General features: G+C 65.2%; 39 protein-coding genes and 1 pseudogene. 23 read left to right on the top strand and 17 right to left on the bottom strand.

Annotation, left to right across the window (positions count from 1 at the left end; genetic code table 11):
- Positions 1–58 precede the first annotated feature (58 nt).
- From GEV05_16490 to GEV05_16470, 5 genes are read right to left on the bottom strand one after another with little or no spacing between them, the layout of a single operon-like run.
- Positions 59–265: a YHS domain-containing protein gene (locus tag GEV05_16490; GenBank protein MPZ44963.1), complete on the bottom strand. Its 207-nt coding sequence runs from the start codon at positions 263–265 to the stop codon at positions 59–61.
- An 18-nt stretch (positions 266–283) separates the two neighbouring features.
- Positions 284–1,513: a hypothetical protein gene (locus GEV05_16485; GenBank protein MPZ44962.1), complete on the bottom strand. Its 1,230-nt coding sequence runs from the start codon at positions 1,511–1,513 to the stop codon at positions 284–286.
- Positions 1,514–1,516: 3 nt separating this feature from the next.
- Positions 1,517–2,818 carry a hypothetical protein gene (locus tag GEV05_16480; protein ID MPZ44961.1) on the bottom strand — a complete coding sequence of 434 codons (1,302 nt, stop codon included), beginning with the start codon at positions 2,816–2,818 and terminating at the stop codon, positions 1,517–1,519.
- A 30-nt stretch (positions 2,819–2,848) separates the two neighbouring features.
- Positions 2,849–4,213, bottom strand: coding sequence for a hypothetical protein (locus GEV05_16475; protein ID MPZ44960.1), 1,365 nt, complete (start codon positions 4,211–4,213; stop codon positions 2,849–2,851).
- 43 nt (positions 4,214–4,256) lie between these two features.
- Positions 4,257–5,450 (bottom strand): hypothetical protein, encoded by a 1,194-nt coding sequence (locus tag GEV05_16470; protein ID MPZ44959.1) that lies wholly within the window; start codon positions 5,448–5,450, stop codon positions 4,257–4,259.
- 552 nt (positions 5,451–6,002) lie between these two features.
- Between GEV05_16470 and GEV05_16465 the strand changes: the two genes are divergently transcribed.
- The 4 genes from GEV05_16465 to GEV05_16450 all read left to right on the top strand — a co-directional run bounded on the left by GEV05_16465 (position 6,003) and on the right by GEV05_16450 (position 8,816).
- Positions 6,003–7,238, top strand: a complete 1,236-nt coding sequence (locus GEV05_16465; protein MPZ44958.1) for a citramalate synthase — start codon at positions 6,003–6,005, stop codon at positions 7,236–7,238.
- Positions 7,235–7,810 carry a hypothetical protein gene (locus tag GEV05_16460; GenBank protein ID MPZ44957.1) on the top strand — a complete coding sequence of 192 codons (576 nt, stop codon included), beginning with the start codon at positions 7,235–7,237 and terminating at the stop codon, positions 7,808–7,810. Before GEV05_16465 ends, GEV05_16460 begins: the two co-directional genes overlap by 4 nt.
- Before the next feature lie 11 nt (positions 7,811–7,821).
- On the top strand, positions 7,822–8,328 hold the full coding sequence (locus GEV05_16455) for an acyl dehydratase (protein ID MPZ44956.1): 507 nt from the start codon (positions 7,822–7,824) through the stop codon (positions 8,326–8,328).
- Positions 8,329–8,546: 218 nt separating this feature from the next.
- Complete coding sequence (locus GEV05_16450) at positions 8,547–8,816, top strand: hypothetical protein (GenBank protein ID MPZ44955.1); 270 nt, start codon at positions 8,547–8,549, stop codon at positions 8,814–8,816.
- Positions 8,817–8,925: 109 nt separating this feature from the next.
- On the opposite strand, the gene GEV05_16445 is transcribed toward GEV05_16450, so the two are convergent.
- Complete coding sequence (locus GEV05_16445; GenBank protein MPZ44954.1) at positions 8,926–9,597, bottom strand: FCD domain-containing protein; 672 nt, start codon at positions 9,595–9,597, stop codon at positions 8,926–8,928.
- Between GEV05_16445 and GEV05_16440 the strand changes: the two genes are divergently transcribed.
- From GEV05_16440 to GEV05_16430, 3 genes are all read left to right on the top strand, one after another.
- Positions 9,545–10,861: an iron-containing alcohol dehydrogenase gene (locus GEV05_16440; GenBank protein ID MPZ44953.1), complete on the top strand. Its 1,317-nt coding sequence runs from the start codon at positions 9,545–9,547 to the stop codon at positions 10,859–10,861. The genes GEV05_16445 and GEV05_16440 overlap by 53 nt on opposite strands.
- A gap of 192 nt (positions 10,862–11,053) precedes the next feature.
- Positions 11,054–11,473: a hypothetical protein gene (locus GEV05_16435; GenBank protein ID MPZ44952.1), complete on the top strand. Its 420-nt coding sequence runs from the start codon at positions 11,054–11,056 to the stop codon at positions 11,471–11,473.
- The gene (locus GEV05_16430) at positions 11,464–11,913 is read left to right on the top strand and encodes a hypothetical protein (GenBank protein ID MPZ44951.1); all 450 of its coding nucleotides are present in this window, start codon (positions 11,464–11,466) and stop codon (positions 11,911–11,913) included. Before GEV05_16435 ends, GEV05_16430 begins: the two co-directional genes overlap by 10 nt.
- Before the next feature lie 352 nt (positions 11,914–12,265).
- Here GEV05_16430 and GEV05_16425 read toward each other — a convergent pair whose 3' ends face one another.
- Entirely contained in the window at positions 12,266–13,618 is a 1,353-nt protein-coding gene (locus tag GEV05_16425; GenBank protein ID MPZ44950.1) for a hypothetical protein, read from the bottom strand.
- Between the two features lie 415 nt (positions 13,619–14,033).
- Between GEV05_16425 and GEV05_16420 the strand changes: the two genes are divergently transcribed.
- Positions 14,034–15,611, top strand: coding sequence for an FAD-binding protein (locus GEV05_16420; GenBank protein ID MPZ44949.1), 1,578 nt, complete (start codon positions 14,034–14,036; stop codon positions 15,609–15,611).
- 150 nt (positions 15,612–15,761) lie between these two features.
- On the opposite strand, the gene GEV05_16415 is transcribed toward GEV05_16420, so the two are convergent.
- Positions 15,762–16,283 carry a hypothetical protein gene (locus tag GEV05_16415; protein ID MPZ44948.1) on the bottom strand — a complete coding sequence of 174 codons (522 nt, stop codon included), beginning with the start codon at positions 16,281–16,283 and terminating at the stop codon, positions 15,762–15,764.
- A gap of 337 nt (positions 16,284–16,620) precedes the next feature.
- Between GEV05_16415 and GEV05_16410 the strand changes: the two genes are divergently transcribed.
- A complete protein-coding gene (locus tag GEV05_16410; GenBank protein ID MPZ44947.1) occupies positions 16,621–17,631 on the top strand; it encodes a tripartite tricarboxylate transporter substrate binding protein in 1,011 nt (336 codons plus the stop codon).
- A 131-nt stretch (positions 17,632–17,762) separates the two neighbouring features.
- On the opposite strand, the gene GEV05_16405 is transcribed toward GEV05_16410, so the two are convergent.
- Positions 17,763–18,206 carry a CoA-binding protein gene (locus tag GEV05_16405; protein ID MPZ44946.1) on the bottom strand — a complete coding sequence of 148 codons (444 nt, stop codon included), beginning with the start codon at positions 18,204–18,206 and terminating at the stop codon, positions 17,763–17,765.
- 356 nt (positions 18,207–18,562) lie between these two features.
- On the opposite strand from GEV05_16405, the gene GEV05_16400 reads away from it, so the two are divergent.
- The 5 genes from GEV05_16400 to GEV05_16380 all read left to right on the top strand — a co-directional run bounded on the left by GEV05_16400 (position 18,563) and on the right by GEV05_16380 (position 23,791).
- Positions 18,563–19,339 carry a hypothetical protein gene (locus GEV05_16400; protein MPZ44945.1) on the top strand — a complete coding sequence of 259 codons (777 nt, stop codon included), beginning with the start codon at positions 18,563–18,565 and terminating at the stop codon, positions 19,337–19,339.
- Between the two features lie 67 nt (positions 19,340–19,406).
- A complete protein-coding gene (locus GEV05_16395) occupies positions 19,407–20,162 on the top strand; it encodes a hypothetical protein (protein MPZ44944.1) in 756 nt (251 codons plus the stop codon).
- A gap of 16 nt (positions 20,163–20,178) precedes the next feature.
- A complete protein-coding gene (locus GEV05_16390) occupies positions 20,179–21,288 on the top strand; it encodes a hypothetical protein (protein MPZ44943.1) in 1,110 nt (369 codons plus the stop codon).
- A gap of 506 nt (positions 21,289–21,794) precedes the next feature.
- Positions 21,795–22,268 carry a hypothetical protein gene (locus GEV05_16385; GenBank protein ID MPZ44942.1) on the top strand — a complete coding sequence of 158 codons (474 nt, stop codon included), beginning with the start codon at positions 21,795–21,797 and terminating at the stop codon, positions 22,266–22,268.
- Positions 22,268–23,791, top strand: coding sequence for a tripartite tricarboxylate transporter permease (locus GEV05_16380; protein MPZ44941.1), 1,524 nt, complete (start codon positions 22,268–22,270; stop codon positions 23,789–23,791). The genes GEV05_16385 and GEV05_16380 overlap by 1 nt, the downstream gene beginning before the upstream one ends.
- Before the next feature lie 45 nt (positions 23,792–23,836).
- Here GEV05_16380 and GEV05_16375 read toward each other — a convergent pair whose 3' ends face one another.
- Entirely contained in the window at positions 23,837–25,267 is a 1,431-nt protein-coding gene (locus tag GEV05_16375) for a hypothetical protein (GenBank protein ID MPZ44940.1), read from the bottom strand.
- 35 nt (positions 25,268–25,302) lie between these two features.
- Here GEV05_16375 and GEV05_16370 point away from each other — a divergent pair, with 35 nt between their 5' ends.
- The 4 genes from GEV05_16370 to GEV05_16355 all read left to right on the top strand — a co-directional run bounded on the left by GEV05_16370 (position 25,303) and on the right by GEV05_16355 (position 28,732).
- Positions 25,303–25,719 (top strand): 4,5-dioxygenase, encoded by a 417-nt coding sequence (locus GEV05_16370; GenBank protein ID MPZ44939.1) that lies wholly within the window; start codon positions 25,303–25,305, stop codon positions 25,717–25,719.
- A gap of 59 nt (positions 25,720–25,778) precedes the next feature.
- Positions 25,779–27,050, top strand: coding sequence for a homoaconitate hydratase family protein (locus tag GEV05_16365; protein ID MPZ44938.1), 1,272 nt, complete (start codon positions 25,779–25,781; stop codon positions 27,048–27,050).
- Positions 27,020–27,613 (top strand): 3-isopropylmalate dehydratase small subunit, encoded by a 594-nt coding sequence (gene leuD, locus GEV05_16360; GenBank protein ID MPZ44937.1) that lies wholly within the window; start codon positions 27,020–27,022, stop codon positions 27,611–27,613. The genes GEV05_16365 and leuD overlap by 31 nt, the downstream gene beginning before the upstream one ends.
- Positions 27,614–27,760: 147 nt before the next feature.
- Positions 27,761–28,732 carry a tripartite tricarboxylate transporter substrate binding protein gene (locus GEV05_16355; GenBank protein ID MPZ44936.1) on the top strand — a complete coding sequence of 324 codons (972 nt, stop codon included), beginning with the start codon at positions 27,761–27,763 and terminating at the stop codon, positions 28,730–28,732.
- Positions 28,733–28,753: 21 nt separating this feature from the next.
- On the opposite strand, the gene GEV05_16350 is transcribed toward GEV05_16355, so the two are convergent.
- Positions 28,754–29,806, bottom strand: a complete 1,053-nt coding sequence (locus GEV05_16350) for a VWA domain-containing protein (protein ID MPZ44935.1) — start codon at positions 29,804–29,806, stop codon at positions 28,754–28,756.
- Positions 29,807–30,088: 282 nt separating this feature from the next.
- On the opposite strand from GEV05_16350, the gene GEV05_16345 reads away from it, so the two are divergent.
- Genes GEV05_16345 through GEV05_16330 form a run of 4 tightly spaced genes read left to right on the top strand, consistent with a single transcriptional unit; the run spans position 30,089 to position 34,182 of the window.
- Positions 30,089–31,132 carry a trypsin-like serine protease gene (locus tag GEV05_16345; GenBank protein ID MPZ44934.1) on the top strand — a complete coding sequence of 348 codons (1,044 nt, stop codon included), beginning with the start codon at positions 30,089–30,091 and terminating at the stop codon, positions 31,130–31,132.
- Positions 31,133–31,185: 53 nt separating this feature from the next.
- On the top strand, positions 31,186–32,160 hold the full coding sequence (locus GEV05_16340) for an AAA domain-containing protein (GenBank protein MPZ44933.1): 975 nt from the start codon (positions 31,186–31,188) through the stop codon (positions 32,158–32,160).
- Positions 32,135–33,151, top strand: coding sequence for a DUF58 domain-containing protein (locus GEV05_16335; protein MPZ44932.1), 1,017 nt, complete (start codon positions 32,135–32,137; stop codon positions 33,149–33,151). The genes GEV05_16340 and GEV05_16335 overlap by 26 nt, the downstream gene beginning before the upstream one ends.
- 23 nt (positions 33,152–33,174) lie before the next feature.
- The gene (locus GEV05_16330) at positions 33,175–34,182 is read left to right on the top strand and encodes a VWA domain-containing protein (GenBank protein MPZ44931.1); all 1,008 of its coding nucleotides are present in this window, start codon (positions 33,175–33,177) and stop codon (positions 34,180–34,182) included.
- A 252-nt stretch (positions 34,183–34,434) separates the two neighbouring features.
- Here the strand turns inward: GEV05_16330 and GEV05_16325 are convergent, their stop codons facing one another.
- The 5 genes from GEV05_16325 to GEV05_16305 form a co-directional block, all read right to left on the bottom strand.
- Positions 34,435–35,478 carry a tripartite tricarboxylate transporter substrate binding protein gene (locus tag GEV05_16325; protein MPZ44930.1) on the bottom strand — a complete coding sequence of 348 codons (1,044 nt, stop codon included), beginning with the start codon at positions 35,476–35,478 and terminating at the stop codon, positions 34,435–34,437.
- Between the two features lie 269 nt (positions 35,479–35,747).
- Complete coding sequence (locus tag GEV05_16320; protein MPZ44929.1) at positions 35,748–37,091, bottom strand: hypothetical protein; 1,344 nt, start codon at positions 37,089–37,091, stop codon at positions 35,748–35,750.
- A gap of 18 nt (positions 37,092–37,109) precedes the next feature.
- Positions 37,110–38,105, bottom strand: coding sequence for a tripartite tricarboxylate transporter substrate binding protein (locus tag GEV05_16315; protein ID MPZ44928.1), 996 nt, complete (start codon positions 38,103–38,105; stop codon positions 37,110–37,112).
- A gap of 130 nt (positions 38,106–38,235) precedes the next feature.
- On the bottom strand, positions 38,236–39,009 hold the full coding sequence (locus GEV05_16310; protein ID MPZ44927.1) for a hypothetical protein: 774 nt from the start codon (positions 39,007–39,009) through the stop codon (positions 38,236–38,238).
- On the bottom strand, positions 39,006–40,307 hold the full coding sequence (locus GEV05_16305) for an alpha/beta fold hydrolase (protein ID MPZ44926.1): 1,302 nt from the start codon (positions 40,305–40,307) through the stop codon (positions 39,006–39,008). Before GEV05_16305 ends, GEV05_16310 begins: the two co-directional genes overlap by 4 nt.
- A 601-nt stretch (positions 40,308–40,908) precedes the next feature.
- Between GEV05_16305 and GEV05_16300 the strand changes: the two are divergent.
- Positions 40,909–41,100: pseudogene (locus tag GEV05_16300) on the top strand (antirestriction protein).
- A 7-nt stretch (positions 41,101–41,107) separates the two neighbouring features.
- Here GEV05_16300 and GEV05_16295 read toward each other — a convergent pair.
- Positions 41,108–41,404: a hypothetical protein gene (locus GEV05_16295; protein MPZ44925.1), complete on the bottom strand. Its 297-nt coding sequence runs from the start codon at positions 41,402–41,404 to the stop codon at positions 41,108–41,110.
- Positions 41,405–41,586 lie beyond the last annotated feature (182 nt).

Genomic DNA, 41,586 nt, shown 5'->3' with positions numbered 1-41,586 from the left:
CCGAGGAGGGGCTGGACGCGACAGCGTCGCGGACGAGGTGGTTGGCTGTGAATCGCGGCTACGATGACTGCTTGAGAAAGCTGTCGGGATTGCGCGTGAACTTGTTACGGCAATCCAGCGAATCGAAGTAATACCAGCTCCCGTCGTGGAACTGGCGCGTTCCCATCTTCGGATCGACTTCCTTCGCGCCGCCGGGCGTCATCCCCGTTTGCGCTTTCGCAGCCGCCTCGTCTACGGGCGCCTGACACACTGGGCACTTGGCCATGAACACTCCTCCTCTACGTTAGGCCGTGGCTGTGGCTTTGGACCGGGACTTCGGCGCCTTCGCGTCGCCTTCCTCGGCCACCACCGGCACCGGCCGGCCGAGAATGACGGTTCCGGGGAAATCGATCAGCGCATGGGCGATGCGCGCACGATGCTCGAACGCCGTGCCCAGGCGCATGGTCCAGGCCGACACCCGCCGGAACCACAGCTGCAGATCGAACTCCATCATGAAACCGATGCCGCCGTGGATGCTCTGCGACTGGCGTACGGCCGCCTCGCACTTCTCGTTGCAGAACGCCTTGGCCTGCGAAACTTCAACCGAGGCGGGCAACCCCTGATCGAGCTTCCACAGCGCTTCGAACGTGAGCAGCTCGCCCCCGTCCACCCAGATCTGCATGTCGGCGCACATGTGCTGCACCGACTGGAAGGCACCGATCGGCTGGCCGAACGCTTCGCGGAACTTCGCGTACTCGAACGCCATCTCGATGTCCTTGCGCGCCGCACCGACCATCTGCGCGCACAGCAGCACCGTGCCCCGATCGAGCATGCGCTCGACGATCGGCCAGCCCTCGCCCACCGCGCCGATGACGTTCGCTTTGGGTACCTTCACGTCCTTGAACGTCACTTCGCTCTGCCGGTCCTTGGCCAGCGTGATGAGCCCCTTGTCGCTGATGCCCTTCGATTTGGCGTCAACGATGAAGAGCGTAAGTCCTTCGGCTGCCTTCGAGCCGGACTTGGTGCGCGCAACCACCAGGACGTGATCCGCGGCCGGAAAGTTGTCGACGAAGAGCTTCACGCCGTTCAACACGAAGTCCTCGCCCTGCGCCTTGGCCTGCATCTTCACCGCCGCCGGGATCAAACGCGGATCGTCCTCGGTGAAAGCCCAGGTCATGATCGACTTGCCGGCGACCACATCGGGAAGGTATTTGTCCTGTTGGGCTTGCGTGCCGTCGCGTGCGATGGTGAGCGCCGCGACCGCGGTGCTGTGCAGCGGCAGGGGCGCCAACGCCCGGCCGGCTTCGCGCAGGATCAGGCCCAGGTACACCAGCGGCATGTTGGAGCCGCCGACCTCTTCCGGCATGCACATCCCCTGCCAGCCGAGCTCGGCCACCTTGGCCCACAGATCCTTGGGGTAGCCCAGCGGATCGGTTTCCATCGCCCGCACCAGCGAGGGCGGGCATTCCCCATCGAGGAATTCACGGGCGCTATCGGCGATCATGCGCTCGTCATCGTTCATCAATACGTCCATTGACTAGCCCTCCACTTTCCTGGATTTGCGCGACGACGGCATCCCGAGGCCTCGGCGCGCCACCTGATCACGCATGACCTGCACGCTGCCGTGATTGATGCCGGACTGGAACGACCCCATGACATTGTGCCCGAACACCCCGTCCTCGACTGCGTGGGGAGAAGTCCTCAGCAGGCTGGCGTACGGCCCCAGCATCTGGGTGATGGCCTCGGTGACGCGCACGCCGTGCTCCGGCGCCCACACCTTCTCGGCCGAGCCCTCGTAGGTGAACTTGCCGCCGCGCTCGACGATCGACATGCTGCGCATCGTCATCAGGCGGCAGACTTGCGCTTCGATCCACATCTCGGCGATCTTGTCGCGAATCGCCGCGTCTTTGCCAAGCTCGAAGCCGTCGAAGCTGTTCGACTTGACGAAGTTGACGATGTCCTCGTCGCGGCGCACCGAGATGAGGTAGCGCGACGCGCCGACGCGGTCGAGATTCAGGCCCATGGAGCCCACGCGCCAGCCCTTGTTCTCTTCGCCTAGCAAAGTGGACTTGTGCACGCGCACGTCGTCGAAGAAGGTTTCGTTGGTGCGCGACGCGCCATAGGTCGTGTCCATGGGCGCGGTCGGGTTGTTCTGGATGGTCCACAGCGGCCGCACCGTGATCCCGGGCGTATCCATCGAGATGAGGAAGATCGAGATGCCTTCGTGCTTGGGCGCGGTGCGATCGGTGCGCGCCATGAGATAGATATGGGTCGCCGAGTGCGCGGCCGTGGTGTACATCTTCTGGCCGTTGATCACGTAGTGGTCGCCGTCGCGCACCGCGCTGCACTTGAGGTTGGCGAGGTCGGCGCCCGCGTGCGGCTCGGTGAAACCGAGGCAGAACGAGATCTCGCGCTTGATGAGGCGCGGGACGTAGTACTGCTTCTGCTCCTCGGTGCCGGCCGCCATGATCGCCGGCGCGCCGCTGCCGCCCAGCGAGATGTTCACGCCCGCACGCACGAATTCCTCTTCGACGATGTACTGCGTCAGGCGGTCGCCGCCCTGCCCCCCGTACTCCTTGGGGTAGGTGATGCCGAGCCAGCCCCGCTCGTAGATCTTCTGGTAGAACTCGTGCGCCTTCGGCGACGTACCGCGCGGGCGCTCAGCGTTGGCATGGATGTCCATCTCCTCGGCGAGATCGGACGTCACGTTCTCCTTGATGAACTGGCGCACTTCGCGCCTGAGCGCTTCCTGCTCCGGTGTATATGCAAAGTCCATGGTCTTCCTTCCGTTGATCAAAGGAACGTCTGACGAGCGCAACGTCTGACGAGCGCAGAGCATCCGCACCTGCTGGAATGCGTCCGTACGAAGTCAAGCAATCCCCAGCTTTCGCTTGTAGTCGGGCTCCCAGTACGCGAGCCGCCCGAGCTCCACGCGCTTGTCCATGCTCAAGTCCGGTATCGGCCGGACCTTCGTCGGCTTGTCCACCAGAACGCCGGCGCTCTCCAGTGCAACGCAGCGCGATTCATCGTACCCCAGAATACCCTGGAGAACTTCGCGGTTGTGCTGGCCGAACGTCGGTGCCGAAGCCTGCACCGCGGGCGACATGGCGCTGAATTTCCACGGCCGGCCGACGATCGGGCGGCGCGAACCCATGTTCCGCGCCTGCGGGTAATGCGCCATCTCGAGCAGACCGCGCGCCTTCAACTGCGGATCGAAGTGCAAGTCCTTGCCGTCGAGCACTGCGCCGGCCGGCACGCCGGCCGATTGCAGCCGCTGCATCGCCTCCGTCTTGCTCACCGTAGCCGTCCAGCGCGAGATGATCTCGTCGATCGCGTCGTGGTTCGCGCGCCGCACCGCCTCGGTTGCAAAACGCGCATCGACGGCAAGCTCCGGGCGCCCGATGACCGCGCACAGTGCGCGCCATTCCTCGTCGTCGCGAACGCTCAGCACGCACCAGGCGTCCTTGCCGGCACAGCGATAGCAGCCTTGCGGCGCGTACTGGCGATGCCGGTTGCCGATGCGTTCGCCGGGTGCGCCGTTGGCAATCTGGTCGAGCACATACTCGCTCACGTTATAGCAGCCGAGCTGGTACATGCCGATATCGGCCCACAGGCCGCGCCCGAAGCGGCGGCGGTAGCGCAATCCCAGCATCGCGGCATTCGCGATCGCCCAGGCCGCAAGGAAGTCCACGAACGACTGTCCCGCCTTCGACGGCTCGCCGCCCCTGTACCCGGTCACCGCCGCCAGCCCGTGGGTCGCTTCCTGGGTGGTGGCCTGCGCGGGATACGACGAGTAGGGACCGCCGCGACCGTAGCCGGTGTTCGACACCATGATGATGCCCGGATTGATCTTCTGCAGGTTCGGATAGTCGAGGCCCCAGCCGCGCATGACGCGCGGGGTGAAATTCTCGACGATGATGTCGCTCACCTTCAGCAGATCGACCAGTACCTCGCGCCCTTCCTTGCGCGACAGGTCCACCACCAGCGACTTCTTGCCGCGGTTCACCAGGTTGTAGGTGCTGGTGCGGTTCCACGGGTCGTCCTGCGGGTCGTTGTCGGGCAGCAGACCGGAAAATGCGCCGCCGCGGGTGAAGTCGGGCCGTGCCGGGCCCTCGATCTTGATCACCTCCGCGCCCAGGTCACCCAGCAGCCCGGTCGCATACGGGCCCGCGAACACGTAGCTGCTGTCGATGATCCGGATGCCTTCCAGCGGCAATTTGCTCATGCGTATCATTGGCCATGGTCCATGTGTGGTGCGCGAGTTCGAGGTCGTGGGTTCAGATCACGCCGCGCGCCGCGAGCGTCTGCAGGCTATCCTCGTCGAGCCCCAGTTCGCGGTACACATCGAGGTTGTGCTGTCCCAGCAGCGGCGCCGGGCAGCGGTAGACCGCGGGAGCCTCCGGCATGCTCCAGAGGCGGAACGGAACCTTGATGCGACCGATCACTGGATGGTCGACTTCCTGGAAGAACTCGCGCGCCTCGAGGTGGGGACAGCGGGCGAGGTCGGCAGGTTCCTGCACGACGCCGAACAGCATGTGGTACTTCTCCGATGCCGTGTGGAACAGCTCCTGCATCGTCCGGTCCTTGGTCGCCTCGAGCACCAGCCGGTCGAGATCTTCGCCGTGCACGGTGCGACCCGACACGGTGGCAAAGCGTTCCTCCTTGAGCGCTTCCATGCCGAAGAACTCGACGATGTCGCTCCATTCGGCGCCGCCGCCCGTCTGCCATATGAAGAAGCCGTCCTTGCAGCGCTGCACATGGCCGTACTGAGCGCCGCCCGGCCGTCGCCGTCCCTGTACCGCGCCCGTCCAGCTGTACATGGGCTGATGCACGATCAGGGTCGAAGCGACCACGTCCTGCAGCGAGACGTCCACCTGCTGGCCCTCGCCGTGCAGATCGCGGGCATGAAGCGCGGCGAGCGCGCCGAACGCGCCGCTCAACCCGCCCTCGTACTGCGACTGCATGCCGCCGTGCTTGAGCGGCTCGCGGTCGGCCATACCGCTGATGCTCATGATGCCGCTCAACGCGTAGGTGACGATCTCCTCGGATTCGTAGCTGCTGTACGGACCGGTCTGACCGAACGGCGTGATCGACACCACGATGAGGCCGGGATTGTCTTTTGCGAGCGACTCATAACCGAGTCCCAGCGATGCGAGGTATCCGGGCTGATAGCTCTCGACAATGATGTCGGCGGATTTCGCCAGGCGGCGCAACAGCTCGCGCCCTTGCGCATCGTCGAGGTCGAGCCGCACGCCGCGCTTGTTCAGATTGGCGAGCAGGAAGACGAGGCTTTTTTCCGGATGCGGTGCCTCGCCGAAGTACGGCCCCATCCGGCGCCCCGCGTCGCCGGCGGGCGGCTCCACCTTGATCACGTCGGCGCCGAAGTCGGCGAGGATCTTGGCGCAGATCGGACCCGCGAGCCCCTGGCTCAGGTCGAGCACCTTCAAGTCGTCGAGTATTGCAGGCAGCATGTCGTGCGGCAATCCTGTTTATCGAGTGGCAGTCAAGGACACGGCGAAACCAAGGACACGGCGAAACGCGCCCGGGTCCTGGCGGCGCGCGGCGCGGATTCGCGCAGGTTCGTGACCGGAGGCAGCGCGGGCCGCGGTGTTAGCAATATCGCGCACGCGTTCCCGTGACCGGCTTCAGCCGGGCGAACGCAACACGCATTCGACTCCGCAAGGGGATAGCAGCTCACAGCCTGGTCTATCGGTCAGTGCTTGGCGCATGCCATGGATGGCATGCGGTGGTGGTCGACTTCGTTCTATTCGTGGTCACTGCGTTCCGTCGCCCCGCTCAAAAATCGCGGTGCGCGATCGAGCGTAACGCGTGGCTCGCCCGTCGCGACGCCAGCGCTCGAAGATAACATAGCGGTGGACAAAACGGTTGACACTGTATGGCCAGCGTGATGCAATCGTTTGCACTTCGTCGCAGGCGTTCGAGCGCAACCGCGGCGACCCGGTCTCGCAAAAAAATCTCGTACACTTGCTAGCGGCGCAAGCCACCATCTCAAGGAGACTCCCATGGCTCAACGCTATCCGAAGATCGTCTTCACCGAAGAGGTGATGCGAGAAGGCATGCAGATCGAAAGTGCCTCGATCCCGACCGAGGACAAGGTCAAGCTGCTCAATGCCCTCTCCGATACCGGACTGCAGAACATCGTGGTCGGTTCCTTCGTGAGCCCGAAGTACACGCCGCAAATGAAGCGCATCGAGGATGTGCTGATCAACTTCAAGCCGAAGGAAGGCGTCACCTATCTCGCGATGATCCCGAACGAGCGCGGCATGGAACGCGCCCGCGCGTTCTCGCCGCCGCTGACCCTGTCCCGCGGCAAGAGCCTGCCGCGCACGAGCTGCCACCAGTGCGATGTCTTCACGCGCCGCAACTACAACCGCTCGCAAATGAAGGAAATGGCCGGCTGGGCCAAGACGATCGCGACGGCCAAGGCCAAGGGCGCCAAGGAAGCCGGCATCGGCACCAACGCCACCTTCGGCTCCAACTTCGTCGGCGACTTCTCCGTCGACGTGACCATGAAGTTCATGGAAAAGCAGCACGAGCTCTGGGATGCCGCCGGCATCAAGGTCACCTCGATCTCGGTCGGCGACCCGATGGGCTGGGTGCACCCGGCAAAAATCGAGGAGATGTTCTCGCGCGTCAAGCGCCAGTGGCCCGACATCACCGAGTTTCGCGCCCACCTGCACAATGCGCGCGGCATGGCGATCGCCTCGGCTTACACCGCCATCCGCATGCTCGATGAGCGCGACACGCTGCGCATGGAAGGCACGCTCGGCGGCATCGGCGGCTGCCCGTACTGCGGCACCGGCCAGGCCACCGGCATGATGCCCACCGAAGACTTCATGCACATGCTCGACGGCATGGGCATCGAGACCGGCGTCGACATGGACAAGCTGATCGAGTGCGTCTGGCTGCTGGAAGAAATCCTGGGACGCCAGGCATGGGGCCATGTCTCGCGCGCGGGTCCGCGGCCGATGAAGAAGGAGCGTCTGTTCGACGCCAATGCGCCTTTCGTCGAAACTCTGGACCAGGCCAAGCATTTCATGTACGGGCCGAAGCTCTACGAAGGCGGCATCTCGCCGTGGACCGAGCAGATCACCAGCCCCTATCTGGAGCGGCTGGAGAAGGGTCAGGCCATGTTCGAGGTCAACGGCAACTGGCCGTGGCAGGAGCCTTTCTTTCCCAAGGTGGAAGACGTGCGTGCCGCGATTGCTGAAACCGAGCAGAAAGAGGCCGCCGCATGAGCCAGGCCGCTGCCCAGGGCGAAAGCGCTCTCACTCCCGAGGTCAAGGCGGTCATCGGCGCGACGGCCGAAAAGATCGAGGCGAGCTTCCCGTGGGGAATCGAGCGTGAGGGCCTGCGCATTTTCACGCAGGCCATCATGGACCCCGATCCCCGTTATTGGGACGACGAGTTCGCCAAGAAGACCAAGTTCGGCGGCATCGTCACCCCGCCCATTTATTGCACGTACATCGGCCGGCGCACGCGCCCCGGCGCGGAAGATCCGATCACCCGGGCTTTCGAGGAAAATCCGGAGTCCGACGGCATCCAGGGCGTGCGCACACCGGAAACGCGCGGTGGGCTGCCGAACCTCCCGACCCCGCTCGTGCGCACCCTCAACGCCGGCAACGAGATCGAGGTGCGGCAATACCCGAAGCTCGGCGATCGCATCTTCTCGCAGGCAAAGTACGCGGACATCAAGGAGCGCGTCGGCAAGGATGCTTCGCGCATGCTGATCGTGACCACCGAAACGGTCTACACCAACCAGAACGACGAGGTGCTGTGCATCCTGCGCGCCTCGTCGATCCGGCGCTGAGGATTCGGCTGATGACAACCGCGCAAGAACTGAGGGACAAGAAGCAGACCTATTGGGACGACGTCGAGGTGGGCTACGAGTTTCCGCCGCTCGTCATCGGTCCGCTGACTGCGACGCACCTGTTCCGCTGGAGCGCTGCGATCGAGAACTGGCATCGCATCCACTACGATCAGAGCTTCGCCATCTACCACGAGCAGCTGCCCAACGTCCTCGGCCAGGGGTCGTGGAAGCAAAGCATCCTGCCGCGCTACCTGAAGGATCTCTGCCTGCCCGACGGCTGGCCGTGGAAGGTGAGCTTCCAGCATCGCGCGATGATCGTGCCGGGCGACACGCTCACGATCTGGGCGAAGGTCACGAAGAAGTACGAGGAAGAGGGTCTCGGTTTCCTCGATCTCGACGTCGGCATGCGCCACTACGCCGAGACGTGCCCCGGACGGGCGACGATCGTGCTGCCCATCCGCAACGGCAAGCCGATCCTCTACCCGTTCGTTCCGCCGAAGAAACTCGTTAGTCAGTAGGCCCGAACGGCTGGGGAATCCGAGTGAAATGTGAAGAAGTGAAGAGTGAAAAGGTTCGCCCCTTCACGTTTCACCTTTCACGCTTCACTCTGCGAGCAGCCGAGGTGATCCGTGTGAAACGTGAAGAAGTGAAGCGTGAATTGAAAGGTCCCTTTCACGTTTCACCCTTCACCTTTCACTCCGAACAGACATCCTGACCGTTCATCGAAGAGGAACTCATGGCACGCTGGATTGCGATTGGAAAAGCGCCAGGCTGGGACGACCTGAAGCGCTTCGGCGAGGAGCTGAAGGAAACGCCGCAGTGGCGCATCGACCCGAAGACGACCATCACGAGCGTGTATGCGCTCGGGGACGGCCGGATGATCGCCGAATGTCACGGCGTTTCGCAGGCGGACTTCGACGAGTGGCTGAAGAAGAAGGGGTGGACTGTGGAAAGCGTAACCCCGATTCGGCACCTGGCGAAGAGCGGCGACATCTGGAAGGCCTAGCGCGGGGGTCGCGCGGGGGTCAGGTCTTGCATGTTGCATCCCGCCGCGTTGCCGCGTGGGCGTTGTCGGGGTCGGGGATGCAACATGCAAGACCTGACCCCTACCGCCTTCAGGCGACGTCGCCGTCGCCGCCCCCGGCGCGAAGCTGCATGGCCTGGCGCAATGCCGCCATCGCGTCGTCGTGATAGCGCTTCATGGCAGCTGAAGCCTCTTCGGCCGAGCCCGCGCAGATCGCATCGACCGCCGCGGTGAGCTCGCTCCTGATGCTGGTCGCACGATCGGAAACCATCACCGAGCGGTACCAGAAGCGGATCAGCTTCGTGTTCAGCATCGCGAGCAGGTTGGTGATGGTCTGCTGGCCGGCGATGCGCCACATCTCTTCGCGGATCTTGCGCGAGCTGCGTCCCACGACCATGGGATTGCCTTGGTCGAAGGCATCCTGCATCTCTTTCACCAGCGCCTGCAATCGCGTCTTGTCGGCGCTGGTTGCGCGCGCAGCCGTCCGGCGCACCAGGTAAGGCTCGAGCACGCCGCGCGTCTCGAAGATCTCGACGGCCTCCGCCTCGCTCACCATGCGTACGTAGGCGCCGCGATAGGGCTCGATCGCTACCAGACCGTCATGTTCGAGCCGCGCCAACGCCCGGCGGATGCGTGCACGATTCGAGCTCAGGTTCTCGGCAAGCTCGGTCTCCACCAGGCGCTGCCTGGGATGAAGCTCGCCGCGCAGGATGCGCTCGCGCAGGATGTCGTACTCGTCGGGTGCCTGTTTGTTCGCAGCCATGGCCCGCGGATTATTGCATGGCTATCATGCAAGCTGTCTCACAGGAACGTTATGCAAGGAGTCGCCCATGGAAGCCGCCGCCCCTTTTCGCCACCGCTCGTTCCCGCTGAGCATCCACGCCGGCAAGGGTTCGCTCGACCAGCTGCGCGGCGAGGTCGACCGCACCAAGGCCAAGCGTGCGTTCGTGGTTTGCGGCAAGTCCGTCGCGACCCGAACCGACCTGGTCGCCCGCGTGAAGGACAATCTCGCCGAAAAGTTCGCCGGCGTCTTCGATGGCGTGGCGACGTCCTCGCCGCTGCCGTCGGTGCATGAGGGAACGGCTGCCGCGCGCGCAGCCAATGCCGATCTGATCGTCGCGATCGGCGGCGGCAGCGCGATGGTGACAGCACGCGCGATCATCATCCTGCTCGCCGAGAAAGGCGACATCCACCAGATCTGCACCCAGTATCCGCCCGGACAGGCGCCGGTGAGCCCGCGGCTCATGGCGCCGAAGATTCCCAACATCCTCGTCCTCACCACGCCCAGCACCGCGATGACACGCGCGGGAACGGCGGTCATGGATACCGAGACGCATCATCGGCTGGAGCTGTTCGATCCCAAGACGCGTCCGTTCGCGATGATCTGGGACGACGACGCGCTCGCGACCGCGCCGGCCGATCTCTATCTCAGCACCGCGGCCTCGGCCTTCAGCGGCATTCTCACCGGCGCAGCCGCACCCCGGACCAATCCGATCTCGCACGGCGACTTCCTGCAGGGCCTGCGGCTGTCGCTGGAAAGCCTGCCGCTCATTCGCACCGATCCGCAGAACGCGACCGCACGCATGAATCTCGTCGCCGCATCGTTCCTGAGCAACCGCGCTCTCGACAGTATGCGCGGAAGAGCGTTTGGCATCATCTCTTCGCTCGGGCACGTGGTCGACACGCTGTACGAGAACGTGACGCACGGCGATGCGTATTCCCTCACGACGGCTTGGGGCTTGCGGTTCAACCTCGAGCCGACCGCCGCCGGTCTCGCGCGGCTGGCCCAGGGTCTGGGCGTCGGCGACGGACTCTCTCAGATCGACGCGGCCCGCCGCGCCGCCGACTTCGTCGAGGATTTCTACCGGCGTCTCGGCATGCCCGTGCGGCTGCGCGATGCCCGCATCCCGCAAGAAGACATCGGCCGCATCGCGCACGATGCCATGGGCGACTTCTACCTGCATCAGAATGCGCGCAAGGTGAAGGACGAGTCCGAGCTGGTGGATTTGCTGCGGCAGATGTGGTGATCCGGCAGATGGGGTGATCCGGCTCATGCGTGTGCCACATGCAGCCGCACCGGCTCGCCGCGCTACACGACGTAAAGGCGAGCCGGCGCATTTCGCATGCGCCGCCAAATGGAATACCATTGCTCACTCGATATTCGACGCGCTGCTGCCGCTCGCTCAGGCCCGCGGCCGTCCGACCGAAGAGGAATCGACATGGCTCACGACGACGAAAATCGCAAGCTATTGGATTGGGAGAAACTCGAGGTGCCCGAGCAGCTGCCCTCGCTTTCCTATGTGCTCACGCAGGAGATGATCGATGAATTCCGCAGGGGCGTGATGGACCCGGAAGCGTCCTTCCCCACCATTTCGCACAAGGTGGACGTGCGTCCCTACCACGAGGTCTACCGCGACAACGGTTCGGTCAACGCGCGCTGCGCGTTCTACTGCTACAACGCGCCGATGCCGGGCAAGCGCATCAACGTCCAGGCCTGGATCACGGACAAGTATGCGCGCCGCGGCAAGACCTACCTCGTCACCGAAGCGATCTCGGTCGACGAAGACGGCCGCCTGCTGGACCGCGTAGTCACGCACGAGTTGAAGCAGCCTTCGGAGGTTGGAAAGAAATGGCAATAGCGCGCACGTTCAATGTCGGCGACGAGTTGCCGCCGCTCACCAAGACCATGACGCAGGAGGCGATCAACCTGTTCGAGAAGAGCGGGGGCGCCACCGGGCCGAGCCAGTTCACGGACGCCGAGAGCGCCCGCAATACGCTGGGCACCAGCAGCACCGTCGCCTCGGGGCGCATGTCGCTCACCTTCGCCACGGAGCTTTTGCGCCGTTACTTCGGGCCCGAGTTCTACAACCGCAAGGGATCGGTCGACATGCGCTTTCTGCGCCCGGTGCGACCGGGGGATTCGGTAACGTTCAAGGGCAAGATCACCGCGGTGGCCAAGGAGCCCGATGGCTATCGCATCGCGGTGGAGGTGAGCGCCACGAATCAGAAGGGCGATACCACCGCGGCCGGGACGGGAGCGTGCATCGTGCCCAGCATCCTGATGCCGGCCGAGGATTGAGCTGCGAGCTCGATAGCCTCACCGGGAACCACACCACCCCGTCTCCTTCGCCGACACCCCGCCTCGTGAGCGGCGGGGAAGGTCCAAACATTCCCCCCGCCTGCCAAGGAGGGGCGGGACGCGCAGATGGGCGGACGGTGTGGTTCTCGTGCGATCGAGCACCACACCACCCCGGCGCTTCGCGCCACCCCTCCTCATGAGAGGAGGGGATGACATAAGCATTCCCCGCCTGCCAAGGAAGGGCGGGACGCGCAGATGGGCGGACGGTGTGGTCCGAGGCGCGACTTCGAAGTCAGCGTAGAGGGAGTCCAGGAGATTCTCCTGAACTCCCGCCACGACCTCCCCCTCCTCGTTAGGCTGCGATCGTCACCACGTCCAGCAACTGGGCGACGTCCTTCACCTTCTCCAGGCGCTGCACCAGCTCGATCGCGGTGGACGCCTTGTCCTTGCCCAGGATCGCCTCGGTATTCATGCGGAATTTGTCGATCACGGCATCGCCGGTCAGGTGCGTCGCGGTCTTCATCACGAAGTCGTGCACCGTGCCGTCTTTCATGCTGATGCGCAGGCGGGCGTCCAGATTCCCGTCGGCGATATGCGGGCGGCGCAGCACTACGTCGGTGTTGCGCACCAGGCGCACGCGCTGCATGAACGCCTGCAGATCGCCCTTGGCCGCACGTTTGTCGGTGAAGGTCTCGTAATCCACCTTGCCGTCGATGAAGGCGGCCGAGATGTTGTAGGCGAGGCTGAACTTGCCTTCCAGGCCCTGGCGCACTTCGGTGCGCAGCAGCGCGCCCGTGCACGGAATGTTCGGGCCGATGTGCTCGACCGACTCGACATCCTGCGCCTTGAGCTTCTTCTCCTTGATGAACGGCAGCAGGTTCGTAAGCGTCTGGTGGTTGCCGCCGCAGCACGGCCACGGCTTGATGCGCGTGCCCTCTTCCTCCAGGTAGTACACCTTGCCGAGGAATTTGGTCATGCTCGGGATGCTGCACTTCTCGCCGCCGAAGTTGTCGGCGTAGCCTTGCCGGCCCTCGATGATGTCCGGATCCGAGCTGAAGCCCTTGGCCGCGAGCTTGGCCGCGATGATGCCGTTCCTGGACGCCTGCCCCGGATGGAAGGGCTTGGTCATGGTGCCGAAGTTGCGCCTCAAGCCCCCGGCTTCGGAGCCGGCGATGCCCAATGCCATGCGGGTTTTCTCCGCGTCGAGCTTCAACAGCTTCGAAGCTGCCGCCGCGGCCGCCATCGTGCCGTAGATCGCGGTGGGGTGCCAATCGCGATCGGTGTGATTGTTGGCGCTCAGCCGTGTGCCGATCTCGTAACCCACTACCCACCCGGTCAACACCTCCGTGCCCGACAGATGCAGCTCGTCGGCAAGGGCGAGAACCGTCGGGGTGAGCACGGTGGCGGGATGTCCGCCGCAGCCGCCCAGATCATCGAAGTCCTCGGAGTGGCCCGTGGTGCCGTTGGCGAATGCCGCCTGTGCGCTGGCGGTGCGGATGTTCGTGCCGATGACACGCGACTGCGCATTGCCGCCTTGCTCGCGGACGAACTCGAGCATGATCTTGCCGAGTTGCGAGCTGGTGCCATACGTCGCCGTGCCGATGTAGTCGAGTATCGACTTCTTCGCCTGCTCGATCGCCGCGGCGGGGATTTGCTCATAGGTCGTGTCGGCAATCCAGCGCGCCAGTGTTTCGGTCGTTCCCATAACGATCTCCTCGGGTTGCGCGGCGCCCCGGATGCCGGCGCGCCGGGTGATGCATGAATCGGCTCAGGTGAAACCGCGCGAATCGACTCGCGCGTTGTCCGTGTCGCCTGTTGCGATGTGCGGCTGGACAATTGTAGGACAAGGAACGATGTTCTGGTTGGCTTTGCTCGCGAGCCAAGTCCACCATGAGAGATGCAACCGGCGGCCGCCCGAGGAGCCTGCGCCGCTCCGGTTCTCGCTTGAGCGGCCGCCGTGATCGCGCCCTGCGACGGCGCCGTCCCGGGTTCTCAACAGCCGATAATGTCCACGATGAGAACTTATCTGCCGGCAGCGCCGCAGGATACCTGGATTCCGGCCAGGGAACAGGCCAAAAACGCTAAACTCGCAGACTGCGTTCGGCAACGCGGAAAGCTCCGTGCCGAACCGATTCAACCGCGCGCCGCACAGCGGTCGCGCAGCGGCGGCGGCTTGCATGCGAGCCGCCGCCAATGTCGGAGGTCAATTCAAGGTGCAACAACCGTGGCTACCCGGGAAGTGGGACCGTGAAGCGGACGTGGTGATCGTGGGATTCGGCGGCGCCGGCGCGGCCGCTGCGATCACCGCGCACGATCTCGGCGCGAAGGTTCTGATGCTGGAGAAAGCGCCCGAGGGCGAAGAGGGCGGCAACACCCGCGTGGCGGGCCAGGGCTACCTGCACGTGTCCGACGTGGACAAGGCCGTCACGTATCTGAATGCGATGTGCGGCAACTTCAAGATTCCCCAGGACATGGCCCGGGTATGGGCGCAAGAGGTGCACAGGAACAACGACTGGGTCGCAGCCATCGGCGGCGACCCGCAGGAGCACCAGCACCAGCCGGTCGGCATCGAGTTCCCCGAACTGCCCGGCTCGGATTGCGTGCACAAGTTCCACAACGGCGACATCCTCGGCTACTCGCAGACCTGGGCCTTCTTCGAAAAGTCGGTCAAGCAGCGCCCGCTCGAGGTGCTGTACGAAACGCCGGCGCGGGAGTTGATCCAGGACGGCATCAGCCGCGAGATCCTCGGCGTGCGCGCCGAACGCGACGGCAAGCCCGTGTTCGTCAAGGCGCGCAAGGCCGTGATCCTCACCTGCGGCGGCTTCGAGAACAACCAGGAGATGATCCGCAACTACCTCCCCGGCCTGCCCTACTGCTACACCAACGGCTCGCCGCACAACGAGGGCGACGGCGTGCGCATGGGCCTCATGGTGGGCGCCGACCTGTGGCACATGAACAACTACGCGGGCCCGTCGATGGCGCTCAAGGTGCCCGAGTACAAGACGACGTTTTCGATGACGCCGCTGCACTTCAGCCACGAGCAGCCGGGCGGCATGATCGTGGTGGGGCCGGATGCAACCCGGTTCTGCAACGAGAAGCTGAAGACCATGCACGGCAAGATCCGCAAGCACGGCAAATGGACTCCGACGCCGGTGCCCTGTCCGATGTTCATGGTATTCGATCACGCCGTGTTCTCGGCTGGCCCGCTGTACGACAAGAAGCCGGTCAGCGGCTGGGGCCGCCTCGTCGAGCGCTACGATTGGAGTGATGACAATCGTGCCGAGCTCGAACGCGGCTGGATCAAGCGCGCGAACACGCTCCCCGAGCTGGCCCGCGACATCGGGCTCGATCCCGAAGCGCTACCGGCCACCGTCGCGCGCTGGAATGCGGCCTGCGCGAGCGGCAAGGACGAAGCGTTCGGGCGCAAAGTCATGCTCGCTGCGTTCGGCCAAGGGCCGTACTACGCGATCGAGCTTTCGCCCTCGATGCTCAATACGCAAGGCGGGCCACGGCGCAACGCCAAGGCGCAGATCGTGCGCCCCGACGACACCCCGATCCCGCGGCTCTACAGCGCCGGCGAACTGGGCTCGATCTACAGCTACATGTACCAGGGCACCGGCAACATCGGCGAGTGCCTCGCCTTCGGCCGAATCGGCGCGCGCAACGCGGTGGCCGAGACGCCGTGGGATAAGGGATAGGACGGTAGCGGCGGCGACACACTGCCGCGGCTCGGGACGGTCATGATGGAGCGGACGGTGCGAATCGGCGACATCGCTGCGGCGCGAAGCAAGTGGAGTCGTTGTCGCGCGCGCGGGATGTAATCCGTCACGCCGACGCGAGCGAATCCGTCACTCCGAGGCAAGCGGTAGGGCAGAGCGCAGCGCGAGCTCGGAAATCCGTTCGTGCGGCTGGATGGCGGCCTCGTAGGCGCGCCGCAAATCGAGCAAGCCCGGCTGAATGTTCAGCCGGCCGCGCGATTGCGCCACTTCCCGCAGGCAGTCGTCGAACGCACGCCCGGCCGTGTCGGCCAGGTAGCTCGCCACCACGAGCGGCGAGCGGCTCACGCCTTCCATGCAATGGACCAGCACCGTACCCCGAGTCGTGACGAGCTCGTGCAAGTGCCACACCGCCTGCTGCAACCGGATGACGTCGTTGCCTTCCCCGTCGATGAGCTCGACGCAGCGCCAGTCGATGCCATGAATGTTGTTGGCGCTATTGGGCCACCCCGTCAACGACAGGATGCCGGCAATCCCTGCATTGCGCAGTCCGTCGAGGCGGACTGCGTCGTCGCAGTTGCCGATGGCGATTTCGCGTGTGATCCAATCCAACCGGGTCTCTTTTCGGGTCGTGTGAGATGGGTCGTTACGCAGGGCGAGCCGAGTATTCCCATTCGGCCGCGCTCAGTCAACCGCAGCGAATCTGTTATAACTAGCCGTTCCCGAGTATTCCGATCGCACTCGCCGCAGGCGATTCGATTCGGGCCGCAGTCAATCGATTCGGCTCCGCAACGTCGTTTACCGCGTCGCCGGCTGCAAGCGCGCTCGGCGCGAACTTTGCGAGCTCGATCCGATCCTGAATAGGGTCCGCGTATTGGAATCGCGGCATGGTAATTTGCAGCGTCCCAAGTCCTGTTTTGTTCCACCGTCGTTCGTTCCCACTGCTTTCGGCTGCGCGCATCGCAGTCCGAAACTCGAGGAGGAGTTCGTCTTGAAGTCGCACGCACACATCGCACACGCCGTTTCGCTCGCCATTGCAGCTTCTGCTGCTGCTGCTATTGCAGCCGCTGCTGCCGCTCCTGCGCTGGCGCAGGACAAGTATCCGACGCGCCCCGTGCGCTACGTCCTGCCCTACCCGCCCGGCGGCAGCACCGACCCGATGGCGCGCTTCATCTGCGCGAAGCTCTCGGAAGTCTGGGGAGGAGAGACGTGCATCGTCGACAATCGCCCCGGCGGCAACACCGTCATCGGCACCCAGGTGCTGGTGAACGCCACGCCGGACGGCTATAACATCGGCTGGTCCGGATCGTCGATGTTCAGCGGCCCGAGCCTGCTGCCGAGCCTGCCCTATGACGTGACCAAGGACCTCACCGGGGTCGCGACGATCGCAAAGCAGCGCGTGGTCCTCGTCGTGCATCCGTCGGTGGCGGCGAAAAACCTGAAGGAGCTGATCGCGCTGGCCAAGGCGAAACCCGGAGCGCTCAACTTCGCCTCGTCGGGTCACGGCACCAACACGCACCTGTCGGGCGAGCTGTTCAAGCTGGATACCGGCGTGAACATCACCCACATTCCCTACAAGGGCTCCGGTCCTGCAACCCAGGATCTGCTGGCCGGCCGGGTGCAGATGTCGTTTCAGATCCCGATCACCGTGATCCCCATGATCGCGCAGGGCAAGCTGCGGCCGATGGCCATCACGGGCGAGGGGCGCCTGGATGCGCTGAAGGACGTGCCGACCTTCGACGAAGCCGGCCTGCCGGGCTACGGCCTGACGACGGTCACGGGGCTAGTGGCTCCGGCCAAGACGCCGCGCAAGATCCTGGAGAAGCTCAACGACGACATCGAGAAGATCCTGAGCTCGCCGAGCACCAAGGCGACGTTCGACAAGCAAGGCGTCGAGCCGTACATCACGACCTCGCCGGACGACATGTCGCGAGTTCTGAAAGAGCAGATCGCGCGCTATGCCAAGATCATCAAGTCGGCGGGAATCAAGTTCCAGCCCTGATCCGTACCCAGGAGCCTGCCCGCATCAGCGGGCAGCTCTCTCCCGCGCCGGAGCGCCGCGCTCAGCTCGCGGGGCGCTTCGGCCTATGCGCGCTTCGCCTTATGCGCGCTTCGNNNTATGCGCGCTTCGCCTTATGCGCGCTTCGGTTTGTGCGGATTCGCCGGGCCCATCCCCAGCCGAGGCATGTCGATCGCCGGGCAGCGATCCATCACGACTTTCAATCCGGCCGCCTCGGCGCGCCGCGCGCCCGCTTCGTTGATCACGCCGAGCTGAAGCCATACCGATTTGGCGCCGATCGCGATCGCTTCGTCGCACACCGGCCCGGCGGCTTCGGCGGTGCGAAACACATCCACCATGTCGACCGGCTCGGGAATCGCCTCGAGCGACGCATACACCTTCTGCCCCAGAATCTCCTGCTCGTTCGGATTGACCGGGATGACACGATAGCCGCGGTCCAGCATGTAGTGCATGACCGCGTGACTCGCCCGTTGCGGATTCGGGCTCGCCCCCACCAGGGCAATCGTCCGGGTGCTTGCGAGCAACTCGCGGATTCCTTCGTCTGAATTGATCGGCATGGTCGGCTCGTTCCTCGTTCCACGATTCGATAATCGGTTCATTCAATGTAGCGCACCGGGGTCGGCCAGCGCAACGTTCTTTGAGGCAACGCCGTAGGGCTTCCAACGAACGCGCACGCTCGACTTGCCAGACGCGCCGCGCATTGGCACTCTCGCAAGCGTCGCATTCAACCGGATCGAGGTGTGCAGTCCTGTAGAGCAGCACGGGCGGGATGCCGAGCGCCCGCCGTGCGTGCGATTTGAATTTGATATAGTGTCGGCGTTGCATTCACACCCGCGGTACGGCGCGTTCAGCCGCTCGTCTTGCATTGCGCCCGGCCGCCTACGACTGACGCCACTCTCCAGGACCGAAATCCATGGCCAATGCCCCCGCGCACCTGCTCAGCATCGAAGACGGCATCGCCGTCCTGACGCTGAACCGCCCCGAAGCGCTCAACTCCATCAACCGGCAGCTGCGTCTCGATCTGCTCGAGCTGTATCCCAGGCTCGACGAGGATCCGAACGTCAAGGTCATCGTCATAACCGGCGCCGGGGACAAGGCGTTTTGCACCGGAGCGGATTTGAAAGAGCGTTCCAGCCGCAGCACCGGGGAGATGGTGCACGACCGGCACTATCTGACGGCGAAATCGACCAGCGCGCTTTCGAGCGTGATGAAGCCGGTGATCGCGGCCATCAAGGGCTACTGCATGGCGGGCGGCTACGAGATGGTGCTCCAGTGCGACATCTCGATCTGCTCCGACAATGCGATTTTCTCCCTGCCCGAAGTCACGCATGGGTTCTTTCCCGGCGGCGGCGCATGCCAGCGCCTGCCGCGCCTGGTAGGCTACCAGATGGCCCGGGAGCTCATCTTCACCGGCCGGCGCTGGGACGCGAAAGAGGCGAAGGAGCTGGGCCTCGTCAACAAGGTCGTGCCGCTGGACAAGGTCATGGACGAAGCGATGGCGATGGCACGCAAGATCGCCTCGTATCCGTCGGTCGGCGTCATCCAAGCCAAGCGCGCGCTGAGTCAATCGATGGAAGTGGGGCTCACCGCAGGCCTGCGCTACGACGTCGAGGCCTGGGTGGGATGCATGCACTCCGACGAGTGGAAGGAAAAGCTCGCCGGGTTCGTGCGCAAGGAGCGAAAATCCTAGAGTGGCAATCGAAACAAACCAGCACCAAACAGAGCACACACCAATATTCATAGAATCGGAAAGAACCATGAAAAAGAAATTGATCTATCTGCTCGCCCCGGTCGTACTGGGACAATCGGCCGCAGCACTCGCGCAAGACAAGCCCGCCGGCTATCCGACGCGCCCCATCCGGATCATCATCTCGGTGGCGCCTGGGGCGGGTTCGGACATGGTGGCGCGAATGACGAGCGAGGTCATCAGCAAGGCCTGGGGCCAGAACGTCGTGGTGGAATCCCGTCCCGGCGGCGGCGGCGTGGTCGCGAGCGGCATCGCGGCCCGGGCAGAGCCGAACGGCTATACGTTGCTGCAGAACGGCTTCTCGCTGCTCATGCAGGGAGCGGCCAAGCGGGTCGAATTCGACATCCTGAAGACGTTCCAGCCAGTGGTGCGCTCGACCGAGCAGCCCTACATCCTGGTGGCTCAGCCGGGCGTCACGGCAAACTCGGTCAAGGAGCTGATCGCGTTGTCGCAGAAGAAGGAGCTGACTTATTCAGGCAGCTCCGGCATCGGCAGCGCGGTACACATCGGCATGTCGCAGCTCGCGAAGGAAGCCGGCCTCAAGATCAAGTACCTCTGGGCGCCGGCCAAGACGCCGCGCCCGGTCGTCGCGGCGCTCAACAAGGTCGTGAGCGACGGGCTGAATTCGCCCGAGTACACCAAGCGGCTGCAGGCGGTCGGCAGCGACTCGGCCGACTGGGCAAGCCCCGACGATTTGAAGAAGCAGGTCGCAAGCGAGTACGCCGAGCTCGAAGTGGCGATCAAGGAGCTCGGCCTGAAGCTCTGACGAAAGGGCAGACCAAATGAACCGTCGGCAGGCGCCTGGCAGCGCCTGCCGCGTAGCAAAAGCCCTGGCCGCACCCGGCGAACATCCGGGCGCGCGACAAAAAGTGGCAAGGGGTAGGATAGTGTTGTTCATCCGAGGAGGAAGGACCATGAAGACCATGACGAGGAAGCTGATTTACGTGCTCGCTGGAGCGGCATTGGGGCAATCGGTGGCGGCGTTCGCGCAGCAGAAGCCGGCCAACTATCCGACACGCCCGATCCGGATCATCATTTCGGTGAACCCGGGCGCGGGTGCCGACATGGTGGCCCGAATGACGTCCGAGATCCTGCAGAAGTCCTGGGACGAGAACGTGATCGTGGAGTCGCGTCCCGGAGGCGGAGGGACCATCGCGAGCGGCATCGCGGCCCGCGCCCAGCCCGACGGGTACACGTTGTATCAGAACGGCTTCGGGCTGCTCATGCAGGGTGCGGCCAAGCGGGTCGAGTTCGACGTACTGAAGACCTTCCAGCCTGTGGTTCGTATGACCGAGCAGCCCTACATCCTGGTGGTCCACCCCAGGGTGACGGCCACCTCGATCAAGAACCTCATCGCGCTGTCCAAGAAGAAGCAGCTGACCTACTCGGGCAGCTCCGGAATCGGCAGCGCGGTGCATATCGGCATGTCTCAGTTGTCGAAAGAATCCGGGATGGACATCAAGTACATCCCGTACAAAGGCAGCGCGCCGTCGCTGCTCGCCCTGATGGGTGGAGAGATCGACATGGCGGCCACCAGCGCCATGGCGGCCGTCGGTGCCATCAAGACCGGAAAAGTGCGCGGCCTGTGCAACCTGGGCACCAAGCGCGTCAAGGCGCTGCCCGACATGCCGACTCTCAAGGAGCAGGGCTTCAACACGGTCGTCGCCAACGCGTATGTCCTGTGGGCTCCGGCCAAGACGCCCAAGCCGATTGTCCTGGCGCTGAACAAGGTCGTGAGCGACGGCATGAATTCGGCCGAGTACACCAAGCGGCTGCAGGCGGTCGGAAGCGACTCGGCAGATTGGGTAAGCCCCGATGATCTGAAGAAGGAGTTGGCGCAGGAATACACCGAGATCGAAGCGGCGATCAAGGAGCTCGGCATCAAGTTCTGATGCGGCTCGGAAGGCTTGCCCGCGGTGAGCAGGTCAGCCCGAAGTAGGCAGGATGCGGATGGACGATGCTGCGGCGGGCCGGCGCTCGGCGCGTATCCCATCCGCACCTGCATGCGGCCCGCTAACCCTGACTGGCCGAATGCTCGTTCTGGATGCGGGTAAGATCCATCGCCTCGGTGCAGACGTGAGGGAAGAGCCAGCCGGCCGTGCCGAGGAAGACCAGGAAGCGGCCGATCCGGACCAGACGTTGGATCAACCTGGCGAACAAGGACGTGTCACCTGCTTCGATCGAATCCATGTCTTTCCTCCGAATCTGCAGCAACCGCGCGCTTGGAAGAAGGAACGCCCCGAGCGGGTGCGGCCGGCTTGCTCGACCGCCCGTCCGCGCCGTCCGGCATATGGCGATGGTATCAGAGAGGGAAGGCAACGGCCGGGAGGAGCGGCCCGCCGGCTGCGGCAGCAGGTAGCAACCGGTTCGCCAGCGTGACCCTGGAGGAAGGAATGTCGTGCGACTGAAAATCAAGAACCCGCAAGACTTCTGGTGCGCGATCTTCTTCGTCGCGCTCGGAGCGCTCTCCATGTACCTCTCCCACAACTACCGGATGGGGACCGCGCTCGCAATGGGGCCCGGGTATTTTCCGATGTGGCTGGGGGGCATCCTGGTCGCATTCGGCCTTGTCATGGGTGCGCTCTCGTTCAAGACCGAGGCCACCGACGGCGAAGACCTGGCTTGGAGCAACTGGTCGTTCAGACCCTGGCTCGTCCTGCCGGCCGCCCTGGTCGCGTTCGCCCTGCTCATGGAGGCCGATGTCGGGTTCGTGCCCTCGCTGCTCGTCCTGATCACCGGTTGCGCCCTGGCGCACAAGGATGTGCACTGGAAGGAAACCCTGGTGCTCAGCGTCTTCGTGACGGCCGGCGCGGTCGCGATTTTCTCCTACGGCCTCGAGCTGCCGTATCGGCTGTTCTGGTGGAGCTACTGATGGCAGACCTTTTTCCCAACCTCGCACTGGGGTTCAGCGTCGCGCTGACGCTGGAGAACCTGATGTACTGCTTCCTCGGCGTGTTCCTCGGCACGCTGATCGGGGTGCTGCCGGGCATCGGGCCGCTCGCCACCATGTCGATGCTGCTGCCGCTGACCTTCGTGCTCCCCCCGGTGGCCGCGCTCATCATGCTGGCCGGCATCTATTACGGTTCGGATTACGGCGGCTCGACCACCGCGATCCTGGTCAATCTGCCGGGCGAGGGCTCCTCGGTGGTGACTCTGCTGGAGGGCCATCCCATGGCGCAGCAGGGCCGGGCCGGGCCGGCGCTGGCGATCGCGGCGATCGGATCGTTCTTCGCCGGCTGCGTCGGAACGCTGCTGATCGCGCTGCTGGGCCCTCCCCTCGCCAACGTGGCATTGAAATTCAATTCGCCGGAGTATTTCGCCTTGATGCTCATGGCGCTGGTGTGCGCCTCGGTGGTCGGATCGGGCTCGCTGCTGAAGTCGCTCGGCATGGTGGTCGTGGGCCTGTTGATCGGCATCGTCGGCACCGACGTCAACTCGGGCAGGCTGCGCTTCACCTTCGGTGTGCCCGAACTGAGCGACGGCATCGGCATTGCCGTGATCGCCATGGGCGTTTTCGGGCTGGCCGAGATCGTGCGCAATCTGAGCGGCCCGGAGATGACGCAAACGATCCTCAAGGGCAGGATCAAGGGGCTGATGCCGCGCTGGCAGGATCTGAAGACCTCGTTCGGCCCGATGCTGCGCGGTACTTCGATCGGTGCGGTGTTCGGCCCGCTGCCCGGCCTCGGCGGTACGATGAGCGCATTCACCTCCTACATGGTGGAGAAGAAGATCGCCAAGGATCCGTCGCGCTTCGGCAAGGGGGCGATCGAGGGCATTGCGGGTCCGGAGAGCGCGAACAACGCCTGCGCGCAGACCACCTTCATTCCGATGCTGACCCTGGGCATCCCGCCGAGCGCATCGATGGCGCTCATGCTGGGCGCCATGATGATCCAGGGCATCATCCCCGGACCGCAGGTCATGACGTCGCGGCCGGACCTCTTTTGGGGATTGATCGCCAGCATGTGGATCGGCAACCTGATGCTCGTGCTGCTCAACCTGCCGCTCATCGGCATCTGGGTGAAGCTGCTGCAGGTGCCGTATCGGCTGCTTTTCCCGATCATCATGAGCTTCATGGCGATCGGCGTGTACAGCCTGAGCACCACCGGCGTGGATGTCCTGTTGATGGCGTTCTTCGGCTTCGCCGCCTACGCCCTGGCCAAGCTCGGGTGCTCGTTTCCGCAGGTGATCCTCGCCATGGTGCTGGGGCCCGCGATGGAGGAGAACCTGCGCCGCTCGCTGCAGCTGTCGGACGGCGATCCCTCGGTCTTCTTCACTCGGCCAGTCAGCGGAACGATCATGATCGCGACCGGCATTCTGCTGCTGCTCTTCATCGTGCCGGCATTGCGCCGACGGCCGCGCAAGGATTCCGCGTTCGGGGGCGAGGCCCAGGTCTAGAACCCGCCGCAGCCGCTGGATTCCCGCTTGCGCGGGAACGACGCCTCAAGCCGTCAGCGAATCCATCAACTCGCCAACCGTCGCGAGCTTCTCCAGGTTTTCCAGCGCGATGATCGAGCGTTCCAGGCGCTCGCCCTCGAGCACGCGCGAGGCGCAGCCGTGATACTTCGCCACCAGCTCGTCGCGCGTCATGGGATTGCCCGGGCTGCCGCGCACCTTCTCCACCATCTTGGTGAGGTTGCGGCCGTCCTTCATCGTGATCGTCACCGGCGATTTGCGCCGCGAAGCCTGGTCGTCGCCCCACTCGGGATGGGTGTTGATCTGTACTTTGTCGAGCGAGGCGCGCATGCGCGGCGCATTGCAATATTCGTCCGCAAACGAATCGAGATCGACGCGCGCATCGAGCAGCATCGCCGCCAGCACGTAATCGAGCGAAAACTTGCCGCGGAAGCCCTGCGTCGGCTTGTGGAAGCGCACCGTGTTGAGCAGGTCCGGGTGGACGTCGACCTCGAGCTTGGCCACGTCGTCGAACCGGATGCGGTTCTCCTCGATCAGCCCGAGCGCCGCGTCCAGCGCGCGCAAATTACCGCCGCAGCACGGGTAGCGCTTGACCGTCAGACCGGGATCGACAATCGACCAGTGCGTTCCGAGCTTCTCGCCCACCTTGCCCAGGTCGAAATTGCCCTCGCCGTGGAACGCCGAGTAGAAGCCGTAGTCGCCGTCGAGACCGTCCGGATCGGCGAAGTAGTTGCGCGCCGCGAGCAGCACCGATGTGACGCCGGCGCGCGCCGAGTTGCCGGCGTGGATGCCCTTGCCCCAGGTGCCGAAGTGCTGCGTGAGGCCGCCGGCATTGGCCGCGGCGAGCCCGATCGCGACCGCCATCTGGCCCGGGTCGAGCTTGGCGATGCTGCCCGCGGCAGCCGCGGCGGCCGAGCAGCCGTAGAGCGAAGTCGGGTGAAAGCCGCGCCGGCGCAACTCCGGCTCGTGGCTGCGTCCCGACAGCGACATGCGCTCGAACACTTCGAGCCCGATGCACACCGCCGCCACCAGGTCCGCGCCGCTCGCTTCCGCTTCTTCGGATAGCGCCAGCGCGGCGGGCAGAATGCAAGCCGTGGGGTGCGAGAAGCCGGTGTCGTCGAAATCGAGCAGGTGCGACAGGGAGCCGTTCGCCCACGCCGCGGACACGGCGCTGGTGCGCCTATCGAAGCCGAACACGCGCGCCTGCGGTGTGCCGCCCTGTTCGCGCGTCACGTCCAGCACGATGCGCCCCGCCGGCTCCACAGTGGCGGCCAGGCCCACACCGGTGCAATCGAGAATGTGGCGCTTGGTCGCTGCAATCGCCTCGGCGCTGATGTCGCTGCAGCGCGTCCGGCTGGCAAATTCGGAAAGTACGGTCGTTGCTCCCATCGCGATGGCTCCCATGCACTCTTGCGTCGAAATTTGAGGGATCATAGCGCGAGCCGAGTGGCCGTGCATCGCCGCTGACCCTTATCCTCACCAGGAGTGCAGAAATGGCGACGAGCGATTCCTCCGATCGAAACCAAAACCGGGCCGACGTCGCGCGGCCGCGCAATCTGCACGCGCGTTATCACGCTCACGTCTATTTCGATGCGTCCACCATCGCGCAGGCGCGCGAACTGTGCGCGCAGGCCGCGGCGTCGTTCGGCGTTGCGATGGGACGCGTGCACGAGAAGCCGGTCGGCCCGCATCCGCACTGGAGCTGCCAGCTCACCTTCGACTCGACTCAGTTCGATCGGCTCATTCCCTGGCTCGATCGCCAACGCGGCGGACTCGATATCCTGGTGCATCCGACCACCGGCGATGCGCTGGCGGATCACACGACGCACGCATCCTGGCTGGGTGAGCCGGCCGAGTTGAACCTGGCGCGATTGGGAGCGCCGTCCGCGGACGCACGACCCACGCGTTAGTTAAACTGGCGCCATGCCAGAGACGGGACGGGACGGGACGGGACGGGACGGGAGGAATCATGGCCGGCATGCACGCGTTGCACAAGATCCTGGCGAACTGCGCCCGACCCGAGCAAGCATCGGTGGCGCCCGGAGATTTCCTCGAGATCGAGCCCGACGTCTTCGGCGTCATCGTCGGCGTCAACGGCGCCGAGGCGAAGCGCCTGGCGGCCGACCTGGAAGAGCTCGGCATTCGCGAATTGCCGTTGAAGGACCGGATCGTGGCGGTAGCCGACCATGCCTCGCCGGCGCCGACGGTCGCCATCGCCGGATCGCAGAAGCTATGGCGCGACTTCTTCCGCGCCCACGGCATCCGCACCTTCGACGGCGGCGCGGGCGTCTCGCACCTGGTGTTGTGCGAGCAAGGCATCGTGCGTCCGGGCATGGCAGCGATCGCGATCGATTCGCATGCGCCCACCATGGGCGCCATCGGCATGTACGCGACCTCGCTCGGAGGCGGACGGCTCACGCTTTACGCCATCGGCCGGTACGTGATCCAGGTGCCCAAGGTGACGCTCGTGCGCGTGACCGGCGCGCTCGCCCGCGGCCTTTCGGGACGCGATGCGTCGCTGTACGTGAACGGAAAGTTGGGCCAGCGCGGCGCCTACAACAACGCGGTCGAGTTCGCCGGCCCCTTCATCGAGAAGCTTTCCATGGACATGCGCTTCACCTTCGCCAACATGGGAACGGAGATGGGTGCGGTGACGTCCTACATTCAGCCCGACGCAATCACGCGCGCATGGGTGGAGCGGCACGGCACGAAGCCCTACACGGTGTACGAGACCGATCCGGATTTTGCGTACGATGGCGTGCACGAGGTCGACGTCTCGGGCATCGAGCCGCAGATCGCGATTCCGCACGCGCCGGACAACGTGAAGCCGGTGACCGCGGTAGCCGGCCGCAAGGTCGACCAGGCCTACATCGGTTCGTGCGCGAGCGGACGGCTCGAAGATCTCGCAGCGGCCGCGCAGGTGCTCAAGGGCCGCAAGGTGCATCCGGACGTGCGCCTGATCGTGACGCCGGGCTCGCGCGAAGTGCTCATCGCTGCAACCGCGGCCGGCTACATCCAGACGCTGCACGAGGCGAACGCGATCGTGACGAGCTCCAACTGCGGCGCATGTCCCGGTTTGCACGGCGGCATCCTCGCCCCGGGCGATGTTGCGATCACCTCGATCACGCGCAACTTCGAAGGCCGCATGGGCCCGGGCGGCGAAATCTATCTCGCCTCGCCCGCGACTGTGGCCGCATCCGCAATCGAAGGATGCATCGCGTCGCCGCTGGCGTACTTTTGAACGCGCCCATGAAGGGAGGCAATGGCGACTGTTTCGGCATCCGTGGAGGCATCGACATGAAGCTCACCGGCAAGGCCTGGAAGTTTCCCCAGGAGGACATCAACACGGGGCTCATCCGCAAGCAAATGTACAACCACCTGCCGCCGCAGGAGCAGGGCAGGTACTGCATGGAAAGCCTCGATCCGCAATTCTCGTCCAAGGCGAAATCAGGCGATTTCATCGTCGCCGGAACCAATTTCGGCTGCGGCTCCTCGACGCCGGCGCACTATTCCATCGTCGCGCTCGGGATAGCGGCCGTGATCGCGGAGTCGTTCGCGCCGCTGTTCTTCAGCAATTGCGCCGGCGGCGCGCTGTGGCCGGTTGCGTGCCCGGGAATTCTGGGGCTGGTGGAGACCGGCGACACGATCGAGCTCGACACCGACAGCTTCGTCGTGCGCAACGTCGCGACGGGAGGAACACTGCAAGCGCGCCCGCTGCCGCAAATGTATCGGGCCATGATCGAAGCCGGCGGGGAGAAACCTTATCTCAAGGCGCGCCTGGCCGCGGCGCGGTCACGCGCGTGAGCACTTGGACGAACGCCTCGGGCACTCCAGGGAGCGTGCGGCCGATGCGCCGGCGATAGCGTAGCGGAGGAACGGACCGGCTCCGGCCGGAATGACGACAACACGCCAAGAAGACAACGAGCAGCGAGCTCATACGAGGAGGTAGCAATGCGATCCGTGCAATTTCCGCTCGCCGCGGTGCTGGCCGCGACGACAGTCGGCAGCGCGAACGCGCAGGTTGCGTATCCCGAAAAACCGGTGCGGCTGATCGTCCCGTCGTCTCCGAGCGGGGGGACGGATACCACGGCCCGCATCCTCTCGCCGCGCATCTCCGAGCTGCTGGGCCAGCAGCTCGTCATCGAGAACCGCCCCGGTGCGGCGACCCGCATCGGCGCCGGTCATGTTGCGAAATCGGCCCCCGACGGCTACACGCTGCTCATCACCCCCAGCACCCTCATCATCGCGCCATCGGTGTACAAGGATATGGCCTTCGACCCGCTCAAAGATTTCGAGCCCATCACTCAGGTCGTGGTGGTGCCGCAGATGCTGGTATCGCATCCGTCGCTGCCACCGAAGAACGTGCAGGAGCTGATCGCCTTCGCCAAGGCGCGCCCCGGCAAGCTCGAATACGCATCGAGCGCGGTCGGGAGCAATCCGCAGATGGCGATGGTGCTGTTCCTCAACCTGACTGGAACGAGCATCGTGCACGTGCCCTACAAGAGCGGCAACGCGGGCCTGAGCGACGTGATCGCCGGCCACGTGCCGCTGACCATGGCCAACATACTCGCGGGCCTTCCTCACGTCCGCAACGGGCGGCTGCGCGCCTACGGCGTCACCACCGCCAAGCGCGCGGTCGGGGCGCCCGACATCCCGACGATCGCGGAGGCCGGCGTGCCGGGCTACGAGTCGGTGCAATGGTTCGGCATCCTCGCCCCGATCAACACGCCGCGCGAGATCGTCACGCGCCTGCACCGCGACATCACGCGCGTCACCCGGGAGAAGGAAATCCAGCAGCGCTTCCTCGTCGACGGGGCCGAAGCGCATTGGAGCGAAACGCCCGAGCAGTTCGGCGAGTTCATGCGCGCCGAGAGCGCCAAGTGGGCCAAGGTCGTGGCGCAGGCGAAGATTCCGAAGCGATAGCGGCTATTGACGACGCAGCATTCAGGCCGTGCGGTGAAACCAGAGCAGGGACAGGGTGGCGGCGAAAAGCGCAAACAATGCCGCCATGGCGCCGAAGAACGCCGTGAGCTCTGTCTCCCTGCGCTCCAGCACCATCTTCGTGGTCAGGTCCTTGTAGACCCTGTGCAGGTGGGCCGCGCTGCCCGCATGCGAATACGCGCCTTCGGTGATGGCGGCAATCGCCTTCAGCGTCTCCTCATCGAAGCGCATGAAGATCGACATGCCCTCGAAATCCACCGGTCCGCCGGCGGTGGTGCCGAAGCCGATGGTATGCACGCGCACACCGCGATCGGCGGCCATCTTGGCGGCTTTCAGCGGATCGGGGCCGGTGGTGCGCCGCCCGTCGCTCAGGAGCACGATCGCCCCCGCCGTATAGGAGCTCGGCGGCACCGGCTTGAATTCCTTTTGCACCGGCTTGGCGTCGCCTCCGAGGGGCGCAGCGCCCGAGCGCCGGGAGAAATTGCTGTCGAAAAGGTCTTCCTCCAGATCGACGCCTGAATCGGGCAGCAGCAACGCCAACGCCATCAGCAGGCCGCTGCCGATGGCGGTCTGGCGCTGCAGCTGGAAGCGATCGACCGCCGCGAGCAGGTCTTCGCGGTTCTGGGTCGGCGTCTGCACGACCGCCGCCGTACCGGCAAAAGTGACGATACCCACCCGCACGTTGGGCGGAAGATCGCGCACGAAATCCCTCACCGCGTTTTGCGCAGCCCCCAGGCGCGTCGGCGGGATGTCCGGCGCGCGCATGCTGCGCGAGACATCCATGGCGAGCACGATGGTCTGGTGCTCGTTCGGCAAGGTCACGACCGCGACCGGCCGCGCCATCCCGAACAGCGCGCTGGTAAGCGCGAACACGAGCAGGATCGCCGGGAGGTGACGGCGCAGCCACTGGCCGGGCCCGACCGCGTCGCGCACGAGCATGAGGCTCGCATAGCGCAGGGCCGCTTTTTTCCGCCGCTTGAGCGCATAGACGTAAGCGCCGATCAGCAGCGGAACGCCGAGCAGCAACCAAAGCAGATCCGACCACAAGAACCGCATCGCGCTTCCTCGCTCGCGCCGTGGCTCCGGCTCGCTGCGCACAAGGGGCTTGGCCCCTTACTTCCACAAGGGGCTTGGCCCCTTTTTACTTCCTGGTCTCGAAAAAGCGCCGGGCACCTTTCTCGCGCCGAGGCGCCGGCCAGCAACCGGCTTCCGACAAACAATATACACGCGTCGCGATAGCATGCCACGTCTGCGAACCCGTGCTATGTTGACTTTTCCGCTTACCTACAAGCGTGCTACCTTGCGCATGCCGGCACACGCGGTCGTGAGGGCTCCCGGATGAGGCGGCAGGTGCTTTACAGCGGTTCGAGACGCAATTCCGGTGCCGGAGCAGACACCCCGCGACCAGACGCTCCGCCGCCAGAGACTCCGCGGCAAGAGCCGGACGACGTCCAGGAAGCGCCGCCCACCCCTCGCTGGTCGCGCATTCGCGCCCTGGGCAAGCGCCATGCCGGATTGTTGCGCTTCCTCGCCGGCGCGGCCTTCGCACTGCTGATCGCGGCGGCTTACATCGGGTCGCAGCCTTTCCCCCGGGTCCTCACGCAGGAGGACATCGACGCCTCCGTGCTGCACACGCTGGAGACCAAAACCCTGCCGGCGCGCGCCGCCAAGGCAGCCGACATGGTGCGCCCGTCCCTGGTGCGCGTGCGGGGTTTCGCCGAGCCCGCGCCGCCCAAAACCAAGGCCAAGGGAAAGGGCAATCCCAAACGTCCGGAACGCAAACCCGAACAGGCCGCCCCGGACAAGGAGGCCGCCAAGGACAAGGCTTCTGCCGACGGGTTGGAAGAGATTTCGGTCGGATCGGGCGTCGTGATCGTGGACGACGGCACCATCCTCACCAACCTGCACGTGGTCTACGGCGCCAAGCGGATCATGGTGACTTTTCACGACGGCGCGGAATCGCAGGCCGAGCTGGTCAGCGTGCACCCGGAGAACGACCTGGCGGTCATCAAGGCGCAAACCATACCGGATGATCTGCCGGCCGCGACGCTGGGCTCGGCCGCGCGCCTCAAACCCGGCGACGACGTGGTGGCGGTCGGATTTCCCTTCGGCATCGGCCCCTCGGTGTCGGCAGGCGTGGTTTCCGGTCTGAACCGCGAGTTCCGTTCGCCCGAAGGCGAACGCGTGCTCACCCGGCTCATTCAGTTCGACGCGGCGGCCAATCCCGGCAGCTCGGGCGGGCCGCTGGTGACCATGCAAGGCGACGTCGTCGGCATCGTCACCGCCATCCTCAATCCCGCGGACACCGGCACCTTCATCGGCATCGGATTCGCCGTCACCATCGCCGTGGCGGGCCGCGCCGCCGGCATGCATCCCTTCTGAAACCTGGAGCAACCTCCATGAGCAACGTTCCGAGCACCGACGTCCGCGATTTGATGGAGCGGATCCTGTTCGAAATCAAGCGCGTCGTGGTAGGACAGGATCATTTCCTGGAGCGCGTGCTGATCGCCATGCTGGCGCAGGGCCACTTGCTGGTCGAGGGCGTGCCGGGATTGGCCAAGACGCTGACGATCAAGACCCTCGCCCGCACCATCGGCGGATCGTTCAAGCGTATCCAGTTCACCCCCGACCTGCTGCCCGCCGACCTGGTCGGAACGCGCATCTACAACCAGAAGACCGGGGATTTCACCACCTCGCTCGGGCCGGTGTTCACCAACCTGCTGCTCGCCGACGAGATCAATCGCGCGCCGGCCAAGGTGCAGAGCGCGCTGCTCGAGGTCATGCAGGAGCGCCAGGTCACGATCGCCGGCGAAACCCATCGCGTTCCCGCTCCCTTTCTGGTGATGGCCACGCAGAACCCGATCGAGACCGAAGGCACCTACCCCCTGCCCGAGGCCCAGGTGGACCGCTTCATGATGAAGGTGCTGGTCGACTACCCGACCGAGGAGGAAGAGTTCGTCATCGTCGAGCGCGTGACGGGCAGCGCCGCCGCGGTCGGCATGGTAGCGACGACCGAGCAGCTCGCCGCGCTGCAGAACGAGTGCCGCAAGGTCTACGTGGATCCGGCGCTGGTCCAGTATGCGGTGAAGCTGGTATCGGCCACCCGGCGCTGCGAGCGCTATGGCCTGCGCGAGGCTGCCCGCTACATCACCTTCGGCGCGAGCCCGCGGGCGACGATCTGGCTCATCGAAGGTGCCCGCGCGCTCGCCTTCCTGCGCGGGCGGCAATACGTGCTGTCGCAGGACGTGGCCGATATCGTCCCCGACGTCCTGCGTCACCGGCTGGTGCTCTCCTACGAGGCGCTGTCCGACGGCCAGAGCGCGGATGCCCTGGTCACGCGGGTCATGCAGGCGGTGCCGCGGCCGGAGCAGCCGCTCGAGAGCCATGTTCAAGTCGCGACCAAAGCCTGATCTGAAGCTGGTCGCGCCGGCGCAGACCACGCCGGACCCGGCACGCCAATCCGCGGACGCGGCGCGTCAATCGGCGGACGCGGAAAGCGTGCTGCGCCGACTGGAATGGACGGTGCTGCGGCGGCTCGACGGCGTGCTGCAGGGCAATTACCTGACCCTGTTCCGGGGCTTCGGCATCGACCTCGCCGACGTGCGCGAGTATCGCTTCGGCGACGATGCGCGCACCATCGACTGGAACGCGACGGCGCGCCTGCAAGTACCGCACGTGCGCGAATTCAATGAGGACCGGGAGGTCACCGCCTGGTTCCTGGTGGACTTGAGCCGCTCGGTCGATTTCGGTGCGGGTACCACCACCAAGCGCACCATGGCGGTGAGCTTCGTTGCGCTGATCGCGCGCCTGCTCACCCGCTTCGGCAATCGCGTCGGCGCGCTGCTCTATACCGATCGGGTCGAGATCGTGCTGCCCGCGCGCGCCGGCCGAGCGCACGTGCTGCATCTGATCGATCGGCTGCAGGCCACCGGCAAGCAGCCGAAGCGCGGCCAGGCGACGCGGCTGGGCGATCTGCTGGAGCGTGCCTTGCAGGTGATCAAGCGCCGCTCGCTCGTGGTCGTGGTGTCGGATTTCATCAGCGATCCCGGCTGGGCGCGCGCGCTCTCGATCCTCGGGCAGCGCCACGACGTGCTGGCGGTGCGGCTCTACGACGCACTGGAAATGGAATTGCCCGATCTGGGGCTGGTCATCATGGAGGATGCGGAGACGGGCCAGCAGCTGTTCGTGGATACGCACGATGCCGCCTTTCGCAGCCGCTTCGCGCAGCTCGCCGGCGAGCGCGAGACGCAGTTGCGCGACGCATTGGCGATCGCCGGAGCCGACTGCATCGAGCTCGCCACCGACGACGACCTGGTGCAGACGCTGCTGCGCTTCGCGCGCCTGCGCAAGCGCAGAGCGCAGCTCGCGGGCGGCGGCATCCGGGCGGAGCTGATCGAATGAGCTTGTTCGAAGAGCTCGGACAGATCACCGTGCTGTGGCCGCGCATGCTATGGCTGCTGGCTCCGCTGCCGATTCTCCTCCTGGTCTACCTGCGGCTTGGCGCGCGCCAGAAGCGCGCCCGCGCCGGGCTCGCGGGCCTGTCGACGCTGTTCGACACGAGCAGCAGCGCCGCCCGGGTTCGCCGCGCGCTCCCGCCGTTGATGTTCTTCATCGGCCTGGTGGCGTTGGTCGCCTCGGTCGCTCGCCCGCAGGCGGACGTGATTTTGCCGTCGCGGCACCGGGACGTCATTCTTGCGATCGACATCTCGGGCAGCATGCGCGCAACCGACGTGAAGGCCAACCGCCTGGCGGCCGCGCAGAACGCGGCCCGGGCGTTCATCGAGAGCCAGCCGTCGAACTCGCGCATCGGCATCGTCGCGGTCGCCGGCAGCGCCTCGCTGGTACAGTCGCTCACCGACAATCGCGAGGAGCTGATGCAGGCGATCGAGCGGCTGCAGCTGCAGCGCGGCACCGCGCTCGGCAGCGGCATCTACATCGCGCTCGCCACACTCTTGCCCGATGCAAACATCAACCTGGAGCAGCTGTCGCAGGGCCGGTCCGGTTTCGTCGAGGAAGAACCGCGGCCCCCCGGGTCGAATCGATCGGCCGCCATCGTGCTATTGACCGACGGCGAGAGCAACCACGGCCCCGACCCGCAGGAGGCCGCCCAGTTCGCCGCCGACCACGGCGTTCGCATCTATACCATCGGCATCGGCAGCAAGGATGGGATCACGCTCGGGTTCAACGGCTGGTCGATGCGCGTGCGCCTCGACGAAGAAGCCCTGCAGAAAATCGCGATCACCACGCACGGCGACTACTACGCCGCGACCACCTCGCAGCAGTTGAAGAGCATCTACGAAAATCTCAGCGCACGCATGGTCATCGCGCGCTCGCGCACCGTCGAGGTCACCGCTTTTTTCGTCGCCGTCGGCGCGGCCTTGCTGGTGATCTCGGCTTTGTGCTCGGTGCTTTGGTTCAATCGGGTGCTTTGAGGGCTCATGCAATAGCCAGCGAATTGCCGCGCCAGGTCGAGAACCACACCCCTTGCAGGGCGCGCATCGGCATGCAGGCCGATGCCGTTCGCCCGGCGCGGACCATGGTCCGCGAATTCCCGGCCTCACCCCCGGCGCTTCGCGCCACCCCTCCTCATGAGAGGAGGGGATCAACCTAGCATTCCCCTTCTGCCAAGAAGGGGCGGGACGCGATGATGTCGCGGACGGGGTTCTCTTTCGATCCCTCCGACGCTAGTCGAGCTTGGCGCCGGACACGGCTACGACCTTCTTCCACTTCTCGTATTCCGCGTCGATGAAGCGCCGGAATTCCTCGGGAGACGTAGGCGCAGCCATCACGCCGGCATCGAAGAAACGCTTCTTCAAGTCAGGCGAAGACAGCGCCTGCGTCATCGCCTCGTGCACCTTCGCCAGGTGGGCCTTGGAAGCACCCTTGGGCATGACATAGCCCTGCCACACGGTCACCTCGAAATTCGGAATGCCCGATTCCATGATGGTCGGGATGTCGGGCACCTGCTCGGCGCGCTTGGCGGAGGTCACCGCGAGCGCGCGCAGCTTGCCCGACTTGACGTGAGGCAGCGGCCCCGGCAGGTTGAAAAAGAACGCCTGGACCTGTCCCGAGATCGTGTCGGTGTAGCCCTGCGACGAGACCTTGTACGGGATGTGAATGAGGTCGATGCCGGCCACCGACTTGAAAAACTCCATGGTGAGGTGCGGAGAAGCGCCGATGCCCGAGGACGCATACTTGTATTTGCCGGGGCTCGCCTTGGCCAGCTTGACGAAGTCGCCGACGGATTTCACCGGCAAGGACGGGTTGATGCACAGGATGTTGGGCATCGTAGCGTAGAGCGAGATCGGAACGAAGTCGCGCCGCGGATCGTAGGGGAGCTTCTTGTAGAGTTGCGGGGTGATCGCCTGATTGATGCCGTAGGTCAATATCGTGTAGCCGTCGGGCGCCGAGTTGGACGCGATGTCGGTGCCGAGGATGCCGCCCGCTCCGGGCCGATTGTCGACCACCAGCGTTTGTCCCCAGGCTTCGCTGAAGCGGTGCGCGAAGATGCGCCCGACGATATCGGTGGAGCCGCCGGCGCCGAACGGCAGGATCAGGCGGCCGGGTTTCGATGGATAGGTCTGGGCCGCATGCGCTGCGCTGGCGCAGAGCGCGAATCCAACGATTGCGGCAAAGCGAAACTTGAAGCGCGGGTGAAACATCGTGTATCTCCTCGACTCGATTACTGTGTGACTGCTCTTGCCTGCTTCGGATTGTCCGGTCGTCATAACGTACCGTGTGACTGCCTGTTCCTGTTCCAGACGCCTGATCGTGCCAAATTACTGTGTGACTGCCCTTCCCGCTGAAGACTGGCTCGCGTGGTGAATCGCAAGTTCATAGTCATCGTCATTCCCGCGCAAGCGGGAATCCAGAGCCAGGCTCCGCCTGGACCCCCGCGTTCGCGGGGGTGACGAGCTTCTGACTCAGGACATAGTCGACCAAACTCAGTCGGACCATTCGGCGAATCGCTTGCTCCAGCCGATTCGCCGGGACACGCTCACGCCCGCTTGGCGAGCATGTCGAGCACGGGCCGGATGCTCGGCAGCGTCTCGATACTCTGCAGCATCCGTGCGCTCTTTCCGGCCACCTCCGGACCGACCACTTCCTGCGCGTTGCGAATGTACTTCTCCACCACCTGCGACGGCGGCGCCGGCCGCCTGTGGTCGCCGAGCGGAATCTCGATCGGTTGCCGGATCGTCTTTCCCTGCGCCTCGATCACCAGCACGCCGAGCGGCCCGTCGGTCGCCGCCGGATCCTCGAGCGTCCTGAACTTGCCGAGGTGACCCTGGATATCGGGGCGCCTGAACGCCTGGTCGGAGAACGTGCTCTTGATCACCCTACCGTCGAGGATCGCGCTGGCAACGGGGTACTCGTAGCCGAACTTGCCCGAGAACTCGCCGGTGGGGCGAACGCGGAAGTACGGCTGCAGGTGCGGCACGCGGATCTCGACCGAGGTCAGGTTGTCGAGCTGCAGGCCGGTCTGCTCGCGAAACTGCAGCGCGGCATCGATGGCGCCCTGGGCGATGTAACCGCACGGGTACTTCTTCAGCCGCCAGGTGTCGGCGATATGCCACTGTGCGAGGCCCGCGGTTGCCTTGTTCACGTCCACGCCTTCCATGCGCCCGGCCGCAACGACACTGTCGATGTACCCCAGCGGCCCGTCGATCGCGTCCAGGTTGGCTTCGAAACCGCTCGCGGCCAGCTCGGCCGCCATGACGCCTGCCTGGGAGGCGATGCCGCCGTGCAAGGGCTTGGTGTGGGTGCCGAAGTTTCCCGTGATGCCGCCGGACTGCGAGGACGCGATGCCCCAGGCATGACGCTGCTGCGATTCGTCGAGACGCAACAGCTTGCCGGAGACGGTAGCAGACGTGAGCGGACCGAACAGCGCCGTGCTGTGCAGGCCGTGAAACTGATCCGCGCGCCGGGGCACGATACGCGACAGCGCTTCCCCGACCTCGTAGCCCGCGATGTACGCTTCCAGCAGCTCGCGCCCGCTGCGCTCCCGCGTCTCGCCGCTGGCGAGCATGGCCGGCACCAGCACCACGCTCGGGTGGCCGAAGCTCGAGCAGTCGTCGAAGTCGAGCGTATGGCCCAGCGTGCCGTTGACCAATGCCGCAAGCCACGTGGACGTTTTGCGCGGCGACCCGAGCACGCTCGCCTCGTTGCCCGCGACCCGATCCACCAGGGCCTGCACCTTGACCCCGGGCGCTTCGCCCACGCCGGCCAGCGCGACCCCGATCTGATCGAGAATGGCGAGCTTCGCGACCTCGATGTCCCGCTGCGGGACCTTGTCGAGCGTCACGCTCGTTACGTACTGCGCCAATGTCGCTCCGAATGCCATCTTGCCCTCCTCTGCCGGCTACGGCGTTTTGACCCCCAACGACTTGATCAGCTTGCTGTATTTTTCCGTCAGAAGCTTGATGTAATCGGTCATGTCGCCGGGCCCGTTATCGATCATCGGTGTGGCGCCCTGGCGCGCGAGCTCCTTCTGCACGTCGGGGCGGTGCAGCGCTTTGATCGATTCGGCGAACAGCTTCGATACCATCGGCTCCGGTACGCCCGCCGGAGCCATGAGCCCGAACCAGGTCACGGATTCGAAATTCGGAAATCCGGACTCGGACATCGTCGGCACCTGCGGCGCGACCGGCGAGCGTTGCAGGCTGGTCACGGCCAGCGCGCGCAGCCTTCCGCTCACGACGTGCGGCGTTGCCGATAGCATGTTGCAGAAAAACATGTCGACGTGTCCACCGAGCAGGTCGGTCAGGGCCGGCGCGCTTCCCTTGTACGGCACGTGCGTAATGTCGACTTTCGCCAGCTGGCGGAACTGTTCCGCGGTCAGATGCGGCGTGGTCCAGTTGCCCGTCGAGGCGTAGTTGATGACGCCGGGCTTGCTGCGCGCAAGCGCAATGAGATCCCGCAACGACTTCACCGGCATGGTCGGATGCACGATCAGGACGAAGGGCACCGAGGCGAGGCGCGAGATCGGCGCGAAGTCGCGATAGCTGTAGGACACCTTGGTCGTCAGGGGCGTGACGACCAGCGACGACCCGCCGACGTACAGCGTATAGCCGTCGGCGGGCTGGCGCACCGCGGACTCGGTGCCCACGATCCCGCCCGCGCCGCCGCGGTTGTCGATCACGAACGACTGGCCCAGCGATTCCCCCAGCCGGGGAACGACGATGCGGGTGACGAGATCGATTCCGGAGCCCGGCGGGAAAGGCACGATGACGCGCACCGGTTTGGTGGGATACGGCGTAGCGGCAGCTTGCGAATATGCGCTGGCGGGAATGGCCGCGGCACAGACGGCGACGATGAACGCAGAAACGTTGGCGCGCGAGCGAGACAGGAACACCATCGGACCTCGACACAAAGGGCTTAGCTTACAACAAGCATCGTGGATCCACGCGCAGGACAGTCCACCATCTGCCACGCCCTTCCTTGCCCGCGTCGCTCAGGGACTCTCCAATCGATCGGCTCGGTCGATGTCACCCCGCGCGCAGCACCTCGCTCAGAACGGCCAGCGCATTGAGCGCCGGCGCGAATCCGCTGAACGGCGCGGTCTGGATCACCGCCTCGATGACCTCGGTGCGCGTTACGCCGAGGTTCAGTGCGGCCTGGCCGAACTTGCGGGTCTGGGCTTCCAGGCGCAGCGCGGTGAAGGCGGCGACCGAGCACAGCACGCGGCTGCGCCGCTCGAGCCCGGGTCGGAACCAGATCTCGCCGTAGCCGTACTGGATGGCGACCGGATAAAGCGCGCCGGTGACGGAGTTGTCCGGCGCGGCGTAACCCTTGTCGCCGCCCTCGCGGTGCAACGCCAGCAGCAGCTCGCGACCGCGCGCGGAAAGCGTCTCCAGGGAATCGGCGCGCGCTTCCTGCGCGGGCGCCTCGATCCCGCGCTCGGCGAACACGGCCGCCGCGGTTTCGAGGGCTTCCTCGGACGCCGTGAAGCCGGCATAGATGCCGATCTGGATCAGCACTTCCTGGATCACACGGGCATCGAGGCCGATGTTCAGTGCCGCGCCGACGTAGCGGCGCAGCGCCGCCGGCCGCTGCACGCAGCCCAACGCGGCCAGCGTGCAGACCATGCGATCGGAAAGCGCGAGCCCCGGGCGGCACCACACAATGCCGAACTCGGTCTCGGTCAGGAAATCGCGCAAGCCGGTCGCCGCATCATCGGCCTGAGTGCCGGCGCTGCCCGGTGCGAACAAACGGGCGCGCATCGCTTCGCCCTGCCGGCGCAACTCTTCGCGCGTGCTCACTCGCAGTTCTCCGCGCGCGCGTACAGGCGCGCCAGCGCGGGCCGCAGGTACTCGAGAAACGTCTCCGGATTCTCCGTCATCGGGAAATGACCCAAGCCCTTCATCATGCGGAACTCGGCGCCGGCGATCTTGGCGGCGGTGGCGCGGGATGCTTCCGGCGTGCACGAGAAGTCGTACTCGCCGGTCAGCATGATCACCGGGCAGCGGCGCGTATCGATGCGCTGCACGCGCTCGCGCGCGTCCCAGTCGTGAGCGTAGAAGGCGATGTCGCCGTGGAACACGCCGTAGCCGCCCTGCGAGTACGCCCACCAGATCTCGGTCGCCCGCGCGCGCGGCGTGGTGGGCGACATCAGGCCGTAAATCCATTCGGGCACCGCGAGCGCCTGGTTGTAGAGCGCATGCTTGGCGAAGGACACCGCGCGCCCGGTGATCCGGTCGCACGCCTCGCAGGCGATCACGCCGCCGAGCGCGTCGCCGTGACGAAGCGCCATCTCCAGGCAGATCTGCCCGCCCATGGACGAGCCCAGCAGCACCGGGCGCTCGAGCCGCAGCGCCTGGATCACGGCCACGATGCATGCGACATAGCGATCGGTGTTCAGACGCCACTCCCCCGGCACGCCCTCTTGCGGCGGCAGGCTCTTGCCGTGCCAGGGCAGGTCGAACGCCGTCATGCGCCAGGCCCGCAGCAGCTGCGCGTCGTTCATCAAACGGTGGTATTGGCGCGTGTCCGCTCCCGCCGTGTGCAGGAACAACAGGTCACGCCCGCTGCCTGCCTGCTCGTAGTAGATGCGATGCGCGCGTCCCTCGATTTCGATCCAGGCGTAGCGCCCGGTGATGGGCTCGATGCTGCCGGCGGCCGCGGCGGCCACCGGTCCCTCGGCGCGCAGCGCCGCGGCAGCGCGGCCGTTCGCCACCCAGCGCGCGAGCTCGAGCGAGCGGCGCACGAGGTGCGCGAACTGCAGCAGCTTCCGCTCGTCGCCTGCGACGGAGAATTCCGGCACGCGCATCTTCATCGCCAGCACGTGGTGATACGGCGCCGGCGGCACCGCCTGCAGAAAGCGCTCCCACCCATCGACCGGCGCGCGCAGCATGAACTCGGCGGCGCCCTCTTCGGTCCGGATGCCTTCCAGCCTGCCGTCCACGAACCGCACCGTGGCCACGGCCGCGCCGGCTTGCACGGCGAAGCAGACGCTGGCGCACGCGCCCAGGTTGGCCAGCTCCGCGTCGTCGCGGCAGGCGCGCTCCCAGTCGGCGTTGAACCCGGGTCCGAAAGGATCGGTGGAGGATGCAAGAGTCACGGCGCCTCCTGACTAACCGGTCAGACATCGGTCGCTCAACCGCGATGATACTCGTGCAGCTTGGCGAAGCTTCTTGCGCTGCGGGACCGCTCGCAGCGGCCACGCCTCGGCAAGTAGATCACAGATCGCCGATCTTCGACGGAATGCTCACTGCGGTTTGATCCCCGCCTGCTGCGCGATCTTCCCGAAGCGGTCATCCTTGAATCCTTGATGCCGGCCATGCTGTTGCAAGTGCGCGCTCCAGTAAGGAGCCTGGTCGGTGCCCATCGTCGCGAACGTGATCTTCACCGACTGCGCGCGCGCAAGCGCGACGTAGGTTCTGCCGGTAAAGGAGCTCGCGTGGCACCTGCCGGTGAGCGTGGTGTATCGGGAAGGGTCCTACCTGTCGCCGGCAGCTCGGCAGTTGATTGCGAGCATCAGGCGGCGACGATCAGCTGGAACGACCGAGGGCCGGATTGAGCGGCGAATGGAGTTTAACGGCCAACTCCAGACCGTCATGGTCGCCTCCGGCAATGACTGCTCGTCGGCCGCTGCGGACGATGACAACCCGGTCGGAGTTGGTCCGCAATAGGTTGCGTAGCGGCCAGAGCGAGGGAAGCATGAGCTCGGAAGTGCATTCATCTGCGCTGATCTCGAACTGGCTCTAGAGCCCCGCGAAGACCACGCTTCATACATCGAGAGCTGGCTCAAGGTGCTGCACGATGACGAGACTGCGATTTTTTCCGCTGCCGCTCACGCGCAGCGTGCCTACATGAACTCATTGCAGGCGTCCAAGAACGAGGCTGCCGCCTGACGATCTTCTATGCTTGCGCGGCTGCCGTGATCTGCCGCTCGAATTCCTGCTCCAGCGCGGAATGCTCGTCCTGCGCTTCCTTCGTGACTTCATCCACTGTCTTGCCCGCCAGACCGGACTCCGGGATTTCATCCGGAGCACGGGAGCACTCATATATTGTGATGCCGCTCTTCACCGGTTCGTAGTTGCGCAGATACGCAACGAGATTACTTACCGTGCCCGTATAGGTCTCGCGTGTAGACCGGTTTGACTTCCATACGCTGACACTCGCTGCTACCACGCCAAGCGAAAGCGCAATCTTCACGAATTCGAGCAGGAGCCTGACCTGATCGCCGAACTGCCCGCTATCGACTAGGTCAGGGAAGAACGCGTTAGCCTGAATAATTCACGAAGCCTGTAAGACAAAGGCCCGCTTCATGGTAGAACGCCGTTGCGAGACAAGCGAACTGCCAGCGAAGGGGCCTTTGCGTGAAAGACGATAGCACA

The organism is Betaproteobacteria bacterium (assembly GCA_009377585.1).
In the GTDB taxonomy this organism is placed as follows: Bacteria; Pseudomonadota; Gammaproteobacteria; order Burkholderiales; family WYBJ01; genus WYBJ01.
Note: the sequence above shows the minus strand (reverse complement) of the source record. Positions and strands in the feature narration are given on the sequence as shown.

What these genes read in the sequence shown, in the direction of transcription:
- GEV05_16320 (MPZ44929.1), bottom strand. Translation starts at nt 37,091, where the DNA reads ATGGCATTCGGAGCGACATTGGCGCAGTACGTAACGAGCGTGACGCTC.
- GEV05_16400 (MPZ44945.1), top strand. Translation starts at nt 18,563, where the DNA reads ATGGCCAATGCCCCCGCGCACCTGCTCAGCATCGAAGACGGCATCGCC.
- GEV05_16425 (MPZ44950.1), bottom strand. Translation starts at nt 13,618, where the DNA reads ATGGGAACGACCGAAACACTGGCGCGCTGGATTGCCGACACGACCTAT.
- leuD (MPZ44937.1), top strand. Translation starts at nt 27,020, where the DNA reads ATGCATCGCGTCGCCGCTGGCGTACTTTTGAACGCGCCCATGAAGGGA.
- GEV05_16395 (MPZ44944.1), top strand. Translation starts at nt 19,407, where the DNA reads ATGAAAAAGAAATTGATCTATCTGCTCGCCCCGGTCGTACTGGGACAA.
- GEV05_16470 (MPZ44959.1), bottom strand. Translation starts at nt 5,450, where the DNA reads ATGCTGCCTGCAATACTCGACGACTTGAAGGTGCTCGACCTGAGCCAG.
- GEV05_16475 (MPZ44960.1), bottom strand. Translation starts at nt 4,213, where the DNA reads ATGATACGCATGAGCAAATTGCCGCTGGAAGGCATCCGGATCATCGAC.
- GEV05_16480 (MPZ44961.1), bottom strand. Translation starts at nt 2,818, where the DNA reads ATGCTCTGCGCTCGTCAGACGTTGCGCTCGTCAGACGTTCCTTTGATC.
- GEV05_16365 (MPZ44938.1), top strand. Translation starts at nt 25,779, where the DNA reads ATGGCCGGCATGCACGCGTTGCACAAGATCCTGGCGAACTGCGCCCGA.
- GEV05_16375 (MPZ44940.1), bottom strand. Translation starts at nt 25,267, where the DNA reads ATGCACGGCCACTCGGCTCGCGCTATGATCCCTCAAATTTCGACGCAA.
- GEV05_16355 (MPZ44936.1), top strand. Translation starts at nt 27,761, where the DNA reads ATGCGATCCGTGCAATTTCCGCTCGCCGCGGTGCTGGCCGCGACGACA.
- GEV05_16435 (MPZ44952.1), top strand. Translation starts at nt 11,054, where the DNA reads ATGGCTCACGACGACGAAAATCGCAAGCTATTGGATTGGGAGAAACTC.
- GEV05_16340 (MPZ44933.1), top strand. Translation starts at nt 31,186, where the DNA reads ATGGAGCGGATCCTGTTCGAAATCAAGCGCGTCGTGGTAGGACAGGAT.
- GEV05_16335 (MPZ44932.1), top strand. Translation starts at nt 32,135, where the DNA reads ATGTTCAAGTCGCGACCAAAGCCTGATCTGAAGCTGGTCGCGCCGGCG.
- GEV05_16345 (MPZ44934.1), top strand. Translation starts at nt 30,089, where the DNA reads ATGAGGCGGCAGGTGCTTTACAGCGGTTCGAGACGCAATTCCGGTGCC.
- GEV05_16405 (MPZ44946.1), bottom strand. Translation starts at nt 18,206, where the DNA reads ATGCCGATCAATTCAGACGAAGGAATCCGCGAGTTGCTCGCAAGCACC.
- GEV05_16380 (MPZ44941.1), top strand. Translation starts at nt 22,268, where the DNA reads ATGGCAGACCTTTTTCCCAACCTCGCACTGGGGTTCAGCGTCGCGCTG.
- GEV05_16445 (MPZ44954.1), bottom strand. Translation starts at nt 9,597, where the DNA reads ATGGCTGCGAACAAACAGGCACCCGACGAGTACGACATCCTGCGCGAG.
- GEV05_16350 (MPZ44935.1), bottom strand. Translation starts at nt 29,806, where the DNA reads ATGCGGTTCTTGTGGTCGGATCTGCTTTGGTTGCTGCTCGGCGTTCCG.
- GEV05_16315 (MPZ44928.1), bottom strand. Translation starts at nt 38,105, where the DNA reads ATGGTGTTCCTGTCTCGCTCGCGCGCCAACGTTTCTGCGTTCATCGTC.
- GEV05_16490 (MPZ44963.1), bottom strand. Translation starts at nt 265, where the DNA reads ATGGCCAAGTGCCCAGTGTGTCAGGCGCCCGTAGACGAGGCGGCTGCG.
- GEV05_16450 (MPZ44955.1), top strand. Translation starts at nt 8,547, where the DNA reads ATGGCACGCTGGATTGCGATTGGAAAAGCGCCAGGCTGGGACGACCTG.
- GEV05_16325 (MPZ44930.1), bottom strand. Translation starts at nt 35,478, where the DNA reads ATGACGACCGGACAATCCGAAGCAGGCAAGAGCAGTCACACAGTAATC.
- GEV05_16455 (MPZ44956.1), top strand. Translation starts at nt 7,822, where the DNA reads ATGACAACCGCGCAAGAACTGAGGGACAAGAAGCAGACCTATTGGGAC.
- GEV05_16440 (MPZ44953.1), top strand. Translation starts at nt 9,545, where the DNA reads ATGCGCTCGCGCAGGATGTCGTACTCGTCGGGTGCCTGTTTGTTCGCA.
- GEV05_16430 (MPZ44951.1), top strand. Translation starts at nt 11,464, where the DNA reads ATGGCAATAGCGCGCACGTTCAATGTCGGCGACGAGTTGCCGCCGCTC.
- GEV05_16460 (MPZ44957.1), top strand. Translation starts at nt 7,235, where the DNA reads ATGAGCCAGGCCGCTGCCCAGGGCGAAAGCGCTCTCACTCCCGAGGTC.
- GEV05_16465 (MPZ44958.1), top strand. Translation starts at nt 6,003, where the DNA reads ATGGCTCAACGCTATCCGAAGATCGTCTTCACCGAAGAGGTGATGCGA.
- GEV05_16485 (MPZ44962.1), bottom strand. Translation starts at nt 1,513, where the DNA reads ATGGACGTATTGATGAACGATGACGAGCGCATGATCGCCGATAGCGCC.
- GEV05_16370 (MPZ44939.1), top strand. Translation starts at nt 25,303, where the DNA reads ATGGCGACGAGCGATTCCTCCGATCGAAACCAAAACCGGGCCGACGTC.
- GEV05_16390 (MPZ44943.1), top strand. Translation starts at nt 20,179, where the DNA reads ATGAACCGTCGGCAGGCGCCTGGCAGCGCCTGCCGCGTAGCAAAAGCC.